Origin of the sequence: Staphylococcus sp. MI 10-1553 (genome assembly GCF_010365305.1) — a bacterium.
In the GTDB taxonomy this organism is placed as follows: Bacteria; Bacillota; Bacilli; order Staphylococcales; family Staphylococcaceae; genus Staphylococcus.
Map to the genome: position 1 here is coordinate 1,903,155 of NZ_CP048279.1, position 57,671 is coordinate 1,960,825.

The window sequence follows — 57,671 nt, forward strand, 5'->3', positions numbered from 1 at the left end:
ATCGTCGGCATAATTTGTTGCCATAAATGCGTTAAATAATGATGATCACACGCTAAAACCATTAACTCATGGAATTTTAAATCATTTTCCGCAAAACTCGCAGCATCTTTATACTGGATATTCACCTTCATCATCGCTAACGCTTGTTGCATTGATTGCACAATTTCCATCCAATCAGACCGTTGAATGACCTTCGTGAAAGCAAACGATTCAATCATCAGACGAATGTCAGTCAGTTCTTGCCGTTGCTTATCTGTAAAAGGAATAATTTCTGCGCCCATCCGTTCCAAACGAATTAAACGTTCTTGCGCTAAAATTTTAAACGCATCTCTCACAGGCGAACGACTCACTTGAAACTCATTTGCCACTTGATTTTCAGTCAGTAATTTATTAGTTGAACGCTCGCCATTGATAATACTTAAACGTATAGAAGCAGCAATTGCCTCCCCTTTCGATAAATAAGTCAGCCATTGTTTAGGAATTTCCATTTCATCACCTCTAACTTGTATACAAGTATTCTAATGTAAAAAATTACAAATGTAAACGCTTACGCAAGATTTTATATTTTCTTATTTTTACAAGCTTGGAAGAAATGGAATCACTTGGAAACAAAACGCAATAGATATTTAAATCCTAGAAATAAAAAAGACACAGCCTCAAAAATAAGGTATGCCAGTATACATAGCGCTCTATTTAAAAGCATCAAAAAAAATCACCCCACTTATTTTAAAGTAGAGTGAATTTTTTGATTGCAAACCGGGGAAAGAGACTCCTGAGGGAATGAGATATAGCCTAGAAAAAGTTTCTTTCCTTATTAAGTGTGGCTACTGTTTAACGCAGTAGCTGTCTGACTTCTCAATGCTTGTGCTTTTGAGAAGTCTAGTTAGCCTTGCAAGGGCAGTACCACGAAATCTTTGTTGCACATGAGATTTCTGTACTGCTCCCAAAATCCAATTCGGCATCCATCTCGTATACACTTCAATCAAGACAAATTTAGTTGAGGTGAGCGCCTAGGAACGTGAGTCCCTCGGTAGCAATCGTTAAGTTACTATATAAAAGTAAGCGTGATTTTTAAATATCTTTTTTCGCAATGAAACCTAAGTTCGCCAACCATAATACGACGATTGATCCCACATTAATGACCCACTGCCAGTTCGTAAACGTCACACCATTTCCTAAAGTCTTATCGCTTAAGTAACTAAACGGGATATACTTTAATGAATCTTGAATATTATCTCCAATTTCAGGAATAAGCGGAATAAACGGTTTCACTACTGGTAATAAAAGTAACAATAAAATACCGAGTGTATACACTAATGCTGGTTTTTGAACAATAAGGTTAATCAAAAACAATAAAAGTCCATACACAAAGAATAAAATTAAATAAAATACGAGTAATTTCCAAGACTGGTCATGATCTAAATCTGTACCATCCGTTGACCATTGAATTAAATAAGTCACTACTACGACAACAGCTGTTGTGAAAATGCTGATGAAAATAATAGATAATGTTTTCGCAATGAAATAACCAATACGGCTTTGCGTTTGATTTAAGAAAAGTTGAATCGTCCCTTGAGCGGTATCACGTGTAATGGTTTTGATAACGAACAACAGACCAATGAGTGAAAAGAACCATTTTCCTACACTAAACATCGTATTCGCATTCACCGGATTATCGTTCGTAACTAAAATAATGACTGTAATGATCAATGGCGCAATACCGAGAAGAATCGCTAAATAAGTAAGCGGACTTTTTAAAATACTCACGATGTCGAACTTGAACAATTGCAATATATTCATGATTGACCACCTCGTTGATTAATATTGAAATAAGTGTCTCGTAATGATACTTTACGTGTTTCAATATATTGTGGAAAAATGCCTTTTTGGGCTAATCCTTTAAGGAAATTGCGATAATCGCGTTGCCCATTTAAGATAATTTCTCCTGATTCTTTCTGTGATTGTAGGACTTTAAAATGATCAGTTAAGTAATATAATGCTTGTTCAAAGTCATCGGGATCCACTTGAATAATCGTTTGATTTGTGGACTGACCTTCAGCCATATTAACGTCTTGAACAAAATGACCGTCTCTTAAAAATACGGCACGGTCACAAATTAATTCAATATCTTCTAATTTATGACTCGAAATGAGAATTTTCATATTCAATTGTTGTACAAGCTGTTCTATTGTTTTTAAGACGTCGATTGAACCATCTGGATCCATTCCATTTGTTGGCTCATCTAAGATTAAAAATTTCGGTTTATTCATAAGAGAAACAGCTATAGCAAGTTTTTGTCTCATCCCCATTGAATATTTTTTTACTTTTTTCTTAATGTAGGATTCCATACCAAACGCTTTGATAATATGATTCGTATACGCTTCATCAAAACCTGTACCTAAAACTTGCGCAAAAAGTTTTAAATTGTATAGACCTGATTTGTTATCGTAAAGTTTCGGATGTTCAATTAAATAGCCGATTTTATCGTCATTTGCAACTTGAACGTCTCCTTGGTAATTAATAATATTGCCATTCATAATTTTCATTAATGTTGTTTTCCCAACACCATTTTTACCAATTAATCCAACAATTTTACTATCATTAAATGCAAAATCAACGTGATCAATGACAGTATTGTTGCCATATTGTTTGGTGATTTGTTTCAATTCCATCCACGAATCCTCCTGTTTATTGATTAGATGATACATTTGAAATGACTTTACTGATATGATTGCGATCACACGTCATAAAGTATGGCTCACTGAACCACGAGCAACTCACTATCGTCTTAATAGCGCATCCTGTTAAATAGTATCAGTCAGTCAAAACATGCGAGATATGTATATTTTCGACTGCGCTTTTTGTAAAACTACCCTTTTATCATTAAAAATGATTGAATTATTGTTTTAAATGACGACACGCCTACGTACTATGTGCGAATGCTTCTATTTTCATCACATATACATTTCTCCCAAAAGCATTCATTGTGTATAGAAAATGTTCAACACTCGTAAACATAACAAAATAATCCGATAGAAAACAACTATCAACTTGTTATATTTAAAATTTTAAACTTTTTTACATTACATTTCATCAAATTTAATGCATTTAAATGTTTAACGTTGCTTTTTTCTATCATTATGACGACTAATAAAGGCACAAATCATAAATAAAATGGTCGCGATAAACAGTTTAATGGCCGAAGTTTCTTCCCCTAAAAACTGTAAAACGATGCCAATGATAAAAATTAATAACGCAATGATGACAAAAATTTTCGTTAAATGTTTCATTGGATTCTCCTTTTTTATTAATTGTTGATTCAAACATTAGAAAAAGCTGCGCGATTTGTCAACAGCACTTCATGAACTTATAACCTTTAATTACTTCAGACGCATTCTATAGCTTCCAATCTACACATTACATATCTTTCGTAAATAAATCGTTTGCCTCCAAATTATGAAGGTGATAAAATAACAGTGTATCCACACATGATTAAATGACCCCAAACTTGTTGCCGCAAGTTTGGGGCTTTTGTTTTGTTGCATCATTTTTCATGAGTGTGTTGAATCGTCTTTTTGTTGTTTTTCTCGATCTCGCTTTTTCCACTTTGATTCGATCCAACATCTAAAAATAACTAAAATGCCACCATTAACTAATAACATCCAAAATTCTGTCCACGACATGATTAAACACCTCCTACTTTTAGAAACCGTTTTCTTAAAAAGCACCAAAAATGTAGGGAGTGGTGGCTACATTTATTTTAACACAAAACACCGAACATGTGTTCTTATTTTGCGTTTTTATCTTGAATTTTCTATCAGTCTATTCTTTAAATTTATTGCTTTTCACTGTATGATAGACTTATATGATGAAAAATTAGAAAGAGGTCGAATCCTATGAACCCTTTAGCGCTACAATTAAACGAACAGTTAAGTGAAGAAAACCCAGTCGTCCTAGATATGTTTTCCGACCTTGGTACAAATATGTATTATCCAAAAGGCATTTTGACACAATCTGCTGAAGCCAAAGCGACAAAATATAACGCTACAATCGGTATGGCTACAACTGCTGAAGGCAAAATGTACACTAAAACGTTATATGGCATGTTTGATCATTTAACGCCAGATGAAGTTTTTGCTTATGCCCCGCCACAAGGTTTGGCTGAATTACGTGAACTTTGGCAACAAAAAATGTTAAAAGAGAACCCTGATTTAACAAAAGAAGCGATGAGTTTACCTCTCGTGACGAATGCTTTAACGCACGGTTTGTCATTAATTGCTGATTTATTTGTGAATCCAGGTGATACCGTATTATTACCTCAACACAATTGGGGGAACTATAATCTTGTTTTCGGCGTTCGTCATCAAGCAACAATGCAAACTTACCCCATTTTTGATGAACAAGGTCATTTCACAACCGAACATCTCGTAAAAACGTTGGATGATATTGAAGAAGATAAAGTCATCATGTTATTAAACTATCCAAACAATCCAACTGGTTATACACCTACAACAGAAAAAGTTGAGACAATTGTGCAAGCGATTGATCGACTAGCAAAACGTGGTGTAAACGTCGTTGCAGTTGTCGACGATGCGTATTACGGATTATTTTACGAAGATGTATACACACAATCTATTTTCACTGCACTCACACAATTGAACAATGAACGTGTATTACCAATTCGTTTAGATGGTGCGACAAAAGAGTTTTTCGCTTGGGGGTTCCGCGTCGGTTTCTTAACTTTTGGAACTTCAAATAACACGACAAAAAATGTGTTAGAAGCTAAAATGAAAGGGCTCATTCGTAGTAATAACTCAAGTGGTGCCACACCTTCTCAAGCAGCAGTCCAACATGCGTTGAAACAAGGGGCATCTTTCAATGATGAAGTGCAACACAACATTCAAATTTTACAATCACGTTATGAAGTGACTAAAGCAATCGTTTATGATGAAGCATACCAATCATTATGGCAGCCGTATGACTTTAACTCTGGTTACTTCATGGCGTTGAAAGTGAAAGGTGTGAATGCTGAAGCGTTACGTGTCCACCTCATTGAAAAACATTCGATTGGTATCGTTGCGCTTAATGAGACTGACATTCGTATCGCCTTTAGTTGCATCGAAAAAGAAGATTTACCACACGTATTTAAATCCATTGCTACAGCGATTGAAACATTACAAGCATAAATCCAACACAGACAGGTCGTCGCAAGTCACCTGTCTGTCTTTATTTTAGGAGGATTTGATGGACATCCATACACGTCAACCACAACAATTTTTAACGAAAGCGAGTGGCTATTTAAAAAATTACACGCATACTTTAAATCCATACATGGGCTGTCAATTTGCATGCACATACTGTTACGTACGTCGCTCACCTATTTCGCTATTTTCTGGTAAAACTTGGGGCGATTGGGTCACTGCTAAAACAGATGAGCAGCTGAAATTTAGAAAAGAGCTCCAGAAAAATAAATCTAAAGGGCCATTCACAGTATTCATGTCTTCCTCTACCGATCCATATCAACAGCTTGAGAAAAAATATGAAACGACCCGCTATTTATTATCTGAAATGCATGAGTGTCCACCCGATTTTCTGTTCATTCAAACACGTAGCCCGCTCATACAACGAGACATCGACATCCTTCAATCTTATCCTGGAAATTTCATCGTAAGTATGACCGTAGAAACAGATCGTGAAGACATCATCCGCCATTTCACACCAAAAGCACCGAGTATTCAAGCAAGATTGAAAACCGTGGACAAACTTCGTGCTGCACATATTCCAACACAAATTGCCGTTGCACCTGTCCTGCCTTGTACTGATCAGTTTGCTCAACAATTAGCCGAACATATCGACCGTGTTACGATTGACGATTACTTTATGGGTGATGGGGCAAACGGTCGTCGCACACAATCGCTCGGCATTCAGTCTTTATATGAAAATCTCGATTTACAGGATTGGTATCATCCTGACGCCTATCTTCATGTGGTAAAATTAATGCAAGACGCTTTTCCACATGACAACATTGCGATCAGTAGTAATGGTTTCGTGCCATTTCAATAAAATTAAAGGAGGTCGAATCGGATGTCATTTTACTTTCAACATATTGATACGCCACTTGGGTTAATGACGGCAGTTGTGAATGATGACGCATTGTTAGGTTTATCATTTACGGATTCAAAAGATTATCCCACTGCGTTAAAACATTTTCAAAAACAGGCAACTCTCATTCAAATTTCATTTCATCCGATCGTGAACCAAATTGCTTTAGAGTTAGAAGCTTATTTTTATGGCCATTGTCACACATTTAAAACACCAGTCGCGCACGTCATTGGTACACCATTCCAACAACAAGTGTGGCAAGCATTACGACAACTTCCTTTTGGAGTCGTTGTGAATTATAGTGACATCGCGCAAATGATTGGACGTCCAAAAAGCGTACGTGCTGTGGCATCTGCTATCGGGCAAAATCCCCTATCCATTATCGTACCGTGTCATCGTGTATTACGAAAAGATGGACAGTTAGGTGGCTTTAATAGTGGCTTGCATCGTAAAAAACGCTTGTTGTCATTGGAAGGTGATAGTCATGGAACAACGACATTTTGAAATTCTTGAAACATTAATTACACATCCAACAGTGAGTCCTCCTGCCCGCAATACCATCACTTTACAACGACAAATTGCAACTTGGCTTGAAGACATGGGTTTTGAGGTCCAAACGATCCCTTTTTATGACAATGACTGTATCGTCGTTGGCACATTGAAAGGACAGAATCCATCAGCACCACGCCTTATTTTAAACGGTCATGTCGATGTCGCTGAAGTCGACGATGAACAGTTTTGGCGCTTCAATCCTTTTCAACTCACTGAAGAAGATGGTTTTCTTTTTGGTAGAGGCGTCGCTGATATGAAAGGTGGCATGTCCGCCCTCTTATATAATTTAGAACGTTTGTATCAAGAAGGCATACAACCTGAAGGCGACATTATCGTGCATTCTGTTGTCGGTGAGGAAGTCGGAGAAGCAGGTACAAAAGTCGCTTGTGAACATTCACCAAAAGCTGATTTAGCGCTTGTGTTAGATACGAGCGATAATATTGCGATGGGACAAGGTGGCGTCATTACCGGTTGGATTACGATTCAAAGTGATGAAACGATTCATGACGGTGCGCGCAGTCACATCATTCACGCAGGTGGTGGTCGTCATGGTGCCAGTGCCATTGAAAAAATGGTGAAAATCATTCAAGCCTTACAAGAACTTGAACGTCATTGGGCTGTCACAAAATTTTATCCCGGAATGCCACCCGGAGCAAATACGATTAATCCAGCCGTAATTGAAGGCGGTCGTCATCCTGCTTTTATCGCAGACCAATGCCGATTATGGATTACAGTGCATTATTTACCTGACGAAAAATACGACACCATTATTGAAGAAATTGAAACGTATTTAAACAAAGTCGCTGATAGTGATCTGTGGCTCAGTCAAAATCCACTTCAATTCGAATGGGGCGGCACTTCTATGATTGAGGATAAAGGTGAAATTTTCCCAAGCTTTACTTTACCGACATCTCATCCTGGATTTCATATGTTAGCCGAAGCACATGAACACGTACACCATACACCGCTTCAAACGACTATGAGCACAACAGTAACAGATGGGGGTTGGACCGCAGACTTTGGCATTCCAACCATTTTATACGGACCAGGCGAACTCAATGAAGCACATGGGACGAACGAAAGAATCAAAATTCAAGATTTGGATGATTTTACCGAAGTCTTGCATACATTTTTAAAATCGTGGTATGAGAAACCTGAGCGGTAATGGTACACATTTTCATCATGTATAAAAAAGACACTTTCCAAATGTTATGACAACATTTTGGAAAGTGCTTTTTAGTTTGATATGAAGTATGACGGTGTTACACCATACCTGACATGCCCTATACCTAACCATACTACAAAACGAACTGTAACAACTTTATTAAATCTAAAATTCATAAAAGTATCATTCAGTGTATTCCATTTTCAATTTTTCACTTTTATATATAGCCATACCTGTTTTCAACTTACTAAATCCTTGTTTACGATAAAAATCTAGTTTTCCCGAAGTTGATATTAAATGAATACAGGACACATCTCCAATTTGTTCTAATAAGTCTTTTACAATTCTACTACCTAATTTTAAATTTTGATATTCAGGATTAACAATCACATCATATATCGCCGCATTAAATATACCATCAGATAAAGATCTACCTAAACCAATAACTTCATTATTATAAATAGCTAATACAATATGCGTACTATTTTTTAGTATACTTCTAATATTGTCTTTGTTATGATTCCTCCAGTCTACAGATTGATAAGTTTTATAAATAGAATCTAAGTAGCTATCATCAAATGTATTAACAAGTTTTATATCCATATTAGAACCCCTTCTCTATTATATTCATTCAATGCCCTTCCTCAGAATACATCACGTTCTCTAAGTATAACTTCACGAGTATTTATCAATGTATTTGGTCTATGTAATTAAAGTGAAAATGATAAATATTTGCTGTCATTTCATGATATTCAACGGTCTTAATTTGGTTTGCAAGGTTTGATAAATAAAAAATTAGCCTTTCCTCAGAAATATCATTTGGGGTAAAATATGCCAAGACTTCATCTATTCTTTTATTTTGTAATTCAGTTATTAATAAATTTAATATCATATTAATGCGCTACATTTATCTCCCACATCCTTTTCGCTAATATAACTTCGATTAACCACCATTGAATCCATATCAAAATCTTATAAAAAAGAACGCTTCCCAAAAGTTGAATTATCTATTGGAAAGCGTCACAAAATATTTATTCAAATAATTATGTTCAATTAATCATTAAAGCACTGATATAAGGACGCTTTATAGTCCTATTACATCATACCTGGCATGCCGCCCATTTGTGGCATATCATTGCCTTTATCTTCTGGAATATTAGCAACTACCGCTTCAGTTGTCAGGAACATTGCCGCAACACTAGCTGCATGTTGTAAAGCAGAACGCGTCACTTTAGTTGGATCGACGATACCTGCTTCTAACATGTTCACCCATTCGTCTGTAGCTGCGTTGTAACCAATACCTGGTTCAGCATTTTTCATTCTTTCAACAATGACTGAACCTTCAAGACCTGCATTTTCAGCAATTTGACGCACGGGTGCTTGTAATGCTTTCAATACGATGTTCACACCTGTTGCTTCATCGCCTTCCGCTTCAATGGCTTGTACGTCTTTGAAAATGTTCATTAGTGCCGTACCCCCACCAGCAACAATACCTTCTTCAACTGCTGCACGTGTTGAGTTCAATGCATCTTCAATACGTAATTTGCGTTCTTTTAATTCAGTTTCAGAAGCTGCTCCGACTTTAATCACTGCAACACCGCCAGCTAATTTTGCTAAACGTTCTTGAAGTTTTTCACGGTCAAAGTCAGAATCTGTTTCTTCAATTTGTGCTTTCAATTGATTTACACGCGCATCGATGTTAGCTGGATCGCCGTCACCATCAACAACCGTTGTATTGTCTTTAGTCACTTCGACTTTGCTTGCAGTACCTAACATATCTAAAGTCGCTTCTTTTAATTCAAGACCTAAATCATCTGTAATCACTTGCGCACCTGTTAAAATCGCTAAGTCTTCTAACATCGCTTTACGACGATCACCGAAACCAGGTGCTTTAACTGCAACAGCTGTAAATGTGCCACGCATACGGTTTAAGACAAGATTTGTTAATGCGTCGCCTTCTACTTCGTCTGCTACTATTAAAATTGGACGATTTGATTGTACAATTTGTTCTAATAACGGCAAGATATCTTGGAATGAAGAGATTTTCTTGTCAGTAATTAAAATGTATGGTCTATCTAATTCTGCTGTCATTTTGTCAGAATCTGTCACCATATATGGCGATTGGTATCCACGATCGAATTGCATCCCTTCAACGACTTCTAATTCTGTGTTAAAACCGCTTGATTCTTCAATTGAGATAACGCCATCATTGCCGACTTTTTCCATCGCTTCAGAAATGTAACGGCCTACTTCTTCGTCAGCTGCAGAAATCGCGCCGACTTGTGCAATTTCTTCTTTATTTTCAACTTTTTGCGAAATATTGTGCAACGATTCAATAGCTACTGCCACAGCTTTATCGATACCTTGACGGATACCGACTGGGTTTGCACCACTTGTCACGTTTTTAAGTCCTTCTTGAATCATCGCTTGTGCAAGTACAGTCGCTGTTGTCGTACCGTCCCCTGCAATTTCATTTGTTTTATTCGCAACTTCTTGAACAAGTTTCGCTCCCATATTTTCATAAGGGTCTTCTAATTCGATTTCTTTTGCGATTGTCACACCGTCATTTGTAATGAGTGGCGCTGTAAACTCTTTATCAAGTACAACATTACGCCCTTTTGGACCAATTGTCACTTTAACAGCATTTGCTAATTTATCGACACCACGTAACATCGCTTGACGTGCATCTTCAGAAAATTTTAATTCCTTTGCCATTGTTATACCTCCGTTGTTTTATTCATTTTTTCTATATTCAATGTATGATTAGTCTTCAATTACAGCTAAAATTTCGTCTTCAGTTAAAACTAAGTATTCCGTATCGTTTCGTTTAACTTCAGTTCCTGCATATTGTTGAAACACAACACGATCGCCTACGTTTAATTCTGGTTTCAGACGTTCACCATTGTCTAAAATTCGTCCCGGACCTACCGTAACGATGACACCTTCATTTGATTTTTCCTTAGCTGAATCAGTTAAAACAATACCGCTTTTTGTTGTTTGTTCGTGTTCTTTCTTTTCGATGACTACACGGTTTCCTAATGGTCTAAGCATGTGTGAGTGCCTCCTTATGTTCTACATGAATTTAGCACTTTAATATCTCGAGTGCTAATTTAGTTCTATAATAATCAAAATTGGTCAAAATTTCAAGTATTTACCATTAAAGCCGTTGTCCACACCGTTATTTTCCGTTAAAATAAAAGTTATTGAACGGAGGCTAACTATGAAGAGATTTTGGGTTTCACTGCTCACTGTGCTTTTGTATATTTTGGCACAAGTATCACCTTATATTGCACGTGCTGCTGGTTGGATTCAAACTGAAAACCAAGCAGAATTGTTACGTCAAACAATGGCAGTGCAGTTTTCTGCTTTTATTATTGTAGCGATTTTAATTATCATGCTACAGTTTTTTGTAAAAAATAAACTAAACTTTGAACAAGGTCCAAAAGAGAAAAAGCGCTATGTGGTACCTTATATTTTAGTTGGTTTAGTCATTGTGTTCATCGCACAAATGATTGTTAACCTAATATCGGTATACCTTTTAGGTGCTCATCCAGCAAGTGAAAATACACTAAGAATCATGAAAATCGCACGTCAAATGCCATTATTCATTATTTTAATCGCTATCGTTGGACCATTATTAGAAGAGTTTGTCTTTAGAAAAGTATTGTTTGGCGAACTGTATCACGCGATTAAAGCGAGTAAATGGGTTAAATTCACAATTGCAACGACAATCAGTTCTGCAGTGTTTGCTGTTGTCCATATGGATTTCTCACATTTCTTAGCTTATTTTGTCATGGGTATCATCTTTTCAGCATTTTATATTTATACTAAACGTTTGAGTGTGTCAATCGGTATTCATATGGCACAAAATGGGTTAGTCGCACTCATCCAATTAATGATACCTGAAAAAATGATTGAAGAAGCTGTTAAGCAAACACAATTTATCCATTTATTGACAACGCATTGGATGTCATTTTTCCTTTCATAAACAATACACGGTTTGCTTCATAAAATTACTTTTAATCATTTCCGATTTATTTTTTACATGCACAAGGGGTTAAGACGACTTCATTTAAAGCGTCCTAACCCCTTTTCTGATTTATTTCCAAAAATGATGCAATTGTTTCCATAAAATCATACTGATCAGGCCGACAAAACCGACCATGATAATGCCAATATAAATCATCGGCTTGTAACTTAATGTTTTTTCTGTATCTTCTTTCGTCTCTTTCATGTGATGCGTATTAAAATTTTCTCCGTGTTGTTCAATTTTTTTCACTTTATCTTGCTGATGTTTGTTGACTAATGACTTATCTCCACTTTTCTTGAAATCTGGCATAGAACCAAATTCCCCTGTGACGAGTGCTAACACTTGTTTATCCAAACGGTGATAGTATTGTTCTGTTGAAAGCGGATTAAAATATTGATATCTAAAATAATCTGTACTTTGTTGTAAGTCATCTAAAAATGCATTTTGTGTAAATTGTTCTTTTCGACTCAGACTAGCAATATCATGCTGTCCTTGACTTCCAAATTGACTTAAACGCGCGACTTCTTCTTTAAACAATGGATTATATTTATAATTATTATTTAATAAACCTGCGTATTGATCATAAGCCGATGTACCATACTGATTCGAATGGTTTGTACTTGCAACTGAACTGTTTTGTTGGGTATCGCCTGCATTTCCATTTGACGGTGGCTCATTCGGTTGTGGACTTGCTTCACTGCCTCCTCCACCATTTGGACCAATTGTTGCACCGCCATTTCCGTTTCCACCGTTATCTGTTGCAGATGGTGGTGTATTGTTTGAAGAGTCATCCTTTTGATCCGGACGATTTGGCTCTTTAGACGGTGGTACTGGTTTGTCCCCTTTATCAGGTTTTGTATTTTGATCTTTTGAATGTTTGTCTTTGTTCGGTTGATTCGACTTCTTATGATTTTCTTTATTCGGTTTTTCTCCACTCTCTTCATCTTTCTTTGTTCCTGATTGATCAGGTTGAGACGGTTGGCCTTCTTGACTCGGGTCGTTGTTATGATGATTTTCTTCATGAGATGGAACTTCTTCAGTAACCGGTTCTTCTATAGATGCGTCTTCCTCTGTACTCGGTGTTGCCGATGTACTTTCATCAGTTGCCGGTGCATGATGGTTCGGTTTCACATTTTCCTTTGACAATGCATCCGTTTCATCAGTTGAAGGCGCCGTTGCTTCATTGAATGATGACGTTTCAGCAGAGTTCTCCTCTGAAGCAATGGCGCTTCGTAAACCATCCATGTGTGCTGTTTGATCATATGAAGATGTGGCCCTCAATGTATTCAAAGTCGTCGCACTGCTATTGATATCTGCTGCTTGAACGACTTCATGCGTCAATAAAAGAGGTGATACAACACATAAAATACTAGTTGAACCGATTCCTACTTTAAATAGTCGTTTTACTCTATGTTCTTTTTTATGTTCTACCATCAGATTCACCTCTGATTGCTTAAAGTTTTTTAACAAAGACAGTATAAACAAAAGTGCGTTCGATTACCACCCTCATGTAAATATTATTGTATTCAATTAAGATTTTTGTTAAACCGTTCATCATTTAGTACACTAAGATTAATTCAGAAATGAGGATGATGACGATGCAAATACAACTATTTCAATTTAATATCGCACTCGCTGATTCAAGTCAAAATGAACAGAAAATCGCTACTTTATTTGAGCAGCATTTAAATGATCAAACAGATGTCGTAGTTCTGCCTGAAATGTGGAATAACGGCTATGCATTACCTCAATTAGAAAAGTTAGCAGATGAAAACTTAGCTCAAAGTTATGCTTTTATACAAAAATTAGCACAAAATTATCAAGTGGACATTGTTGCGGGATCTGTTTCCAACCTTAAAGAAGGTGCCGTATACAATACAGCCTTTGCCGTGAATCGACGAGGAGAAAAAATTTATGAATACGATAAAATTCATCTCGTTCCGATGCTAGATGAACCAGACTTTTTAAGTGGTGGCGAGACTGTACCTTACCCTTATACGCTCTCTGACGGTATAAGTGTATCTCAAATCATTTGTTATGACTTACGCTTTCCAGAATTAAGCCGTTACCCTGCAGCACAAGGCGCAAAAGTGATGTTTTATGTCGCACAATGGCCCGAAGTCCGACTCTCACATTGGCGTCAGTTACTACAAGCACGTGCAATTGAAAACGATATGTATGTTGTCGCTGTCAATGGCAGTGGTCATGATGGTAAAACAACGTACGCAGGTCATTCAATGGTTGTAGATCCAAATGGGGAAATTATAGCTGAAGCGGATGAAAACGAAACAGTAATGACCGTCACATTAGATCTTCCAAAAGTAGACGCACAACGCCGTGCTATTCCAGTATTTGAAAATATGCGACCTTCTGTATACCGTTATGCACAAAAAGAAGTATAAAATATGAGGCGTTACCTCTCTCAGTTGGAGAACTAACGCCTTTTTATCATGATCATAAAATAAAAATGAACAGACGAGCTTGGGAGGGACTCGCCTGTTCTTCATATTAAGGGAATGTTTTATTTACAGTTATTCTATTTAATTGGGGATGTTATTAATTATGAAAAAATTTAGTGAATTTACCGATTATTAAATATTGCTACAATGGCTTCAATATCGAAACCTGATTTTACTTTAGTCTAAGTAAGGAAAAAGATTCTAACAAATACTTTTATCAAATCTTATTTTTTGATAAATTTTGCTACTGTTTCTGCGATAAGTTTAACAAATTCAACGATTGTGCTAATGATATCTGCTGCCATAGTGAGCACCTCCTTAAATTATAAATAAAACCAAAGACTCCAATAGATTGTTGCTCCCTTAGTCATGTAAGCTGAGCGAAGAATACAATGACTAAGAACATCTGACTTAACTTAATCAGTAAATTTGCTTAAGTGTACTCGAAAACACTTATTACAAAATCACTTCATCTCCATCACCAATGTGATGATGTCTATATTACAACATGTTTTGTCGGCTTTGTGTTAACGAGTGCGTAACTTGTTGATTTTTATGCTTAACTGTTTAAAAATTTATGGTAAAATATTTAAAAATAACCATTTACAACAGTTAGGAATGATAAATGAACAGTTAGGCAAAAAATAAAGCGTTTTAATAGTTGTGTATTATAATTTAGACAAGGAGGAGAGCCGTATGTTACTCATTGACAATGGAATTGAAAAAATGGCGCTGAAGCTCCAACAAAGACAGAATTTAAGTCATATTGAGTTTTTAAAAGTGCGTTTAGGCATGCAAGTTGTCGTTATAAACTCCTTTAAAGCTATTGTGACTTACGGACTTGCACTCCTATTGAACATTTTTTTATACACACTCATTGTTCACCTGACTTTTCTTGCCTTGAGGACTTATTCTCATGGCGCACACGCGAAGACTTCAATGCTTTGTCATGTACAAAACATTGCTTCATTCGTTGTTTTACCATGGTTAATAGTGCAATATGACATTTCGTTTCAATTTTTGTTAAGCTTGAGTATATTGGCAGCAATGATTGTGATCAAATATGCACCAGCTGCAACGAAAAAAAGACCAATAGCTCCCAAAAGAGTGAAAGGCCTTAAAATTAAATCAGTCATTGTATTTATTTTACTCATGGCTATTGCATTCGTCATACCAGCGTCTTATAATCGATTTGTCGTTTATGGAGTATTATTACAATCCATCACATTATTACCTATTTTTTCTACTAAGGAGGAAGTTTAACATGAGATTATTAGAAGTTTTATTCAACCTTATTACAAATTTATTCCAATCAATCGGTACTTTTGCTAGAATCCCAATTAGTACAGGTTTTTTTGATGAACCAGAAATCCCTGCCGAATTGTTAGAAGAGGACAAATAAAAAGTTAGAAAGTGTGTATAAAATTGGAAATACTTTTAGCTATATTTATAGTATTATTTCAATCCTTTATTTTCGCATCAGTAACAAGTATTATCCAAAAATATAAATATAGTCAAAGGGATTACATTATTCTCATCCTCGGGATAGTAATCCCTTCTATTATTTTATATTTAATTTTCGATAAAAATAGTTTGCTTTATTTAATTCTTAGCTTTTTCATCTTCTATTTTAGACGAGCAAAAATAATTGGAATTATTACTGTGTTACTCTCTATTCTTATTTTACTGATTAATGATTTCATCGCGACTTGGTTTTTCGCATATCTTAATACATATCACATCAATTTTTATGTGGCATCATTAATCTATATGATTGTTTTTGCGCTAGGTTGTTACCTTTTTTCTTTTATTATTATTACATTGTTTAACAAACTTAAAACATCTTGGTTATATATTAATAAATTCTATTTGATTGTTCTAAGTTTATTTTTAGCTTCAGGATTCCTTAGTTTTTTCTCGTTATTGAACAAAACTGTTGGTGACTTATATGAGTTTCGGAATTTTGGTATCATTTATTTTATTTCTTTTTCAGTTTTCGCTATATTAATTATAGCAACCACTTTAACGATTGAACGTGAAATCAATTATAAACGGAAAAAGCAAGAATTAGATGATTATTATAAATATACAGTACAAATTGAAAAAATTAACAACAAAATGCGTAAATTCCGACATGACTATACGAATATTCTATTAACGATGTCCGAATATTTACGTGAAGACGATTTAGAAGGTTTGAAGAAATATTATCATGAACATATTAGTCCTTTAAAAAGCGAATTTGAATCCAATACGATGCGACTGAATGGTATTGAGAATTTAAAAGTCCGTGAAATTAAAGGCTTAATTACAACTAAAATTTTACAAGCGCAGGAAAATAATATTGAAATCACTGTTGAGGTGGCGGATGAAATCACTCAAATTGATATGGATGTAATTCAACTCAGCCGTGTGTTAGGAATTATTATGGATAATGCGATAGAAGCTTCCAACACTATAGAGGATCCTATTATTCAAATCGCATTTATTAAGACGGATGAGTCCGTAATGATTATTATCATGAACAAAGCGTCAAAAGATATGCCTAAGTTACATACCTTGTTCCAAGATGGCTTTTCAACTAAAGGAAACAATCGAGGTATAGGATTAACGACATTAAAAGAGATTATTGATCAAACGGACAATGTATTCCTTGATACGACAATTGAAAACCATTATTTTATTCAGAAACTAGAGATTATGAACGATTACGAATAAGGATGTGTGTATCATGAAAATTTTAATTTGTGAGGATGATCCTAAACAACGTGAACGCATGGTGTCCATTATAGAAAATTATATTATGATTGAAGAGAAGCCGATGGAAATTGAGCTTGCTACAAATGATCCCTACGCTATTTTAGAAACTTCTAAAAACATGACTGATATTGGCTGCTACTTTTTAGATATTCAATTAGAGTCTGATATTAACGGGATTAAATTGGGGAGCGAAATTCGTAAACACGATCCTGTAGGGAATATTATTTTTGTGACGAGTCATAGTGAACTGACGTACTTGACGTTTGTCTATAAAGTGGCTGCCATGGATTTTATTTTTAAAGATGATCCTGAAGAATTAAGAACGCGCATTATCGATTGTTTAGAAACGGCGTTAAAACGGCTTGATTTATTAACAAAAGATCACACTGTTGAAACTTTGGAACTCAAACGTGGGACAAGTTCTGTTTATGTGAACTATGATGACGTGATGTTTTTCGAGTCCTCACCGAAGTCACATCGTTTAATCGCGCATTTAGACAATCGTCAAATCGAGTTTTACGGCAATTTGAAAGAATTAGCACAACTCGATGATCGGTTCTTCAGATGTCACAATAGTTATGTGCTGAATAGAAGGAATATTACGAGTGTCGATACGAAAGAGCGGATTGCTTATTTCAAAAATGAAGAATTTTGTTACGTCTCGGTACGTAATTTGAAGAAAATTTAATAGCTGTATATCGCACTAAAAAGCCAACCTCCCACCTATCCGGGAAATTGGCTTTTTAATTAAAGTTCTTCTAGTGTCGGTAAGCTTGAAATGGCGCCGTATTGCGACACGACCAGAAACTTGGTGTGCAAATTTCAAAATGTCACGCCCGTGTTGTCGTAGCGTATCGATAGGCTGTTGCTCGAATTGACATAATTTCGCATTGATAGCACCGATAAATGCATCTCCTGCTCCTGTTGTATCAACCACTTGCGCTGGCGGTGTTGGCACTTCAAATGTTGAGCCATCTTTGAAAATTAAAGATGCCCCATGATTGCCTTTAGTGTAAATGATTGCTTCAACGTTGCCGACAAACAATGATTTTAACGCTACTGCTTCATCGTCTTGTCGTGTTACAAACGACAGTTCCTCATCTGAAACTTTAACAACATGTGCACGTGGTAAAAATGTTTGTAATGTCTCGTAATAAAAATCATGGTCCTCCCATAAAGGTAAGCGCACATCTTGTAACGTCTCGATGATTTTGTCGCCAAATGCATCTTTACCCACCTGTGTAATCAAATGACTGTTGCCACCTAATTTTTGAACAGCTACAGCTACAGCCACGTTACAAGGCGCGCACCACCGACTTGCGGTTCAAACCCTGTCACATCTTTTAATGACGTCTCTCTTTGTGTAGGAATAAAGTCGATGAGTGCTTCACCTATTGCATAAAAACGTTTCATTCATTATTCTCCTTCCACAATATCGTATTTAGTCATTTTTAAATAAATTTGACCCGAATCCGTTACCACTTTAAATTTGTTTGATGTCGCTTTTGGGAATATCCGTGACGTTAACACACGTTCCCCTTCATTACAAAAGATTTCAATACTTGATGTATCCACGAAAATACGTAATTGCTTCAAATCTGTATGTAATTGTGTCACCCTCATCGTCCCTTCAACTGGGTACGGTAATGCCCCACTATCGAAGCGCTCCAGTGAAACCTGACGTGTAGTTGCATCATATCGAATCGTTGTGGATTCATTGCGTGATGCACGGAGTTGTAATTCAAATGCAGAGGCCTCATTTTCTAAAATATCAACGACAAGCTCATACTGCACCCCTTCATAAGGATGGAGTTGTTTAATAAATTTGTTCGCATAACCGAGCGCAACTTCTTCATTTTTACGTAACTTTCTTAAATTCATATGCGGTTTTTGTTTTAATTTACCGTCTTCAATCGTTAATGTTCTTGGCAACGTTAAACAATTTGCCCAGCCGTCATCATCTGTCGGATATTCAGTGTCAGGTAGTCCCATCCAACCGATTAACACGCGTCGCCCCGCTTCATCAGTCATCGTTTGAGGGGCATAAAAATCAAAGCCGTGGTCAAGTTCAATAAACGGCCCATGATCAAACGCTAACGTATCAAAATTTAACGTTCCCATAATATAACCGCTTTGATAAATATTTTGATACGCATCACCTTCAGATTCTATGCCTTGTGGACAGAATAGCAAAATATCTTTACCATGAATTTGAAAATAATCTGGACACTCCCACATATAACCAAAATCTTCTAATTGTGTTTGAATTTCACCTTTAAACTGCCACGGTCCTTCTGGGCGCTCAGCTTCGTATAATACAGCACAACCTGTTTCATTCTCACGTTGTGCTCCTAACAATGCATACAGTTTCCCATCTTTCTCAAACACTTTAGGATCACGAAAATGCTGTGTATACCCTTTAGGAGGTGCTGGAATTGCTGGAGGTAATAATTTACGAACCACCCCATCTGCTTGCACTTCCGCTACGATTTGACTACTATGACGGTTCCACTCGTTGTCACGATGATTGCCTGTGTACATATAATACAATGATTGATTAAACGAAAATGCACTCCCACTGTACACACCATGACTATCAAATGTTTGATCAGGACGTAATACGACACCACGATCTTCAAATTGTACGAGATTTTTGCTTGTGAGTAAACGCCAATATTTCAAGCCATGTACTGCACCTAAAGGAAACCATTGATGTGCGATATAATATTGACCATTAAAAAAGATGAGGCCGTTTGGATCATTTAATAATCCTGTTGGGGGTTGAATATGGTATGTTTGCCGAAATGTAGATTGGTTCACTTTGGCCATTAATAACTCCATTTCTTCATTTGTTGCTTCTTCATATTTACGATAACGCTTTTCTCTACTCCATTGTTCCATGATGTACCTCCTTTAACGAATTGGTAACGGTTCCATCTCTTTTAAGATAAATCCTCAAAATTTGGAATTCACGTCGAGTTGACGACTTTGAATAAAATCCGGCTGTTCCATTTGAAGCTGTAATTGTTCAAAAGCGATACGTCCTGCCGTTTCATATTGATAAGGTATTGTGAAAATCGTTGGATGAACAATTTGTGTCATAGGATCACCGCCAAAACCAGCAATCCACGGTGTTTCGGTTATATGGTCGTGCATCAATGCTTGATATAGCGCCATCGCAATCGTATCTGTCGCACCGACATACGCCACAGACGGCTGTTGGATGAGCTGACCTTTTATCGATTGCAGTGCGGTTTCATCTTCAAACGATGCCATCAAAGTCTCATAAGTGACCTGATGTGCGGTTAACACTTCGATTAAACCTCGAAAGCGTTGTTCACCGACCGCGACATCATCTTCTTGAATACTCACATAAATGACATGTTGCTTCCCTTGCGCTACAATTTCTTGTCCCATTAATTGACCAGCTTGATAATCATTGTGGTAAACCGAACTTAACGACGCATGCGCTTGACCAATGATGATGACTGGCTTATCTATCTCTTGAATGACAGCCATATGTACATCTGTCACTGCAGTCGCCATAAATAAAATGCCGTCTACTTTACTTCTTTTAAATGATTTCAGCGCATCAAGTTCCTGTTCCACATGACGCTCAGTCAAATTCAATAACATTTGATAGCCAAATTCGTCACATTTCGCTTTAATCCCTTTAACAGTTTGGGCCACGGCATGAGAATACATTCGTGGGAAAATAATGCCAATCATCATACTTTTTTGTGCTCTTAAACTTTGAGCAAACTGATTCGGTTCATAACCGTATGTATCAATGACGTGTTGAATTTTTCGCTTTGTCTTTAAACTAATCGACCCTTGATTCAAATACCTTGAAACTGTACTTTTAGAAACGCCTGCTAGATTGGCGATATCCTGTATATTCAATTGTTCATCACCTCACAGTCTCAATAGCTATTTTATCATAAAACCTCTCGCTATTTCTGTATAAAATACGATGCAGTGTAAAAATAAAATGTAACATTCAAGTCTTAGCGAACAATTTCAACATGTGATGACTAATAGGTATTTTTAAAATTATTCTATGGATTTTATTGCATTCATTTTGTATATCCCGTATAATACCTATTTAAATAATCGGATATGGAAAGGGGTTATTCTTATGTGGACAATGATCAGTGGTTTAACTGTTGGGGTTTTACTCGGTTTCGTTATGCAACGTACACGATTTTGCCTAACAGGAGGCTTTAGAGATATGTATGTGCAAAAAAACAATAAAATGTTCTATGCCTTACTAGTTGCTATTTCAATTCAAGCGGTCGGGTTATTTGTTTTTACGTCCATAGGTGTTTTGACTATACATAATGGTACCTTCCCTATTGTCGGCACCATCATTGGATCATTTATTTTTGGTGTAGGTATTGTATTGGCTGGTGGATGTGCAACAGGAACGTGGTATCGTGCTGGTGAAGGTCTTATAGGAAGTTGGATCGCGTTGGTTATGTATGGATTGTTTGCTGCGATTTCAAAATTTGGCATTTTATTACCATTGAAAAATGTCATTAACAGCCAAACCGTCGCTAATGCAGATATTTCTACTTCAACTGGTATACCGAGTTGGTTGTGGATTACCGCATTAGTGAGTATAACAGTATTTTTAGTCATCAAAACTTTACGTAAGCCAAAACCTAAAGTGACGATTCCGAAATTAAAATCACGTTATACAGGTGTACGTTACTTTTTATTTGAAAAACGATTCCATCCATTTGTTGCAGCGATTGCAATAGGACTGATTGCGTTAATCGCTTGGCCGATGAGTTATTCAACTGGGCGTGAAGGGGGTTTAGGTATTACGACACCTTCTGCACATATCATTCAATTTTTAACTACAGGCGATTTATCTCTAATTGATTGGGGCGTCTTCCTTGTATTGGGTATTTTCTTAGGTTCTTATATTGCTGCGCGTGGTGCAAAAGAGTTTAAATGGCGTTTACCAGATATTAAAACCATTCGTAACAGTGCCATTGGTGGCGCTTTTATGGGTTTTGGTGCAGCAGTCGCTGGAGGTTGCTCTATCGGTAATGGTTTAGTTGCTACAGCAGCGCTTTCATGGCAAGGATGGTTAGGTTTAGCTTCAATGATACTAGGGACATGGTTTATCAGTTATTTCTTATTTGTAAAACCACTAAATGCCGCACGACGTCAAACGCATATTGCTAGTACTTCAGCAAATGCATCTCATTAAATCATTAAAGAAAGGTGATAAATGATGAAACACGAATTAGGCACTATCGGAATGGTATGCCCTTTCCCATTAATAGAAGCACAAAAGAAAATGGAAGGTTTAAATATTGGGGATGAATTGAAAATTGATTTCGATTGCACACAAGCTACAGAAGCTATACCTCAATGGGCAGCAGAGCAGAATTATCCGATTACTGAATTTGAGCAATTAGGTGATGCTTCTTGGACCATTACCGTTCAAAAAGCTTAATGATTAACGTACAAAAAAGCAACGCCCACCTAATCACAAGGACGTTGCTTTTTTGTTATCTAGTCATATTTAGCGCACTCTAAAATGAGCTATTTATTATGAGCACAGTTCATCAACATTTACCCTTCTGTCGTACCATAATTTTTCATAAAGAAGAGTAGCGATTGGAGTTCAATCCCTAAGTCAATTTGATGCACTTGTACTGATTGTGGCGCGTGAACACGTTTTGGTGTAAAGTTCAAGATACCTTTGATGCCTGCTTCTACTAACTGATCTGTCACTGCTTGTGCTGCTGATTCAGGTGTCGCAATAATGACAACTTCTAATTCGCCTGAAGCAATGGTTTCTTTAATGTCATCCATCGACTTAATCGTAATATCCCCTACTGTTGTACCGATAATGTCTTCTCTAATGTCAAAAGCTTCTGTAATGGTCATATCATCATGGATTGAAAAGTTATAAGAAATTAAAGCCGTACCTAAGTGACCGACACCGACAATACCAATTTTGATAATATCTGAATCACTCAATTCTGACTTAAAAAATTCTAATAAACTATCAATATTATAACCGTAACCTTTTTTACCTAATTCACCAAAATAAGAAAAATCTCGACGTATTGTGGCTGAATCTATATTTAAGCCTTCGCTAATGGCTTTCGAATTAACACGATCTTCGCCTTTCGCTTTTAAAGTATTCACAAATCTATAATACAAAGGGAGACGTTTTAAAGTCGCTCTAGGAATTTTGTTCATTGATTTTCCCATTTTGAAGTCCTCCGATATGATTTCTAATGTATGTGATAGCTTTCACAGTGTGTGTGTTTTATTATAACTTAATTTATATGATAAGGAAACATTTAGTATTTGATACATATAGGATTTGATGTACAATAAATAAGAATGAAAGGAGTATGCCCTATGATTTTAATGCAGTTAAGTCAGATTACGAAATCGTTTGATGGCGAAGAAATTTTTGAAGGCGTTAATTTTGAAGTGAAAACGGGTGAGCGCATTGGTATCGTAGGTCGAAACGGTGCGGGGAAATCCACATTGATGAAAATTATCGCAGGTGTGGAATCATATGACTCAGGCCATATCTCAAAAATCAAAGGTCTTAAACTCGGCTATTTGACACAACAAATGACTTTAAATGCTGAAAATACTGTTTTTGAAGAAATGGCAAAACCTTTTGAAAAAGTTAAAGCGATTGGCAAGCGCATGCAAGAAGAAACAGACTGGCTTGCTGCACATGCCGAAGCTTATGAAACAACAGAATATCAAACACATATCGCAAAATATGAACAATTATCCAATGAATTTGAACAACTCGGTGGCTATCATTATGACAGTAAAATTAAAACTGTGTTGAATGGCCTTGATTTTAGTGAAGCCGATTACGACCGTCCAATTAACGATTTTAGTGGTGGTCAAAAAACGCGTCTCTCTCTCGCACAAATGTTATTGAGTGAACCTGACTTGCTTTTACTCGATGAACCGACAAACCATTTAGACATGGCGACAACAGAATGGTTAGAAGATTATTTGAAATATTTTAAAGGCGCTATCGTCATTATTTCACATGACCGCTTCTTCCTCGATAAAATTGTGACGCAAATCTATGACGTCTCTCTTGGCGAAGTGAAACATTATGTCGGAAATTATACAAAGTTTATCCAGTTACGTGATCAATACTTTCAAAAGCGACTCGCGGAATATGAACGCCAACAAAGCGAAATCAAACGGCTAGAAACGTTTGTCGAGAAAAATATTACCCGTGCATCTACAAGCGGCATGGCAAAAAGTCGTCGTAAAATGTTAGAAAAAATGGCACGTATTGAAAAGCCAATGCTCGATGCGAGAAGTGCGAACATTCAATTCGATTTCGATCGCAATACGGGCAATGACGTCATGCATATACAAGACTTAGAGATTGGTTACAGCGCACCAATTACAGTACCGATTCATTTTGAAATTAATAAAGGCGACCACATTGGGATTATCGGTCCGAATGGTATTGGGAAATCGACATTAATTAAAACTTTAGCAAAACGAGTTCCCCCTCTCTCAGGTCAAATCATTGAAGGGGCTAACTTGAAAATTGGCTATTATGACCAGAAACAAGCAGAGTTCCGTTCTAATAAAACCATTTTAGATTTCGTCTGGGATCAATACCGTCATATGCTGGAAAAAGATGTGCGCGCGGTATTAGGCCGCTTTTTATTCACACAAGATGAAGTGCTAAAAGTGATTAACGACCTTTCTGGTGGCGAAAAAGCGAGACTCCAACTGGCATTATTAATGTTAGAACGCAATAATGTACTCATTTTGGACGAACCAACAAACCATCTCGACATCGATTCAAAGGAAATGTTAGAACAAGCGTTAAAAAACTTTGAAGGCACTTTAATTTTCGTATCACACGATCGTTATTTTATTAATGAACTTGCCAATCGTATTTTTGATTTAAATAAAACAGGCGGTCATCTGTATTTAGGTGACTACCAATATTACTTAGAAAAGTTAGAGCAGCAAAACGCACTTGCTGCATACGAAGAACAACGTGAAGACAATAATGCCAATGATGAATCGGCTAGTTCACAAAATACGTATCAAGACCAAAAAGCGTTGCGTCGTGAAAAACGTAAAATCGAGCGCCAAATCGAAGCGGAAGAGCAAAAAATTATGGAATTAGAAGCACGTATCGAAGAAATTGATGTCGCAATGACAGATGACGCAACGATGAATGATTATGAAAAAACACAAGCTTTAGCTGACGAACGAACAAGTATCGAACAATCTTTAGAACAAGTCATGACAAATTGGGAAGAATTACAACTAGCATTAAGTGAATTTAAAGATGAGATGAATTGAGTGTGGTAGAATTTTCTACTCCGCTCATTTTTTTATGCTCGAAATACAGACAATTCATCCACATTAAGAAACTGATAATACCAACTATCCACAAAGTTATTCGAGTTATCCACACGTTTGAGTAGTGCTTTTTCTTACTTTACGCACACTTATACTCAGTTTATCCACAAAAATCTATCTTACTTACACACAGGTTGTTCACAAATTGTGTATAAGTACGCACGTTCCCTCTTGACAGACTTCATGCTTCGTGAATTTGAAATGATGTCCCGATGGTTCAAACGCTTTCACAATACATTGATTGCCTTATCGTATTGTGTAAAAATGTATATGACCTTTAAAATATCGAAAGGATTTATATATATGACTTCGAATACTTTTTTCATTTTACTTCTAGTTGTGGCACTCGTTGGTATGACACTCATTACGGAAACTGTTCGTCGTATCCGCCACCGACGTATGTTGACACACCACTTAGAACATTTCACACGGTTTGATACAACTGAAAATCCTCATGCTGTTTATGATGCGTATTTCAAATCTCAACATACCACTAAAAATACGATGATCGACGACAAAACATGGTCAGATTTATCGATAGATCTCGTGTTTAACCGAATCAATGCGACATACACATCAATGGGTGAAAATCATTTATATAGTGCGTTACGTTTACAATCGCCACTCGTTCATTATGAATTTTTAGAGCAGCTTGCTACACACCCAAATCAGCATCGAGAAATCGTGAAAAGACTCGTTGACATCGGAAAGTCGATTTATCCCAATTATGATAAAGACGTATTTGAACTACAGTATCAGTGGCATTACACCCTATTGTTTGTATTGCCGTTCATCGGTATCATTGTCAGTTTCTTCAATTTAAGCGTCGGTCTATTATGGATTTGTTTTTCTTTTCTAATCAATATTATTGTCAGTTTTTGATTCAACTACTACGTGGAGAAAAATTTAAAACAACTTTTCATCATGGGACGGGTCGTTCGAGAAACTGAAAAACTCTCAAAAATGTCTATTACGCCTGAGTTCAACCATTCATTAAAACCGTTAAGCTTTATTTCACGGTTACGCTTTTTATTGATCAACGTTGAAACGATTCCAGGATATTTTGTGATGGTTTTTAAATATATGTTTTTAATTGATATTCATTTATACGCGACACTCGTGCGTCGTTTTATCAACCATTATGATACGGTTATAGAATGTTACCGCTATATCGGAGAATTGGATAGTTTATTAGCAGTGTATCAATATCGCTATCATCACGATACAACTGAGCCTGTTGAAGCGGATCATGTCTCATTCGAAGGTTTGACCCATCCACTTATTGATGAAGCAGTACCGAATGACTTCGATTTCAATCAAAATGTTTTGTTAACAGGATCCAACGCTTCTGGTAAGTCTACATTTATGAAAGCCGTCGCATTGAATATCATCATGGCTCAAGCAATACGTACTGTGACCGCTGACAAGTTTCAATACGTCCCTGGCATGGTGAAGACGACTATGGCAAATGCCGATGATGTAACGAGTGGCGACAGTTACTTTATGGCAGAATTGAAATCGCTCAAACGTTTGTTCCATCAAGATGCAGCAGTTCAACACTATTATTTTATTGATGAAATTTTCAAAGGAACTAATACTACTGAACGTGTCGCTGCTTCACACGCCGTACTCGATTATTTAAACCAAATGTCACATTTAAAGAATATCGCAGCGACACATGATATTGAATTAACAGAAGTCTTAGCAAATCAATATGCCAATTATCATTTTAACGAGCACGTGACCGATGGGGAAATTGTGTTTGATTATCGAATTAAAGAAGGGCCGGCAAATACGAGAAATGCGTTGGAGTTAATTCGAATCATGCAGTTTCCAACTCGTATTTATACGGATGCTCAAGCATATGTGAAGCAACTTGAAACTTAAATGTATGACTTATAATATCAATGCAACGCAAAAATAGGACTGAGAAAACATCTACCTCTCAGTCCTGTTTTTATTATATTTTGTTAGAAAGTGCAGTATGGTTCAGCAATCTCCAAGGGTCGAAAACATAATTGTAATTGAAATGTTGAAAAACCTAAAAAAGTGTTTAAAACCTACCAAACAACTTAATCTCGGTACATCTCGATGTCCATACTACTTTGTCCGTTCAATGCCATATCTCCGCGAATCCCTTTTAAATAAATTTCATGGGCTGCTGCACCAATCATCGCTGCATTATCGGTACATAACTGTGGCTCTGGAATCGCAAGCTCTATCCCTTTCTCAGCAGTTGAGACTTCTAACGCTTGACGTAAACCTCGATTACTCGCAACACCGCCAGCAACGATGAGTTGTTTCACACCATACGCTTCACATGCACGCATTGCTTTTCCTACGAGCACTTCAACAACACTGTTTTGGAAGCTTGTCGCGACATTTTCTGGAATAATCGGTTCGCCTTTTTGTTCTAATTGATGCAATTTATTAATCACTGCACTCTTTAAACCGCTAAAACTAAAGTCATAGCTATCGGGTTCTAACCACACACGCGGAAAGTCGTACGTGTCTTCTCCTTGAGCGGCAAGTCGATCAATAGCAGGGCCACCTGGATACGGTAAGCCGATTTTACGTGCGACTTTATCATACGCTTCACCGACTGCATCATCACGTGTCTCCCCTATCACTTCAAACTGTAAATGGTTTTCCATATAGACAAGCTCTGTATGACCACCTGAAACAATTAAGGCAATCAATGGAAATTTCAAGCCATTTTGAAGTTGATTGGCATAAACATGACCTGCAATATGATGCACTGGGATGAGTGGTTTATCATTCGCAAAAGCCAGTGCCTTCGCAGCATTCACACCAACAAGTAACGCACCAATCAGTCCTGGTCCTTGGGTAACCGCGACAGCATCCACATCTTCAATTGACGTATGGGCCTGTTGTAACGCTTCTTCAATCATGACCGTAATATTATCAACGTGATGACGACTCGCCACTTCTGGAACGACACCCCCAAACCGTTGATGACTTTCAATTTGGCTTAATACGCTATTACTTAAAATTGTTTGACCATTTTCAATGACACTGACACTTGTTTCGTCACAGCTTGTTTCAAGTGCAAGAATTTTTGTTAGTTCATTCATATAAATTCACCCACATGACTAATGCATCCTCTCCATCACCATAATAATTTTTTCGTTTGCCTCCAAATTGGAAACCGAGCTTTTGATATACATGTTGTGCAATGACATTATCGACACGTACTTCTAAACTCATCACTGTCGCTATTGAACCGGCAAAGTTCATCCCATATTTTAATAACATTTGCCCTAATCCATGACCTTGATAGGCTGCATCTATCGCAATGGTTGTCACTTGTGCTTGATCGACAACGACCCATAAACCTAAATAACCGATAATACGTTGGTCATATTCGAGCACGAAATAATGTGCAAAATTATTTTGTTCGAGTTCATAATAAAAGGCATCAATCGTCCATGAACTATGTTGAAAACTCGCCTGTTCTAGATCAAACACTTCAGGCACATCTTCATGCGACATACGTCTAATTTGAAGCTGATCTTTTATTTTTGTTGATTCAGCCAATTTTGCTCCGCCTCCGATAGTTTTAAATATTGCGGTGTAAAGGTATGAATATCGCGTGGTTCTCCTTTATGTGGGTACATTTGATCCGCTCGAGGGGGCGCGCTCAAACGTTTAAAAGATGCTAATTCCGTTTCAAATTGTTCCACATCTTCTCCTACAAAGATGACATTGTCGTGCGATGCCCATTGTTCAATTAACCTGTCGAGTGGCATATATCGATCTGCCATCACATTGACGAGTTCACCTTGTTGCCATTGGTAGACACCCGCATAAACATGTTGTCGTCTCGCATTAATGATTGGAATAATATACGCATCAGAATATTGAATTTGTGCCGCAATCGCTTTTAATGATGACACGCCATACAATCGAATATTCAAAGTGTAAGCTAGTGTTTTAGCTGTCGTGACTCCGATACGTAATCCTGTATATGAACCTGGCCCTTCTGCGACAATAATTTCATCTAAATCTTTCGGCTTCAATTGTGCTTGTTGTAATAACAATTCAATGAGTGGCATTAACTGAACCGAATGATTGCGTTTTATCGTTGTCGTATGCGTCATCAATACGTGACCCTCTTGCATAATCGCTACTGATAATGGCTGATTGGCACTATCAATCAGTAAACTGTACATGTTCGATGGCCTCCTTTATCTCTTCAAAATGTGAGCCACGTGCTTCAAAAGTAAGCTCTCGTTCTGTTTCATTAATCGTTTGAATGCTGATTTTTAAATAATGTGGTGGTAAATAGTCTTGGATAAATTGACTCCATTCCACAACGGTCACCGCTTCGTCCTCAAAAAACTCATCAAATCCTAAGTCTTCATCATCTTCTTCTAATCGATAACAATCCATGTGATGAAATTTCAAATAGGTGCCTCGATAAGATTTGATAATATTAAAAGTCGGTGAACTGATATGACGTTTAACACCCAACGCCTGTCCGACAAACTGACTTAAAGTTGTTTTTCCAGCACCTAGGTCTCCGTCTAATAACAATACATCTTGTGCTTTGAGATAAGTTACAAGTTGATTTGCAAATGCTTGCATCGCTGTTTTATTTTTAATTCTCATTTCGTTCGCACTCCTGACTCGATTTTCTAACCTATTGTAACAAATTTTTATCATTTTGACCTTATCAACTTACTGTAACGTTTAAAGCTCATCGCTGTTAGAAGATTCAGCTTCATAGCGCTCCTAAAATATTTTCAGAATTTTTTTGATTTACTGTTGACTTCTTTTCTAATATAAGGTAAATTAATAACATCTAATTTTTAGACAATTCTTTCTATTCGAAACATTAATGTGTGTTTTATTTTAAGTCACACATCTAATCGTCTACATTGTATACGATATGAACAGTTAACGATGTAGCAAGATTGACCCATTCACGACGGAAAAGGAGCGTATGTACAATGGAAAGACATGCAATGATGACCCATACCGTACAAAATCATAATATTGTCATTTTATTATTACGCTCAGGACTGGAGCTTTAGTAGCAATATTACTAAACGCTTAAGTCCTATTTCTAGTTGAATGGGACTTACAAGGTACGTCCCAGATTCAATTTTGGGGCGTACCTTTTTTATTTGAAAAACCGAGGAGGCATTTGAGATGAGAAGTGACATGATTAAAAAAGGAGATCACCAAGCACCGGCGAGGAGTTTGTTACATGCAACGGGTCAAATAAAATCCCCTACTGACATGGACAAACCTTTTATCGCAATTTGTAATTCTTATATTGATATCGTTCCGGGACACGTGCATTTACGCGAACTTGGCGATATCGCTAAAGAGGCCATTCGTGAAGCAGGCGGTGTGCCATTTGAATTTAATACGATTGGCGTGGATGACGGTATTGCGATGGGCCATATCGGTATGCGTTACTCATTACCGAGTCGTGAAATTATTGCAGATGCGGCTGAAACAGTCATTAACGCACACTGGTTTGATGGGGTCTTTTACATTCCGAACTGTGACAAAATTACACCGGGTATGTTGATGGCTGCAATGAGAACGAACGTCCCTGCAATATTCTGTTCTGGTGGTCCAATGAAAGCCGGTCTGTCAGCTCAAGGGAAAGCGCTCACTCTCTCATCTATGTTTGAAGCGGTTGGTGCATTTAAAGAAGGCGCGATGACTAAAGAGGAATTTTTAGATATGGAACAAAATGCATGTCCGACTTGCGGTTCTTGTTCAGGGATGTTCACAGCGAACTCGATGAACTGCTTAATGGAGGTATTAGGATTAGCCCTGCCATACAACGGGACAGCATTAGCGGTCAGTGACCAACGTCGTGAAATGATTCGTGCCGCTGCGAAACAACTCGTTGAAAATGTTAAAAACGACTTAAAACCGCGTGATATCGTAACGAAAGAAGCGATTGATGATGCATTTGCATTAGATATGGCGATGGGTGGTTCTACAAATACTGTACTTCACACGCTTGCCATCGCTAAAGAAGCAGGTATTGATTATGATTTAACGCGCATTAACGAAATTGCGAAAAAGACACCTTATTTATCTAAAATTGCGCCAAGTTCATCGTATTCTATGGATGATGTCCATCAAGCGGGCGGTGTCCCTGCCATCATTAATGAATTGATGAAAAAAGAAGGTGTATTACATCCAGATCGTATAACTGTTACTGGTAAAACTTTAAGAGAAAACAACCAAGATAAAGAAATTACGAATGATGTTGTGATTCGCCGTTTAGACAATCCATACGATCAGCAAGGAGGTCTTTCAATCCTTTACGGTAACATTGCTCCAGATGGTGCGGTGATTAAAGTCGGTGGTGTTGACCCTACGATTAAAACATTTAAAGGAAAAGCGATTTGTTTTGACAGTCATGATGAAGCGGTTGAAGCTATCGATAATCATACGGTACGTGCTGGACATGTCGTTGTCATTCGCTATGAAGGACCTAAAGGTGGACCAGGCATGCCAGAAATGTTAGCCCCTACTTCATCTATCGTCGGACGAGGTCTCGGTAAAGACGTCGCATTGATTACAGATGGTCGATTTTCAGGTGCAACAAGAGGTATTGCAGTCGGTCACATTTCACCAGAAGCCGCTGCAGGAGGTCCAATCGGCTTAATTAAAGATGGTGATGGCATTACAATTGATCTCGTGAATCGCGACCTCACTTTACATGTAGACGAGGCGGTACTCGCAGAACGTCAAGCACATCGTCAACCATTCAAAGCGAAAGTGAAAACGGGTTATCTGGCACGTTATACAGCATTAGTGACTAGCGCCAATACAGGTGGCGTAATGCAAGTTCCTGAAGACTTACTTTAATAAAAATGGAGGGGTTCCAAATGACGCAAACTCATCATACTGTGCCACAAGATCACAATGAGTCACAAGAAGCAACACTTCAACCTGATATGAACGCTTTAAAGTCTGGTGCACAATTGTTAGTCGATGCATTTTTAGAAGAAGGCGTTGAGTACATATTCGGTTATCCTGGAGGGGCAGTGCTCCCCCTTTACGACACATTTTACAACGAACAGATTAAGCATATTCTCTACCGTCACGAACAAGGTGCAACCCATGCGGCAGAAGGCTATGCTCGCGTAAGTGGTAAACCGGGTGTCGTTGTCGTAACGAGTGGTCCTGGTGCCACGAATGCGATTACAGGTATTGCAGATGCATACAGTGATTCGCTTCCACTCATCGTCATTACTGGCCAAGTTGCGACACCGGGTATTGGTAAAGATGCTTTCCAAGAAGCGGATATTTTATCAATGACGACACCGATTACGAAACATAATTATCAAGTAAACGACGTGAAAGAAATTCCACGCATTATTAAAGAAGCGTTTCATGTCGCAAACTCTGGTCGTAAAGGTCCGGTAGTTATCGATTTTCCGAAAGATATGGGGATTTTATCAACTGATTCACCCGTCGAGAGTACTGTCAATACACCTGGCTATTACGTCAATACAAAGCCTGACATTGATGAAATTCAAAAACTGAATGATTATTTAAAAACGTCAGAGCGCCCTGTCATTTTAGCTGGTGCAGGTATTCATTTTTCTAAATCAAATGCGTTATTACAGCAATTAGTCGAAAAATATCAAATTCCTGTCGTGACGACGCTTCACGGTTTAGGTGCGATTCCTTATGATGACCCCCACTTCTTAGGTATGGGCGGCATGCACGGTTCATACGCAAGTAATATGGCATTAACGGAATGTGACTTACTCATTAACTTTGGATCGCGATTTGATGACCGTTTAGCAAGTAATCCAGATGAATTTGCGCCAAATGCAACCATCGTACATGTCGATATTGATCCATCTGAAATCGACAAAATTATTAAAACTGACCTCGGTATTGTAGCAGATGTTAAAAACGTGATCGAAGCATTATTAAAATATGATACAGAAAAAATCAATCACGACGCATGGTTGACAACGGTTAAAGGCTATCAAGATGAACATCCTTTCAAATATGTCGATGATCCGCTTGAAAAGTTTTGTAAACCACAACGTGCGATTGAATACATCGGTGAAATTACACAAGGTAAAGCTTATGTGGCAACAGATGTCGGCCAACACCAAATGTGGGTAGCTCAGTTCTACCCTTTCCAAACTTATGGTCAGCTGATTACAAGTGGTGGACTCGGTACGATGGGCTTTGGTATCCCAGCGGCTATTGGTGCAAAATTTGCGAAACCAAATGAAACTGTCGTAGCATTCGTCGGTGATGGCGGTTTTCAAATGACGAACCAAGAAATGGCATTGCTGAACGAATTTAACTTGAATATTAAAATCGTGTTGATTAACAACGGTACGCTCGGAATGGTGAAGCAATGGCAAGACAAATTCTTTAACCAACGTTTTTCACATTCAGTATTTAACGAACAACCTGATTTCATAAAAATGAGTGAAGCATATGGTGTTAAAGGCTTTTTAATCGACGACCCGAAATGTTTAGAAGCGCAAATCGATGCGGCATTTTTACACAATGGTCCTGTATTAATTGAAATTCGAATTTCACCTGTAGAACCAGTATTGCCTATGGTACCAAGTGGCAAAGCAAACCATGAGATGGAGGGACTATTATGAGACGAACATTCAAATTGCGTGTTTTCGATAAAGCCGGCACACTCAACCGATTAACAAGTTTATTCGTAAGACGCCAGATCAACATTGTGAGTATTACTGCCACACCGACGTTAGATGAAGGGATTTCAGAAATTACATTTATCGCTGAAGTACCTGATGACGAAAAACAACGTACCATTATTCAACAGTTAATTAAGCAAGTCAATACGTTGACAGTAGAAGATATTACGAACATTAATACGTTTAATCGTGAATTACTACTCATTAAACTGAAAAAGCCGATACCACAACAGCAATTTGAAAAAGTACTACAACCGTATGATGCGCTAGTCTCTATTTTGAAGGAAAACGGTCAATACTTGTATTTACAAGCTACTGGCCCTCAATACACATTGAATCACCTTTTAGACGATCTATCATCATTTCATATTGATCAAGTTGCACGTACTGGTACAGCTGGCATTATTTGAAAAATCAAAAAATTATTATTTGGAGGCATTTTAATATGACAAAAGTTTATTATGATTCATCAGTAGAGAAAGATGTATTACAAGGTAAAAAAATTGCGGTCATCGGTTATGGTTCACAGGGTCATGCCCACGCACAAAACTTAAAAGACAATGGCTATGATGTTGTTATCGGTATTCGCCCAGGACGTTCATTCGACCAAGCGCAAGAAGATGGCTTTAATGTTTACACAGTGGCAGAAGCTGTGAAACAAGCAGATGTCGTGATGGTGTTACTTCCTGATGAAATTCAAGGTGACGTGTACAAAAATGAAATCGAGCCTAACTTAGAAGCAGGTAACGCATTAGCATTTGCGCACGGCTTTAATATTCAATTTGACGTCATTCAACCACCAAGTGATGTCGATGTTTTCCTCGTTGCGCCAAAAGGTCCGGGTCATTTAGTAAGACGTACATTTGTTGAAGGTTCAGCCGTTCCAGCATTATTCGCTGTTCAACAAGACGCATCAGGCGAAGCACGTGATTTGGCATTAAGTTACGCCAAAGGTATCGGTTCAACACGTGCAGGCGTATTAGAAACATCATTTAAAGAAGAAACGGAAACGGACTTATTCGGTGAGCAAGCTGTCCTTTGTGGTGGTGTGACACGTCTTATCCAAAGCGGTTTTGAAGTGTTAGTTGAAGCAGGTTACCAACCAGAAATCGCCTACTTTGAAGTGTTACATGAAATGAAATTGATTGTTGACTTAATGTATGAAGGCGGTCTTGAAAACATGCGTTATTCTATTTCAAACACTGCAGAATTTGGTGACTACGTATCAGGTCCACGTGTCATTACCGAAGAAACGAAAGAAAATATGAAAGCTGTATTAAAAGATATTCAAGACGGTACATTTAGCGATCGTTTCATTAAAGATAATCAAGATGGCTTTAAAACATTTAAACAAATGCGTGAAGCACAACAAGGACATCAAATTACAGCAGTGGGGCAATCTTTACGTGAAATGATGCCATTTATTAAATCGAAAAGCATTCAAAAATAATTTTTTAAGGAGTGAATAAAAATGTCTAGTCATATTCAGATTTTTGATACTACACTACGCGATGGAGAACAAACACCAGGGGTCAGCTTTTCCTTTGAAGAACGATTGAAACTTGCCGAACAACTTGAAAAATGGGGGGTCGATGTCATCGAGGCAGGCTTTCCCGCTTCAAGTCAAGGCAGCTTCAAATCTGTACAAGCGATTGCTCGAACTTTAAAACATACGACTGTCACAGGTTTAGCACGTTGTTTAAAGTCTGATATCGATGCAGTATACGAAGCGACAAAGGATGCCGTTTCCCCTTCTATACATGTCTTTATTGCGACGAGCCCTATTCACTTAGAGTCAAAGCTTCATATGACGGAAGCTGAAGTTCTCGAAGCAATTACAACACATGTAAGTTATGCAAAAGAACGCTTTGATATCGTTCAATTTTCACCAGAGGATGCAACACGGACACCTCTCCCATTCCTCATCCAAAGTGTACAAACAGCTGTGGATGCGGGGGCAACTGTTATCAATATTCCTGATACAGTCGGCTATACGTATCCAACTGAATATGGCAACATTTTCAAAGCACTCACAGAACAAATCAAGTCGGAAGTCCCAATTACGTATAGTGCCCATTGTCATGATGACCTCGGCTTAGCTGTGGCAAATAGTATGGCTGCCATCGAAAATGGAGCGACACGCATTGAAGGAACAGTCAATGGGATTGGTGAACGTGCCGGAAATACTGCACTTGAAGAAGTCGCATTAGGTTTATACGTCCGCCAAGATCATTATCAAATTCAAACGCAAATTCAATTCGAATTGACTAAACAAACATCTGATATGGTCGCACGCTATGCTGGTTTGAGAGTACCACGTAATAAAGCGATTGTCGGAAAAAATGCGTTTAGTCATGAGTCAGGCATTCATCAAGATGGTTTCTTAAAAAACCCGGAAACGTACGAAATTATGACGCCACAACTCGTCGGTGTGAAAAAGACGGAACTGCCACTTGGAAAACTGTCAGGTAAACATGCGTTCCAAGATAAATTGAAACAACTCGGCTATGACATTGATGTAGAAGAACAAAAAGTGTTGTTTAAAGCGTTTAAATCTATTGCTGACAAGAAGAAGCATGTCACTGATCAAGATATTCATGCATTGATTCAAGATAGTGAGCACGATAAACATGTCGCTTATCACCTTGAAACGTTACAACTTCAATTTGTCTCGAACGGCCTTCAAAGTGCTGTCGTCGTCGTTCGAGATAATGACGGTCAACATTATCAAGATTCAAGTATAGGCACCGGCTCGATTGTTGCGATTTATAATGCAGTCGATCGTATTTTTAATGTAGAATCTGTACTGTTAGATTATCGTATTGATGCCGTGTCTGAAGGCCGAGATGCACAAGCTGAAGTACATGTACAAGTTGAAGTAGATGGCATCGAATATACAGGCGTCGGTTTCGACCACGATGTTTTATACGCGTCGTGTAAAGCCTATGTTGAAGCGGTGAGTAAATCAGTGCAGTCCATACAAAAAGAAGGTGTCGCACAATGACTTTTAAAATTGTAGCTTTACCTGGTGATGGCATCGGACCAGAAATCATGTCAGGTACATTGGATTGTTTGGACGAACTTGCAGCTCAATTTGACTTTGATTATACCGTGGACAGTTATGCGATGGGAGGTTGTGCCATTAATCAATATGGCACGCCCCTACCTGACGCAACATTAGATGCCTGTCAACGTGCAAATGCCATTTTACTCGGTGCGATTGGTGGCCCGCAATGGACGAATCCAGAATGTCGTCCTGAACAAGGTTTACTGAAATTGCGAAAAGCATTGAATTTATATGCCAATATTCGACCAACACGTGTGACCTCTGACATGGCACATTTATCACCGTTGAAACAAAACATTGTAGAACATACGGATTTCGTTATCGTTAGAGAGTTAACGAGTGGAATCTACTTTGGTGAACCACGCTATCTTAAAGACGAAGAGGCACGTGATTCATTGACTTATACGAAAGATGAAATTGCTCGAATTGCGCATGTCGGTTTTCAATTGGCTCAATCACGTCGTCATAAGCTCACGTCTGTCGATAAAGAAAATGTACTCGCAAGTAGTCAATTGTGGCGTCGTACGGTCAATGAAGTCGCTGAACAATATCCTGACGTTACAGTCGAACATTTACTTGTCGATGCATGTAGTATGCATTTAATCAAACAACCTGCTGATTTTGATGTTATTATCACTGAAAATTTATTCGGCGACATTTTAAGTGATGAAGCGTCGATGCTACCAGGTTCGTTAGGACTTTCCCCTTCCGCAAGTTTTAGTGAAGGTGGACCGAAACTATACGAACCGATTCATGGCTCAGCGCCAGATATCGCCGGTCAAAATAAAGCGAATCCGTTTGCCATGCTATTGTCACTTGCCATGTGTTTACGAGAATCGGCCGAACGTGATGATATGGCAACAATTATTGAAACAACGGTCGATACATTAATTTCTAAAGGAATTACAACAGCCGATCTTGGGGGGCATTACGGCACTACGGACATTTTCAATCATTTTAAAGCTTTAATTAAGGGGGCATAACGAATGGGGCGTACACTTTTCGATAAAATTTGGGATCAACATACCATTACCGGGCAACAAGGTGAACCACAATTATTATACATTGATTTGCATTTGATACATGAGGTGACGTCACCCCAAGCATTTGAAGGTCTAAGAATGCAAAAACGTTCTTTAAGAAGACCTGATTTAACGTTTGGCACATTAGATCACAACGTACCAACGATTGACATTTTCAACATTAAAGATGATATCGCAAACAAGCAAATACAAGCGTTACAACAAAACTGTAAAGACTTTAACGTCACATTGTTTGATATGGGCTCCGATGAACAAGGTATCGTGCATATGGTCGGACCAGAAATGGGGTTAACGCAACCTGGTAAAACCATTGTTTGTGGTGACTCCCATACTGCGACACATGGAGCATTTGGTGCGATTGCGTTCGGTATCGGTACGAGTGAAGTCGAGCATGTATTTGCAACTCAAACGCTGTGGCAAACGAAACCGAAAAATTTAAAAATTAACGTAACAGGTCAACTCCCTAAAGGCGTTTATGCGAAAGACATTATTTTACATTTAATCAACCAACACGGCGTTGACTTTGGCACAGGTTATGCACTGGAATTTGCCGGAGAAACGATTCGTAAATTGTCAATGGAAGGTCGCATGACAATTTGTAACATGGCGATTGAAGCAGGTGCAAAATACGGACTTATTCAACCGGATGACACGACTTTTGCATACCTTGAAGGACGTCGTTACGCACAAAATATTGAGGACAAACTTGATGATTGGCGCGAGCTGTATAGTGATGATGATGCGCAATTCGATAAAATCATTGAATTAGATGTGACAGCTTTAGAACCACAAGTCACTTGGGGCACGAGTCCTGAAATGGGTGTGAGCTTTAGTACACCATTCCCAGAGATTCAAAATGTCAATGACGAACGTGCGTATCAATATATGGGCTTAAAACCAGGTCAACTTGCGACTGATATTCCATTAGGCTATGTGTTTCTCGGTTCATGTACAAATGCACGTATTTCCGATTTAGTTGAAGCGAGTCACATCGTCAAAGGCAATCAAGTACACGAAAACATTACCGCCATTGTCGTACCAGGCTCACGTCAAGTGAAGAAAGAGGCAGAAGCATTAGGACTTGATACGATTTTTAAAGATGCTGGCTTTGAATGGAGAGAACCCGGATGCAGTATGTGTCTCGGTATGAACCCTGACCAAGTGCCAGCTGGTGTGCACTGTGCGTCAACGAGTAACCGTAACTTTGAAGGCCGTCAAGGTAAAGGCGCAAGAACGCATCTTGTATCCCCTGCTATGGCTGCAGCTGCGGCAATTCATGGGCGCTTTGTCGATGTGAGAAAGGTGGTCGAAGCGTAATGGAAATCAAACCAATTACACAATATACGGGCAAAACGGTCCCATTATTTCATGACAATATTGATACCGATCAAATCATTCCGAAAGTCCATTTAAAACGGATATCTAAAACAGGTTATGGCCCTTTTCTCTTTGATGAATGGCGTTATTTAGAAGATGGTTCCAACAATCCTGATTTCGTTTTAAACCAACCCGAATATGAAGGGGCATCCATTTTAATCACCGGAGATAATTTCGGTTGTGGCTCGAGTCGTGAACATGCCGCATGGGCGTTAAAAGATTTCGGTTTCCAAGTGATCATAGCGGAAAGTTTCAGTGACATTTTTTATATGAACTGTACGAAAAATGCACTCTTACCTATTCGACTTGACCGTGCATCAAGAGAAGCGATTGCACGCTACCCTGAAATCACGATTGACTTGCCACAACAAATCATTCAAACACCCGAGCAAAACTACCACTTTGACATTGATGAAACGTGGAAAGAAAAGCTCGTGAATGGCTTAGATGATATTGCTATTACATTAAAATATGAAGCATTAATCAAAGACTATGAACTAAAACATACTTAAGGAGTTGGAACAATGTCTGTAAAAACTACACCTGTTCAAGCACAAGATGTTGAAGATGCATTTTTACGTCTCAACACAATTGTAAAAGAAACACCATTGGAAAAGGATCATTATTTATCGCTTAAATATGATTGTAATGTATATTTAAAACGCGAAGACCTTCAATGGGTGCGTTCATTTAAATTACGTGGCGCTTACAATGCCATTGCTGTATTACCAGAAGAAAAGAGAAACCAAGGTATCACATGTGCAAGTGCCGGAAACCATGCGCAAGGTGTGGCGTTTACAGCCAAATACCTCAAATTACATGCGGTTATCTTCATGCCTGTGACGACACCAAAACAAAAAGTCAATCAAGTTCAATTTTTCGGTGGTGACAACGTTGAAATTAAACTAGAGGGCGACACGTTTGATGACTGTTTAAAATCGGCGCTCAGTTATACCGAACAACATGAGATGACCTTTATCGATCCGTTTAATAATGTGCACACGATTGCTGGTCAAGGGACATTAGCGAAAGAAATTATCGAAACGGCGAAAGCGGACAATATCACAATTGATTACGTTTTCGGAGCTATTGGTGGCGGGGGGCTCATGTCCGGTGTAGCGACTTATTTTACAGCGCATTCCCCTTCTACCAAATTGATTGGTGTAGAACCTCTAGGCGCGAGCAGTATGTATCAATCAGTTCAAGCAGGCGAAGTGGTGACATTGGACAATATCGATAAATTTGTCGATGGTGCTTCAGTGGCACGTGTCGGTGAGATTACATTTGATATTTGTCGTCAAACATTGGATGATTATCTTCAAATTGATGAAGGTGCTGTATGTTCGACCATTTTAGATATGTACTCAAAACAAGCCATCGTCGCAGAACCTGCCGGCGCATTAAGTGTCAGTGCTTTGGATCAGTATCAAGCGCATATTAAGGGGAAAAATGTCGTCTGTATCGTTTCTGGAGGGAATAATGATATTAACCGAATGAAAGAAATTGAAGAGCGTTCATTATTATACGAAGAAATGAAGCATTACTTTATTTTGAACTTCCCACAACGTCCAGGGGCACTCAGACAATTTGTGAATGATGTGCTCGGACCACACGATGACATTACAAAATTCGAATATTTGAAGAAGTCTTCTCAAAATACCGGAACTGTCATTATCGGCATCCAACTTCAAAATAGAGCAGATTTAGACACGCTCATTCGTAACGTCAATCAATTTGATCCTAAAAACATTTATATTAATGAAAACAAAATGCTATATTCGTTATTAATTTAATATGATCTAAAAGGAGCAAACTTGGGATAACCCCCTTTCAGATTTGCTCCTTTTTTTAAGTTTTGATATATTAGTCAAATTGATATTTTCTCATGGCAATACTAAATCCAGTTAATACAACGAGCATCAATATCGCATCAATCATGAAAACTTGTGCTGCATTTTCATTAAGAATAAAGCCAAAAAAGCTCAGTGAAACCGGTATAATCGCTTGTGCAATAGATGAATTCAGCGAAAACACACGCCCTTTATATTCATCCTCTACTGCCTTCTGTAAATAGATGCCATAAGGTGTGTTAATGATAGGCAAACTTATACCAATCAGCATATATATCGCGATGAGAAAAATAAACGACGTCATATTTTGATGTGGGAACAATAAAAAGACACCAAGTGAAAACAAAGTGACAATTTCAATAAGGATTCCAATCTTATAATATAAGGTGACTCCCCTTTTCACAGGATAAATCGACATCACAAATGACACTAAAAATAACGCAATCGTATAACCAGATTCAATCATCCCAAACTGTGTGGGTTTAAGATGTAGCTGTTGTATCGCAATAATGGGCACCCCTACCACTATGACATTGATTAGAAAGTTATTTAACATGGCAGCAACGAGAAAAGTCATAATTTCTTTTTTCTTCACTAAGTATTGCACACCCTCTTTAAAAGAATGTACTAATTGACTTTTCATTTGTTGATGATTAATAATCGGTAATGATTGTATGAGGAAAATCGAAATCGCTTCAGTTACCATATTAATCATCCCAATGACTTGTAACGGTATAAACGCAATCACAATGCCCCCAATGATAGGAGAAACAAAACTTGTCAATGTCGACACCGTTTGTCTAATCGAAATCACACGCTCCAAATTGTCTGTCACGATACGTTGTAAGTTTTTCTGGATAATGACAGAGTTAATCCCATCAGGAATCGTTAATAGAATCCCCAAACAGATGATCATATATACATTGTCATCATATAACAAAGAAAAAATGATCAGTGCAGCCACACTTGATAATTGAGAATACAGAATTAACCGTTTATTATTTACCGAATCTATAAACACACCACTGATTGGCGTAGAAAGAATCGTTGTGATAACAATCAATGTTAAATAAATACTGTACAAATAACTGTTTTCTGTGTTTTTCAAAATATGGAAGGCGCAAGCAAAGCTAAATACACTTGAACCAATGGTAGAAATAAAACCAAAGATGATTAATTTATAAGCATTACGTGTCAAAGTACGGTACCTCCATAAATACTTACCTTAATAATTCAAGAACAGACTGGAGTACTAACAAAATACCATAATCTCCATCTCTAAAACTCGAATTTGCTTTCTCAAAATGTTGATTAGAAAAAAATATTTCTCCATCTTCTACAATGCAAAAAGAAAAAAGTTGCTCTGTTAACCCTTTTAATATATCTAAATATTCTGATTTTTTATTGTATTTATATTCATTTATAAAAATAAATATAGTACCCGATAATCCCTCAGCTATGGAGGTTTTATAAATAATAAGTTTTGATAATTCTTGAAGTGCTTTATAATAGAAATGTTCGTATCTAGAGAAAACATTTTTATATTTATTATGTTTTCTCATGATTTGCAATAGAAAAAGAAAACCACAAGTACCATTATACAAATACGGACTGTATCCATTCGTTTTTTGTATCTGAAATCCGTTAATTAAATTGTTTTTATATTTTATTTTCTCAAAAAGCATTTCAGTGTATTTTTCTATTTTTACAAAATTTTCATTCTTTAAAATTGAGTCATATAGTATGGCCATTGCTCCATCTATTAGCGAAAAATTGTTTTCTGACAAAACTTTTTTAAAATCAGTTGATATATCAACATCTAATTCTAAAATTATTTCGTTTATAATATCGTTATCTCTATTAATATTACACATTTTTTTCTTTAACTTATTTATGATACTATATAACTTAACTTCAAAGATATCCTCAGCATTCAAACATTTTTTTATTTCTTTTATGGACAATTCATAATCAGGACTTGTACATAATTCAATCAACTCATAAAGATATTCAGGAATCTTTAAGTATTTTTTAACTAACTTGAAATTCTTCAAGCATAAACTATAACTTATATTTATCAAAAAATTAGAATTAGAAAAAAGCTTCATCGCTAAAAACCCAAAGCCAACTATATCTTTTTGTTTACCTGTCACCCTATGTTTGTCTTCAGGATGAAAGAAGCCTTTTGTACCAATGTAATTGTTTTCTGTATTATAAATTTTATAGCAAGATTCAAAATCTATAATATAAACTTTATTATTTTTATCAATTAAAAAATTTTCAGATGATATGTCTCCGAAAACATAATCCATATCATGCAAAACTTCAATAATACTTGCTATTTGCAATAAAATATCTTTCACAAGTTTAATATAATTTTTTCTAGAATCTTCATAGTGATAGATTTTCATGTTCTGTGCTAAATAGTTAGTCAGTGTTTCACCATTTACTTTTTCTAAAACTATGTAAAAATGTTCCCATTCTTTAAAAAAATCATATAATTTAGGTATGAAATTGTATTCAGTTAATCTTTCATATATACTTTTTTCGTTATTGTATGTGTATTCCCCTGTGAAATTATTAATAACATATACATTTGGTCTATATTCTTTAATAATAAATTCTTTGTTTTTATGTTTAGCTAAATAAATCCCTCCTTTTGAAGATAGAGAAATTGCTTTAATTATTTCATATTTTTCATGTAGCAATAGTTTATCATCATCATTATCGTCTTCTATTTTAAATTTAAATGGCCACTCTATTTCTTCTGGTAGATAGAAATAAGGAAGTCTAGGATCAGCTATTATTTTCCCATTTTTCAATCTAATTTGCTTTTTTTCTTCTTCTGTTTCTCCATATATAAATCTCATGCGACCATATCTAAAGTATAGTGATTTACAGTTTTTATACCTTAAATCATTAAGAATATATGGAGAATCAAATTTTTCTAATGATTTACTCAATATTTCTAATATTTCTTCAGCTTGCTTTGAATCTATAGGATAAACAGTAATGAATTTTCCAAAATTAAATCTAGAACAGTTTTTATCATTAATTTCCTTTAAAAGGTTACTATTTTTTAAACATTTAAAATTGATGTTATTATTAATCAGATATTTGGCACATATATAAAATATCTCTAATGAGTTTTCAACAGTTGATGATATATGAATTTTCCATCCATGTAGTGGCACATTTTGGTATTCTTCATTTATAAACATAACAAATTTCTCTTCAAAAATAGGAGTGTAAGCGTTTTCGTGTTTTATATCCTTAAAAATTTCATAGTATTGTATTAAATCTGCCAATTTTCATCACTCCTATGTAGGATAATACTATAAAATGCGTGTATAACAATTAATTAATTTAAGGTAAGCAATTCGATAATCACTTATTCCTATTCACTAGCAACTATCTGTATGTGACAACCAGCAGTAAAAATAACCTTAGCATTTCTAGTTTCAAATTCTGCATTTAGTTTTTGTAATTTTAAAACTCTATTCATTTTAAGTTCCCCTTTGATAACATTAAAATTCCATATCATATAGTAAAAAAATTAATTAATACTATCGAATATACTTACCCTATAGTTATAATAGCTAACTATTTCCGCTTTTTCAATATTTATTGTTATTTTTCCCTTTTATACATAATTAATGACATAAGAATAGAATAAAAATATATATTTCATTGCATAAGGATCATCCAAGAAAAAAGTTGTCAAAAAATAAACATATATTAGTGAAAACTTGTAAACATGCAAAAAGCTTCGAAACAATGATGATTGCTTCGAAGCTTTCGAAATAACCTGGCGCCGTCCTACTCTCGCGGAACGTAAGTCCGACTACCATCGGCGCTAAAGAGCTTAACTTCTGTGTTCGGCATGGGAACAGGTGTGACCTCTTTGCCATTGGCACCAGATTAAGTTGTAGAATGTTATACATTCAAAACTAGATAGTAAGTATATTTATCACAAGCATTACCTTATGAACCATTATTTTGATTAAGTCTTCGATCGATTAGTATTCGTCAGCTCCACGTATCGCTACGCTTCCACCTCGAACCTATTAACCTCATCATCTTTGAGGGATCTTATAACCGAAGTTGGGAAATCTCATCTCGAGGGGGGCTTCATGCTTAGATGCTTTCAGCACTTATCCCGTCCATACATAGCTACCCAGCTATGCCGTTGGCACGACAACTGGTACACCAGAGGTATGTCCATCCCGGTCCTCTCGTACTAAGGACAGCTCCTCTCAAATTTCCTACGCCCACGACGGATAGGGACCGAACTGTCTCACGACGTTCTGAACCCAGCTCGCGTACCGCTTTAATGGGCGAACAGCCCAACCCTTGGGACCGACTACAGCCCCAGGATGCGATGAGCCGACATCGAGGTGCCAAACCTCCCCGTCGATGTGAACTCTTGGGGGAGATAAGCCTGTTATCCCCGGGGTAGCTTTTATCCGTTGAGCGATGGCCCTTCCATGCGGAACCACCGGATCACTAAGTCCGTCTTTCGACCCTGCTCGACTTGTAGGTCTCGCAGTCAAGCTCCCTTATGCCTTTACACTCTATGAATGATTTCCAACCATTCTGAGGGAACCTTTGAGCGCCTCCGTTACTCTTTAGGAGGCGACCGCCCCAGTCAAACTGCCCGCCTGACACTGTCTCCCAGCACGATAAGTGCTGCGGGTTAGAAATCCAATACAATTAGGGTAGTATCCCACCAATGCCTCCACGTAAGCTAGCGCTCACGCTTCTAAGGCTCCTACCTATCCTGTACAAACTGTACCGAATTTCAATATCAGGCTACAGTAAAGCTCCACGGGGTCTTTCCGTCCTGTCGCGGGTAACCGGCATCTTCACCGGTACTATGATTTCACCGAGTCTCTCGTTGAGACAGTGCCCAAATCGTTACGCCTTTCGTGCGGGTCGGAACTTACCCGACAAGGAATTTCGCTACCTTAGGACCGTTATAGTTACGGCCGCCGTTTACTGGGGCTTCGATTCGTAGCTTCGCTTGCGCTAACCACTCCTCTTAACCTTCCAGCACCGGGCAGGCGTCAGCCCCTATACGTCACCTTACGGTTTAGCAGAGACCTGTGTTTTTGATAAACAGTCGCTTGGGCCTATTCACTGCGGCTCTTCGAAGCGTGAACCTCAAAGAGCACCCCTTCTCCCGAAGTTACGGGGTCATTTTGCCGAGTTCCTTAACGAGAGTTCGCTCGCTCACCTTAGAATTCTCATCTTGACTACCTGTGTCGGTTTGCGGTACGGGCACCATTATTCTAGCTAGAGGCTTTTCTCGGCAGTGTGAAATCAACGACTCGAGGAACAAGTTCCTCTCCCCATCACAGCTCAATCTTAAGAGTGCCGGATTTGCCTAACACTCAATCTCACTGCTTGGACGTGCACTCCAACAGCACGCTTCGCCTATCCTACTGCGTCCCCCCATCGCTTAAAACGAATCATGGTGGTACAGGAATATCAACCTGTTATCCATCGCCTACGCCTGTCGGCCTCAGCTTAGGACCCGACTAACCCAGAGCGGACGAGCCTTCCTCTGGAAACCTTAGTCAATCGGTGGACGGGATTCTCACCCGTCTTTCGCTACTCACACCGGCATTCTCACTTCTAAGCGCTCCACATGTCCTTGCGATCATGCTTCAACGCCCTTAGAACGCTCTCCTACCATTGTCCAAAGGACAATCCACAGCTTCGGTAATATGTTTAGCCCCGGTACATTTTCGGCGCAGTGTCACTCGACTAGTGAGCTATTACGCACTCTTTAAATGATGGCTGCTTCTAAGCCAACATCCTAGTTGTCTGGGCAACGCCACATCCTTTTCCACTTAACATATATTTTGGGACCTTAGCTGGTGGTCTGGGCTGTTTCCCTTTCGAATATGGACCTTATCACCCACATTCTGACTCCCAAGTTAAATTATTTGGCATTCGGAGTTTGTCTGAATTCGGTAACCCGAGAGGGGCCCCTCGTCCAAACAGTGCTCTACCTCCAATAATCATCACTTGAGGCTAGCCCTAAAGCTATTTCGGAGAGAACCAGCTATCTCCAAGTTCGATTGGAATTTCTCCGCTACCCTCAGTTCATCCGCTCACTTTTCAACGTAAGTCGGTTCGGTCCTCCATTCAGTGTTACCTGAACTTCAACCTGACCAAGGGTAGATCACCTGGTTTCGGGTCTACGACCAAATACTCATTCGCCCTATTCAGACTCGCTTTCGCTACGGCTCCACATTTTCTGCTTAACCTTGCATCAGATCGTAACTCGCCGGTTCATTCTACAAAAGGCACGCCATCACCCATTAACGGGCTCTGACTACTTGTAAGCACACGGTTTCAAGTTCTCTTTCACTCCCCTTCCGGGGTACTTTTCACCTTTCCCTCACGGTACTGGTTCACTATCGGTCACTAGAGAGTATTTAGCCTTAGGAGATGGTCCTCCCAGATTCCGACGGAATTTCACGTGCTCCGTCGTACTCAGGATCCACTCAAGAGAGAATTCATTTTCGACTACAGGATTATTACCTTCTATGATTAACCTTTCCAGGTTATTCGTCTAACAAATTCTTTTGTAACTCCGTACAGAGTGTCCTACAACCCCAATAAGCAAGCTTATTGGTTTGGGCTCTTCCCGTTTCGCTCGCCGCTACTCAGGGAATCGATTTTTCTTTCTCTTCCTCCGGGTACTAAGATGTTTCAGTTCTCCGGGTCTGCCTTCTTGCATGCTATGTATTCACATGCAGATAACACGACATAACTCGTGCTGGGTTTCCCCATTCGGAAATCTCTGGATCAAAGCTTACTTACAGCTCCCCAAAGCATATCGTCGTTAGTAACGTCCTTCATCGGCTTCTAGTGCCAAGGCATCCACCGTGCGCCCTTAATAACTTAATCTAAACGTTATGATAAACGCTCGCATTCTTCCTTATTTCTTTCTTTGCTTGTTCATTTACGAAAAGTAAACTTCACTGCGCTCATCAAGAAATGCGTTGACTGACAAGCGTTTTCATCAACGTTTGTGCAATCAAAATACGATGCTTACCATCACCAGTTATTAATTATGTGAGTCGTCAAATGACGACTAGCGATAATTTTTGTTTCAAGCTTTTAAACGCTTGTCACTCGGTTTTGCTTGGTAAAATCTATACTTACTTATCTAGTTTTCAATGTACAAATCATTCTGAATCCTCAAATAAATGAGCATTCAAAACTGAATACAATATGTCACGTTAATCCGCTTATCACCTAATGGTGATATTCCGTATATTATCCTTAGAAAGGAGGTGATCCAGCCGCACCTTCCGATACGGCTACCTTGTTACGACTTCACCCCAATCATTTGTCCCACCTTCGACGGCTAGCTCCAAATGGTTACTCCACCGGCTTCGGGTGTTACAAACTCTCGTGGTGTGACGGGCGGTGTGTACAAGACCCGGGAACGTATTCACCGTAGCATGCTGATCTACGATTACTAGCGATTCCAGCTTCATGTAGTCGAGTTGCAGACTACAATCCGAACTGAGAACAACTTTATGGGATTTGCTTGACCTCGCGGTTTTGCTGCCCTTTGTATTGTCCATTGTAGCACGTGTGTAGCCCAAATCATAAGGGGCATGATGATTTGACGTCATCCCCACCTTCCTCCGGTTTGTCACCGGCAGTCAACTTAGAGTGCCCAACTGAATGATGGCAACTAAGCTCAAGGGTTGCGCTCGTTGCGGGACTTAACCCAACATCTCACGACACGAGCTGACGACAACCATGCACCACCTGTCACTTTGTCCTCCGAAGAGGAAAACTCTATCTCTAGAGCGGTCAAAGGATGTCAAGATTTGGTAAGGTTCTTCGCGTTGCTTCGAATTAAACCACATGCTCCACCGCTTGTGCGGGTCCCCGTCAATTCCTTTGAGTTTCAGTCTTGCGACCGTACTCCCCAGGCGGAGTGCTTAATGCGTTAGCTGCAGCACTAAGGGGCGGAAACCCCCTAACACTTAGCACTCATCGTTTACGGCGTGGACTACCAGGGTATCTAATCCTGTTTGATCCCCACGCTTTCGCACATCAGCGTCAGTTACAGACCAGAAAGCCGCCTTCGCCACTGGTGTTCCTCCATATCTCTGCGCATTTCACCGCTACACATGGAATTCCACTTTCCTCTTCTGCACTCAAGTTTTCCAGTTTCCAATGACCCTCCACGGTTGAGCCGTGGGCTTTCACATCAGACTTAAAAAACCGCCTACGCGCGCTTTACGCCCAATAATTCCGGATAACGCTTGCCACCTACGTATTACCGCGGCTGCTGGCACGTAGTTAGCCGTGGCTTTCTGGTTAGGTACCGTCAAGATGTGCACAGTTACTTACACATTTGTTCTTCCCTAACAACAGAGCTTTACGATCCGAAGACCTTCATCACTCACGCGGCGTTGCTCCGTCAGGCTTTCGCCCATTGCGGAAGATTCCCTACTGCTGCCTCCCGTAGGAGTCTGGACCGTGTCTCAGTTCCAGTGTGGCCGATCACCCTCTCAGGTCGGCTACGTATCGTCGCCTTGGTAAGCCGTTACCCCACCAACTAGCTAATACGGCGCGGGTCCATCTATAAGTGACAGCAAAACCGTCTTTCACTGTAGAACCATGCGGTTCAACATGTTATCCGGCATTAGCCCCGGTTTCCCGGAGTTATTCCAGTCTTATAGGTAGGTTACCCACGTGTTACTCACCCGTCCGCCGCTAACGTCAAAGGAGCAAGCTCCTCATCTGTTCGCTCGACTTGCATGTATTAGGCACGCCGCCAGCGTTCATCCTGAGCCAGGATCAAACTCTCCATAAAAGAAGTAAGCTTGATATAGCTCGTTGATTGTTTAAGTCAATCACTCTTGAAAGTACTTTTGAAGTACTCAAATTATCGGAATTAACGTTGACATATTGTCATTCAGTTTTCAATGTTCATTTTAATTTAATTCATGGAGCGGGTGATGAGAATCGAACTCACAACATCAGCTTGGAAGGCTGAGGTTTTGCCATTAAACTACACCCGCTTATTTAATTTAAGTGATGGTTGATGCGGCCGAGAGGACTTGAACCTCCACGGGATTTCTCCCACTAGGCCCTCAACCTAGCGCGTCTGCCATTCCGCCACGACCGCTTGGAAAGACGTTTTCGTTTTTTAGAACGATATTTATTATATTATATAGTGTTAGTAATGTCAACACTTTTTTAATATTTTTTTAATGTTTGTAATCTGTCTTTAACAATCACTTTTTGCGACGTATTTTAGAATACAATATTTTGTCATCAATGTCAAACATCATTTCGAACTGTCTACAACTTTTTTGGCGACTCTGTTATTATAATCATTCACACAAATAATGTCAACACAAACCGCATTATTTTTAAACTTTTTACTTTTCCTATAGTACATATTACATAAATAAACTCAATCATTCAAAAAAGGCACTATCGCTCACCTTCTCCATTTAGCGTATAGTGCCTAAACAACTTATAAGTACCTTTTCAACTTTAAACGTCCACCACATCGACCACACCGCATCTTAACTACATTTACTTTTCTAATTCGAACATAACTACTTTGACACGATTGGCATTCATATTCATAGTTCGCTCTTGATGCATAACTTTCGGTCGGTTGACAAAATCTCGGTGCCCCCACTTTTTCAGCTAACACTTTAAAATCTCTATCTTTATGCTGGTGCCCTCTACCACTCAAATGCAAAAAGTAATGACACAATTCATGTTTAATAATATCTACAAGTGCTTGCTCACCAAAATGTTCGTATTGCTTAGGATTAATTTCAATATCATGTGAAGTTAACATATAACGTCCACCCGTTGTACGTAGACGTCGATTAAAGTAAATACGATGTTTAAAAGGGATACCAAAATGCTCAAATGCAATTTGTTCAGTGAGTTGTTGCAAAGTTTCATTATTCATTTGGATCAATCATTGTCAGTGCTACTTTCCCTTTATTTTCATCAATATTTTCAATCCAAACTTCTACAATGTCTCCAACACTTACAATGTCCATCGGGTGCTTGACAAACTTTTTAGCGAGTTTTGAAATGTGTACCAAACCGTCTTGCTTAATGCCGATATCGACAAAGGCACCGAAATCGACGACATTACGCACTGTTCCATTCAATTTAATACCTTTTGATAAATCCTCTATCGACAATACATCTGATTTTAATTCAGGTGTTTCATAATTATCTCGAGGATCACGGTTCGGTGCAATTAATGACTTCACGATATCTTCTAACGTAGGTACACCGATGTTTAACTTAGTCGCATAACTTTCTATATCCAATGTTGATAACGCTTTTGCTAAAATTGGTGTGCCAATATCTGTAATTTTGAGCTCTAAACTTTCTAATAATTGATAAGTCGCATCATAACTTTCTGGATGAATCGCTGTATTGTCTAACGGTTCTTTACCATTCACAATACGTAAAAAACCGATACTTTGTTCAAACGTTTTTGCACCTAATCGTTTAACTTTATTCAGTTGGCGATGATGGGTAATGGCACCATTTTCTTCACGATACAACACAATGTTATCAGCAATTTGTCGTGATAATCCTGACACGTACTGAAGTAATGTACTTGATGCCGTATTGACATCAACACCGACTTGGTTAACAGCAGTTTCAACTACAAAGTCAAGTGCAGCATCTAACGCCTTTTGGTTCACGTCGTGTTGATATTGTCCGACTCCTATCGACTTAGGATCAATTTTAACGAGTTCACTTAAAGGATCTTGTACACGTCTTCCAATCGATACGGCACTACGCTCTTCCACTTGAAAATCAGGAAATTCGGCACGCGCAATCTCAGATGCCGAATACACGGAAGCCCCTGCCTCGTTCACAATAATGTACTGAACATCAAGTTGGTGTTCCTGAATCATTCGTGCTACAAATTGTTCCGTTTCGCGACTCGCTGTTCCATTTCCTATCGCAATTAAATTAATGTCGAAGTCTTTCACGATTTTTAAGAAGATTTTTTCAGCTTCATCCACTTTAGATACAGGTGGATGTGGATACATCACTGATTTTTCTATAAATGTTCCATACGGATTAATAACAGCCAATTTACAACCAGTTCGAAACGCGGGATCTACACCTAAAATTTGCTTTCCTTTTAATGGCGGTTGTAATAACAGATTTTTCAAGTTTTCACTAAACAAAGTCATCGCTTGTGCTTCTGCGCGCTCAGTTAAATCTGTTCTTATTTCACGTTCAATGGAAGGAAAAATTAAACGTTTCATCGCGTCGTCAATCGCTTCTCCCACAATTGTCGATAATTCGTTAAGGCCTTTGACTTCTCGCTTTTTAATATTTTGTGTCAAAGTCGCTTTGTCCATTTCAATTTTGACTTGCAATATTTTTTCATTTTCACCACGATTCATCGCTAAAATACGATGATTCGCAACTTGACGGATGGGTTCTTGATAATCATAATACATTTCAAAAACGCCTTTTTCATCCTCAGCGTTTTTCTTTTTCTGTACTGTAATCAACCCTTCTTTTTGCGTCAATTTCAAAATTTGTTTGCGATATTGTGGATGATCTGCAATTCTTTCAGCAATAATATCCTGTGCACCTTGAATCACATCTTCCACTGTTGTTACTTCATCAGTTAAAAACGCGTGTGCTTTATTCTCAATATCAGCGTCTAACTGTTGACGATAAATCCATTCTGCTAAAGGTTCGAGGCCTTTACGTTTCGCCTCTGTTGCACGCGTCTTTTTCTTTTGTTTATATGGACGATACAAATCTTCAACACGTTGTAATTTCGTTTGCTGTTGAATGGCTTGTCGAAGTTCATCCGTTAATAAGCCCTGTTGCTCAATGCTATGTATCACTTCATCTTTTCGCTTTTGCAGCTGTTCCATATAGTGATATTCATCGGCAATTTGTTTGATTTCGACTTCATCTAAACCGCCCGTCACTTCTTTACGGTAACGTGCAATAAAAGGCACAGTATTTTTTTCTTCTAATAATTTCAGTACCGCTTCAATATGTTGAATGGGAAACTGATGTTGTTTATGTATTGCTTGTACAAAATGATTTGCCAAAAATAATCACCGCTTTCTCAATCTTTTCTCCTACATTTTAACATGTATCGCATAAAGTATGTCAGTCAGAACGTAAAAAACATGAGCGCAATAGACCGCTCAAAACAAGCTAATGTGACGTTTGGCAACCCCCGGAAAACGACGGTTGTGTCTCTACCTCCCCCAAAAAGATAAAAGGATTGATATGTTCACCATCTCTTTTGAAAAGTTCGTCCAGATTGCAAAAACCAACCGCGACTCCTGGGATCAATTGCGAATCAATATGATAAACCTTCAACTTTGAGAGTGGATCCTGTTTAACGCAGTAGCTGTCTGACTTCTCAATGCTTCCGCTATTGAGAAGCCTAGTCAGCCTTACGGGAGCAGTACGACAAAACCTTTGTTACACATGAGATTTCTGTACTGCTACCGAAAATCCAATTCGGCTTCCATCTGATGTTCACTTCAATCAAGCCGAATTGAGTTGAGGCAAGACCCCTGGGAAAGCGCAAAATGGCCTAGAAACCTACTTTAAAAACAAAAAAGGACTGGAACCCAACATCCCAATCCTTTTATCACACCACTATTTTCTCGCAGCCTCCTGCAATTTCTTAATGGCTGTTCTTTGTAACCGTGAGACATGCATCTGACTTAATCCGATACGTTCTCCCGTTTCTTTTTGACTCAATCCATCAATAAATGTACATTGAATAATTTCTCTTTCACGATCTGTTAAAATAGGAAGTATACGTTCTAATATCATCCGCTTCTCAGTCAACTCATAATTGTCGTCTTGTTGACCCATAATATCCAACAATGTCACTGTAGAGCCATCTTTATCTGCTTCAATGGAATGGTCGACGCTTAAAGCGTTATAACTTTGTCCCATTTCCATTGCTTCTAACACATCTTCATCCGAAACTTCAAGACGTTCTGCAATTTCACTAATTGACGGTGAACGTCCTAATTCATTTGTTAGCTCATCGCTCACTTTTTTGATTCTCGGCCCTATTTCTTTAATTCTACGTGGGACGTGGACGCTCCATGTTTTATCCCTTAAGTAGCGCTTAATTTCACCTATGACAGTGGGGACTAAAAAAGCTTCGAATTTTCTATCAAATGATAAATCAAATCGATTTATCGCACCAATCAGTCCTACCATACCAACCTGTACTAAATCTTCGTGATGTGATTGACCTTTTGAGTATTTATAAGCTAAGGATTCAATCAGTTTTTCATAATGTTTAACAAGTTTTTCTTGTGCTTCATTATCCTCATTGTTCTGATACGCTTGAATCCATTGGTTGATTTGTTCAGGTGAAACACCATTAGCTGATTTCGACTCTTTCGTCATTATTTCGCACCTGCTCTTTTCTAATATACTTAATCATACTAATCGTAACGCCAGTTTCTTTATCAACTGTGACCTCATCCATCAACGATTCGATTAAGAATAAACCTAACCCACCTTCTCTTAAAAAGTCAATATTTTCATTTTCTTCGTAAGGGCCTAGATTTTGTTTTGTCTCTTGATAATTAAAACTATCACCTTGGTCAGAAACAATGATTTTAATGCGATCTGTTTCAAGTTCAAAACACACATGAATGTAGCCTTGTTCTTCTTTATCTTTATAAGCATGTTTAACAGCATTCGTCACTGCTTCACTCACAGCAATTTTAGCGTCTTCAATGTCATCATAATGCGCACCAGCACGTGTAAACACACCCGATAGTGTCAAACGAATTAAACTGACATACTCAGCAGAAGCAGGAAGTCGCATTTCAATGATATCATTGGATTGCATCATCATTCGACCTCCGTTCCTTCGTTGACATGCATCAAATCATTCAGACCTGTAATTTCAAACAAGCGTTTAATGCGATCATTCACACCTAAAATGTATAATTGTTTCTCGTGTTGATTTAATGCTTTTAAAGTTCCTACAAATAATCCTAAACCTGTTGAATCCATATAGTTTAACTTTTCTAAATTAACATAAATATCGTGTGTACCTGCTTGGCGTATAGGGACGAGCACTTTTTCAAGTTCCGGAACTGTGGCAACGTCAAGTTCACCGGTTACTGCGACATCATAATGTGTTTCATGCTTTTCGGTTTCTATATTAAGGTTCATTATTGATTACACTCCTACTTTATTCTCTACTTGTTCAGTTTACCCATTTCAATACATCAATAATCTCATTTTTTAAACTTTAGTGCACGCGCTTAATAATTAAAATGGTTAAATCATCTCGTTTGCCTGTTTTTTGCAATCTCAGTAATTCTTCATACAAGAGTTGGACGATATCTTGTGGATGTAATTGTTTGTATGCAAGTATAAAATCAAGTAAATAACAAGTATCAATAAACTCGCCGTCTTCTTTTCGAATTTCGGTCACACCATCTGTAAAAACGATAATCATATCATCAATGTTAATGGCTATTTCTTGTTGTTGATATCTTACATGTGGGCTTACACCTAATACACGACCTCGAACTGTAATTTCTTCAAATGTGTCAGATTCCGCTCTGAAAATATAACCCGGTTCATGCCCTGCCGAACTACAGTAAAGGACATGATTAATCTCTTCATAAAGTCCATAAAACATAGTCACGAACATGTTTTGATTGATGTTTTTTTCTACGACTCGATTTAAACGTTTCAAACCATCGTTAGGGAGTTGAGAATGGCCGTACGAATCCATGCCAAACTTAATCATACTCATGGCTAATGCAGCTGGAATCCCTTTACCAATGACATCCGCGACCGCAAAACTCATCGTGCCATCTTTATGATCAATTAAGTTAAAATAATCACCACTCACATGTTGAGCCGCAACAGAAATCACTCCGATTTGAATGCTATCGAATTGTGGAATGTTTGTTTTAAGCATCGTTTGTTGTAAACGTGAAGCGACATCCAATTCTTTATCATGGACTTCAACACGGTCAACCAATGCTTTATAATCTTCATAATCATAACCAAAGCTACCAATGACCGCTCTTAGAACATCTAAAATAGCTATCATATCTTCACTTGACAATTCGTGAATCTGGACATATTTTTTATGTATATCTACAAATTCTTCTGGTAATAAAGCATCATCAGATAAATTTTCAGAAAAAGAATGCGCTTGATTTAGAACATTTGATTTACTTTCACTTTGCAAAAATTGATCAACAAGTTGAAAGTATCGCGATTCATTCTGATTTGTCATTAAACGTTCTCCTTCCACTAAAAACTGTAAAAGGCTTTAGGAGCATTATCCTAAAGCCTATTTATGATGATTTATGTGCAGTCCTAAACTAATACCAATCGCATTGTTAACCTCTTTCATCTTCTTATCAGACAAAAACGTTAACTTTTCTTTCAATCTTTTCTTATCGACTGTCCGAATTTGTTCTAGTAAAATAACAGAATCTTTATCGAGCTTATATTTATTTTTTTCGATTTCGACATGCGTTGGTATCTTTGCCTTATTAATCCGACCGGTAATTGCGGCTACAATCACAGTGGGACTATACTTATTTCCAGTGTCATTTTGAATAATGACAACGGGCCTTACTCCCCCCTGTTCAGAACCCTGTACTGGTGATAAATCTGCTAAATAAACATCTCCGCGCTTCATTTAGTCTTCCTTATAATCAGATGTCAAGTGTGATTCATTACAATCGCAAGCTTCACATTCAACTGAGTACGCTTCAGTCGCTAGGGAGAGATTCAAATCTGCCATCTGTACATAACCTTCTTTTAATGACTGTTCTAAATTTTTAAATCTTGTTTGATTGAATGCTGACATAAATAGGACCTCCATATCAATACAACACATTAAAAAATTCTTTTATTATGTTCATCATAACAAAAATATGGAGGAATAACCATACTATTTTAACAATTCGTTGGATATTTCGACCATTTCTTCTACATGATATAAGCGAGGCACTCTTCTTCCTATATTGCATAATACTTCATAATTAATGGTTTGTTGTTGGGCTGCAAGACTTTCGACAGATTGTGACGTGTGCGCTTGATCATCAATTAAAATCACTTGATCACCCGGTCGAA

The 57,671-nt window shown here is 38.1% G+C and carries 53 protein-coding genes, 2 tRNA genes, 3 rRNA genes and 1 pseudogene (2 of these 59 cut by a window edge); 24 read left to right on the forward strand and 35 right to left on the reverse strand.

What is annotated here, in order from left to right:
• The 5 genes from GZH82_RS08840 to GZH82_RS14310 form a co-directional block, all read right to left on the reverse strand.
• Positions 1 to 488, reverse strand: partial view of a GntR family transcriptional regulator gene (locus tag GZH82_RS08840; RefSeq protein WP_162682187.1) — the 5' portion only. It extends 190 nt beyond the left edge of the window; the window shows 488 of its 678 coding nt (coding positions 1-488); the start codon lies at positions 486 to 488; the stop codon falls past the left edge of the window.
• Between the two features lie 583 nt (positions 489 to 1,071).
• On the reverse strand, positions 1,072 to 1,800 hold the full coding sequence (gene pmtD, locus GZH82_RS08845) for a phenol-soluble modulin export ABC transporter permease subunit PmtD (protein ID WP_162682188.1): 729 nt from the start codon (positions 1,798 to 1,800) through the stop codon (positions 1,072 to 1,074).
• Positions 1,797 to 2,672, reverse strand: a complete 876-nt coding sequence (pmtC, locus tag GZH82_RS08850; RefSeq protein ID WP_162682189.1) for a phenol-soluble modulin export ABC transporter ATP-binding protein PmtC — start codon at positions 2,670 to 2,672, stop codon at positions 1,797 to 1,799. Before pmtC ends, pmtD begins: the two co-directional genes overlap by 4 nt.
• A 444-nt stretch (positions 2,673 to 3,116) precedes the next feature.
• Positions 3,117 to 3,290 carry an SE1626 family protein gene (locus GZH82_RS13945; protein ID WP_203232798.1) on the reverse strand — a complete coding sequence of 58 codons (174 nt, stop codon included), beginning with the start codon at positions 3,288 to 3,290 and terminating at the stop codon, positions 3,117 to 3,119.
• 261 nt (positions 3,291 to 3,551) lie between these two features.
• On the reverse strand, positions 3,552 to 3,683 hold the full coding sequence (locus GZH82_RS14310; protein WP_343236258.1) for a Trp-rich small protein: 132 nt from the start codon (positions 3,681 to 3,683) through the stop codon (positions 3,552 to 3,554).
• Positions 3,684 to 3,896: 213 nt separating this feature from the next.
• Between GZH82_RS14310 and GZH82_RS08855 the strand changes: the two genes are divergently transcribed.
• The 4 genes from GZH82_RS08855 to GZH82_RS08870 are packed head-to-tail and all read left to right on the forward strand — an operon-like array spanning position 3,897 to position 7,819.
• A complete protein-coding gene (locus tag GZH82_RS08855) occupies positions 3,897 to 5,186 on the forward strand; it encodes an aminotransferase class I/II-fold pyridoxal phosphate-dependent enzyme (protein ID WP_162682190.1) in 1,290 nt (429 codons plus the stop codon).
• A gap of 58 nt (positions 5,187 to 5,244) precedes the next feature.
• Entirely contained in the window at positions 5,245 to 6,063 is an 819-nt protein-coding gene (locus tag GZH82_RS08860; protein ID WP_162682191.1) for an SPL family radical SAM protein, read from the forward strand.
• A 21-nt stretch (positions 6,064 to 6,084) separates the two neighbouring features.
• The gene (locus GZH82_RS08865) at positions 6,085 to 6,606 is read left to right on the forward strand and encodes a methylated-DNA--[protein]-cysteine S-methyltransferase (protein ID WP_162682192.1); all 522 of its coding nucleotides are present in this window, start codon (positions 6,085 to 6,087) and stop codon (positions 6,604 to 6,606) included.
• On the forward strand, positions 6,587 to 7,819 hold the full coding sequence (locus GZH82_RS08870) for an acetylornithine deacetylase (protein ID WP_162682193.1): 1,233 nt from the start codon (positions 6,587 to 6,589) through the stop codon (positions 7,817 to 7,819). Before GZH82_RS08865 ends, GZH82_RS08870 begins: the two co-directional genes overlap by 20 nt.
• A 183-nt stretch (positions 7,820 to 8,002) precedes the next feature.
• On the opposite strand, the gene GZH82_RS08875 is transcribed toward GZH82_RS08870, so the two are convergent.
• The 3 genes from GZH82_RS08875 to groES form a co-directional block, all read right to left on the reverse strand.
• Positions 8,003 to 8,422, reverse strand: coding sequence for a GNAT family N-acetyltransferase (locus tag GZH82_RS08875; protein WP_162682194.1), 420 nt, complete (start codon positions 8,420 to 8,422; stop codon positions 8,003 to 8,005).
• Between the two features lie 492 nt (positions 8,423 to 8,914).
• Positions 8,915 to 10,534: a chaperonin GroEL gene (gene groL / locus GZH82_RS08880; RefSeq protein ID WP_162682195.1), complete on the reverse strand. Its 1,620-nt coding sequence runs from the start codon at positions 10,532 to 10,534 to the stop codon at positions 8,915 to 8,917.
• Between the two features lie 48 nt (positions 10,535 to 10,582).
• Complete coding sequence (groES, locus tag GZH82_RS08885) at positions 10,583 to 10,870, reverse strand: co-chaperone GroES (RefSeq protein ID WP_162682196.1); 288 nt, start codon at positions 10,868 to 10,870, stop codon at positions 10,583 to 10,585.
• A 169-nt stretch (positions 10,871 to 11,039) separates the two neighbouring features.
• Here groES and mroQ point away from each other — a divergent pair, with 169 nt between their 5' ends.
• On the forward strand, positions 11,040 to 11,807 hold the full coding sequence (mroQ, locus tag GZH82_RS08890) for an intramembrane glutamic endopeptidase MroQ (protein ID WP_162682197.1): 768 nt from the start codon (positions 11,040 to 11,042) through the stop codon (positions 11,805 to 11,807).
• A 111-nt stretch (positions 11,808 to 11,918) separates the two neighbouring features.
• Here mroQ and GZH82_RS08895 read toward each other — a convergent pair whose 3' ends face one another.
• Positions 11,919 to 13,283 carry an SdrH family protein gene (locus GZH82_RS08895; protein ID WP_162682198.1) on the reverse strand — a complete coding sequence of 455 codons (1,365 nt, stop codon included), beginning with the start codon at positions 13,281 to 13,283 and terminating at the stop codon, positions 11,919 to 11,921.
• Between the two features lie 164 nt (positions 13,284 to 13,447).
• Here GZH82_RS08895 and GZH82_RS08900 point away from each other — a divergent pair, with 164 nt between their 5' ends.
• Positions 13,448 to 14,251, forward strand: coding sequence for a carbon-nitrogen family hydrolase (locus GZH82_RS08900; RefSeq protein WP_162682199.1), 804 nt, complete (start codon positions 13,448 to 13,450; stop codon positions 14,249 to 14,251).
• A gap of 281 nt (positions 14,252 to 14,532) precedes the next feature.
• Here GZH82_RS08900 and GZH82_RS14615 read toward each other — a convergent pair whose 3' ends face one another.
• A complete protein-coding gene (locus GZH82_RS14615; protein ID WP_110161296.1) occupies positions 14,533 to 14,613 on the reverse strand; it encodes a delta-lysin family phenol-soluble modulin in 81 nt (26 codons plus the stop codon).
• A gap of 391 nt (positions 14,614 to 15,004) precedes the next feature.
• Here GZH82_RS14615 and GZH82_RS08910 point away from each other — a divergent pair, with 391 nt between their 5' ends.
• From GZH82_RS08910 to agrA, 4 genes are read left to right on the forward strand one after another with little or no spacing between them, the layout of a single operon-like run.
• Entirely contained in the window at positions 15,005 to 15,571 is a 567-nt protein-coding gene (locus GZH82_RS08910) for an accessory gene regulator AgrB (protein ID WP_162682200.1), read from the forward strand.
• 1 nt (position 15,572) lies between these two features.
• Positions 15,573 to 15,710, forward strand: coding sequence for a cyclic lactone autoinducer peptide AgrD (agrD, locus tag GZH82_RS08915; RefSeq protein ID WP_162682201.1), 138 nt, complete (start codon positions 15,573 to 15,575; stop codon positions 15,708 to 15,710).
• Between the two features lie 23 nt (positions 15,711 to 15,733).
• Positions 15,734 to 17,026: a quorum-sensing sensor histidine kinase AgrC gene (gene agrC, locus GZH82_RS14620; protein ID WP_162682202.1), complete on the forward strand. Its 1,293-nt coding sequence runs from the start codon at positions 15,734 to 15,736 to the stop codon at positions 17,024 to 17,026.
• 13 nt (positions 17,027 to 17,039) lie between these two features.
• A complete protein-coding gene (gene agrA, locus GZH82_RS08925; RefSeq protein WP_037542586.1) occupies positions 17,040 to 17,756 on the forward strand; it encodes a quorum-sensing response regulator AgrA in 717 nt (238 codons plus the stop codon).
• A gap of 59 nt (positions 17,757 to 17,815) precedes the next feature.
• On the opposite strand, the pseudogene GZH82_RS08930 reads toward agrA, so the two are convergent.
• From GZH82_RS08930 to GZH82_RS08940, 3 genes and pseudogenes are all read right to left on the reverse strand, one after another.
• Positions 17,816 to 18,481, reverse strand: a pseudogene (locus tag GZH82_RS08930) (PfkB family carbohydrate kinase).
• 3 nt (positions 18,482 to 18,484) lie between these two features.
• The gene (locus GZH82_RS08935; RefSeq protein ID WP_162682203.1) at positions 18,485 to 19,969 is read right to left on the reverse strand and encodes a sucrose-6-phosphate hydrolase; all 1,485 of its coding nucleotides are present in this window, start codon (positions 19,967 to 19,969) and stop codon (positions 18,485 to 18,487) included.
• A 54-nt stretch (positions 19,970 to 20,023) separates the two neighbouring features.
• On the reverse strand, positions 20,024 to 20,971 hold the full coding sequence (locus GZH82_RS08940) for a LacI family DNA-binding transcriptional regulator (RefSeq protein WP_162682204.1): 948 nt from the start codon (positions 20,969 to 20,971) through the stop codon (positions 20,024 to 20,026).
• A gap of 235 nt (positions 20,972 to 21,206) precedes the next feature.
• Between GZH82_RS08940 and GZH82_RS08945 the strand changes: the two genes are divergently transcribed.
• The gene (locus GZH82_RS08945; RefSeq protein WP_162682205.1) at positions 21,207 to 22,289 is read left to right on the forward strand and encodes a YeeE/YedE family protein; all 1,083 of its coding nucleotides are present in this window, start codon (positions 21,207 to 21,209) and stop codon (positions 22,287 to 22,289) included.
• Between the two features lie 24 nt (positions 22,290 to 22,313).
• Positions 22,314 to 22,538 carry a sulfurtransferase TusA family protein gene (locus GZH82_RS08950; protein ID WP_162682206.1) on the forward strand — a complete coding sequence of 75 codons (225 nt, stop codon included), beginning with the start codon at positions 22,314 to 22,316 and terminating at the stop codon, positions 22,536 to 22,538.
• A 119-nt stretch (positions 22,539 to 22,657) separates the two neighbouring features.
• Here the strand turns inward: GZH82_RS08950 and GZH82_RS08955 are convergent, their stop codons facing one another.
• Positions 22,658 to 23,305 carry a redox-sensing transcriptional repressor Rex gene (locus GZH82_RS08955; protein ID WP_162682207.1) on the reverse strand — a complete coding sequence of 216 codons (648 nt, stop codon included), beginning with the start codon at positions 23,303 to 23,305 and terminating at the stop codon, positions 22,658 to 22,660.
• 153 nt (positions 23,306 to 23,458) lie between these two features.
• Between GZH82_RS08955 and GZH82_RS08960 the strand changes: the two genes are divergently transcribed.
• The 3 genes from GZH82_RS08960 to GZH82_RS14325 all read left to right on the forward strand — a co-directional run bounded on the left by GZH82_RS08960 (position 23,459) and on the right by GZH82_RS14325 (position 27,358).
• A complete protein-coding gene (locus GZH82_RS08960) occupies positions 23,459 to 25,411 on the forward strand; it encodes an ABC-F family ATP-binding cassette domain-containing protein (protein WP_162682208.1) in 1,953 nt (650 codons plus the stop codon).
• Between the two features lie 363 nt (positions 25,412 to 25,774).
• Positions 25,775 to 26,353, forward strand: a complete 579-nt coding sequence (locus GZH82_RS14320; RefSeq protein ID WP_238989549.1) for a hypothetical protein — start codon at positions 25,775 to 25,777, stop codon at positions 26,351 to 26,353.
• A 12-nt stretch (positions 26,354 to 26,365) separates the two neighbouring features.
• Positions 26,366 to 27,358: a MutS-related protein gene (locus tag GZH82_RS14325; RefSeq protein ID WP_238989550.1), complete on the forward strand. Its 993-nt coding sequence runs from the start codon at positions 26,366 to 26,368 to the stop codon at positions 27,356 to 27,358.
• 185 nt (positions 27,359 to 27,543) lie between these two features.
• Here GZH82_RS14325 and tsaD read toward each other — a convergent pair whose 3' ends face one another.
• Genes tsaD through tsaE form a run of 4 tightly spaced genes read right to left on the reverse strand, consistent with a single transcriptional unit; the run spans position 27,544 to position 30,103 of the window.
• Positions 27,544 to 28,566 carry a tRNA (adenosine(37)-N6)-threonylcarbamoyltransferase complex transferase subunit TsaD gene (tsaD, locus tag GZH82_RS08970; protein WP_162682209.1) on the reverse strand — a complete coding sequence of 341 codons (1,023 nt, stop codon included), beginning with the start codon at positions 28,564 to 28,566 and terminating at the stop codon, positions 27,544 to 27,546.
• Positions 28,559 to 28,984: a ribosomal protein S18-alanine N-acetyltransferase gene (rimI, locus tag GZH82_RS08975; protein WP_238989696.1), complete on the reverse strand. Its 426-nt coding sequence runs from the start codon at positions 28,982 to 28,984 to the stop codon at positions 28,559 to 28,561. Before rimI ends, tsaD begins: the two co-directional genes overlap by 8 nt.
• Positions 28,985 to 29,007: 23 nt before the next feature.
• The gene (tsaB, locus tag GZH82_RS08980; RefSeq protein ID WP_162682211.1) at positions 29,008 to 29,664 is read right to left on the reverse strand and encodes a tRNA (adenosine(37)-N6)-threonylcarbamoyltransferase complex dimerization subunit type 1 TsaB; all 657 of its coding nucleotides are present in this window, start codon (positions 29,662 to 29,664) and stop codon (positions 29,008 to 29,010) included.
• Positions 29,645 to 30,103, reverse strand: coding sequence for a tRNA (adenosine(37)-N6)-threonylcarbamoyltransferase complex ATPase subunit type 1 TsaE (tsaE, locus tag GZH82_RS08985; RefSeq protein WP_162682212.1), 459 nt, complete (start codon positions 30,101 to 30,103; stop codon positions 29,645 to 29,647). The genes tsaB and tsaE overlap by 20 nt, the downstream gene beginning before the upstream one ends.
• A gap of 543 nt (positions 30,104 to 30,646) precedes the next feature.
• Between tsaE and ilvD the strand changes: the two genes are divergently transcribed.
• The 9 genes from ilvD to ilvA are packed head-to-tail and all read left to right on the forward strand — an operon-like array spanning position 30,647 to position 41,450.
• Positions 30,647 to 32,335, forward strand: coding sequence for a dihydroxy-acid dehydratase (ilvD, locus tag GZH82_RS08990; protein ID WP_162682213.1), 1,689 nt, complete (start codon positions 30,647 to 30,649; stop codon positions 32,333 to 32,335).
• Between the two features lie 20 nt (positions 32,336 to 32,355).
• Complete coding sequence (gene ilvB / locus GZH82_RS08995) at positions 32,356 to 34,110, forward strand: biosynthetic-type acetolactate synthase large subunit (RefSeq protein ID WP_162682214.1); 1,755 nt, start codon at positions 32,356 to 32,358, stop codon at positions 34,108 to 34,110.
• The gene (ilvN, locus tag GZH82_RS09000; RefSeq protein WP_019166388.1) at positions 34,107 to 34,580 is read left to right on the forward strand and encodes an acetolactate synthase small subunit; all 474 of its coding nucleotides are present in this window, start codon (positions 34,107 to 34,109) and stop codon (positions 34,578 to 34,580) included. The genes ilvB and ilvN overlap by 4 nt, the downstream gene beginning before the upstream one ends.
• 35 nt (positions 34,581 to 34,615) lie before the next feature.
• Positions 34,616 to 35,620 carry a ketol-acid reductoisomerase gene (ilvC, locus tag GZH82_RS09005; protein WP_162682215.1) on the forward strand — a complete coding sequence of 335 codons (1,005 nt, stop codon included), beginning with the start codon at positions 34,616 to 34,618 and terminating at the stop codon, positions 35,618 to 35,620.
• Between the two features lie 21 nt (positions 35,621 to 35,641).
• Entirely contained in the window at positions 35,642 to 37,174 is a 1,533-nt protein-coding gene (locus tag GZH82_RS09010; protein ID WP_162682216.1) for a 2-isopropylmalate synthase, read from the forward strand.
• Positions 37,171 to 38,220, forward strand: a complete 1,050-nt coding sequence (leuB, locus tag GZH82_RS09015) for a 3-isopropylmalate dehydrogenase (RefSeq protein WP_162682217.1) — start codon at positions 37,171 to 37,173, stop codon at positions 38,218 to 38,220. Before GZH82_RS09010 ends, leuB begins: the two co-directional genes overlap by 4 nt.
• A 3-nt stretch (positions 38,221 to 38,223) precedes the next feature.
• Positions 38,224 to 39,597 (forward strand): 3-isopropylmalate dehydratase large subunit, encoded by a 1,374-nt coding sequence (gene leuC, locus GZH82_RS09020; protein ID WP_162682218.1) that lies wholly within the window; start codon positions 38,224 to 38,226, stop codon positions 39,595 to 39,597.
• Positions 39,597 to 40,169 carry a 3-isopropylmalate dehydratase small subunit gene (gene leuD / locus GZH82_RS09025; RefSeq protein WP_162682219.1) on the forward strand — a complete coding sequence of 191 codons (573 nt, stop codon included), beginning with the start codon at positions 39,597 to 39,599 and terminating at the stop codon, positions 40,167 to 40,169. The genes leuC and leuD overlap by 1 nt, the downstream gene beginning before the upstream one ends.
• A 12-nt stretch (positions 40,170 to 40,181) precedes the next feature.
• Positions 40,182 to 41,450: a threonine ammonia-lyase IlvA gene (ilvA, locus tag GZH82_RS09030; protein WP_162682220.1), complete on the forward strand. Its 1,269-nt coding sequence runs from the start codon at positions 40,182 to 40,184 to the stop codon at positions 41,448 to 41,450.
• A gap of 70 nt (positions 41,451 to 41,520) precedes the next feature.
• Here the strand turns inward: ilvA and GZH82_RS09035 are convergent, their stop codons facing one another.
• The 17 genes from GZH82_RS09035 to alr all read right to left on the reverse strand — a co-directional run.
• Positions 41,521 to 42,705 carry an MFS transporter gene (locus GZH82_RS09035; RefSeq protein WP_162682221.1) on the reverse strand — a complete coding sequence of 395 codons (1,185 nt, stop codon included), beginning with the start codon at positions 42,703 to 42,705 and terminating at the stop codon, positions 41,521 to 41,523.
• A gap of 22 nt (positions 42,706 to 42,727) precedes the next feature.
• Positions 42,728 to 44,815, reverse strand: a complete 2,088-nt coding sequence (locus tag GZH82_RS09040; RefSeq protein WP_162682222.1) for a class III lanthionine synthetase LanKC N-terminal domain-containing protein — start codon at positions 44,813 to 44,815, stop codon at positions 42,728 to 42,730.
• A gap of 89 nt (positions 44,816 to 44,904) precedes the next feature.
• The gene (locus GZH82_RS13950; RefSeq protein WP_203232799.1) at positions 44,905 to 45,012 is read right to left on the reverse strand and encodes a class III lanthipeptide; all 108 of its coding nucleotides are present in this window, start codon (positions 45,010 to 45,012) and stop codon (positions 44,905 to 44,907) included.
• A gap of 301 nt (positions 45,013 to 45,313) precedes the next feature.
• Positions 45,314 to 45,428: ribosomal RNA gene (gene rrf / locus GZH82_RS09045) — 5S ribosomal RNA — on the reverse strand.
• Between the two features lie 78 nt (positions 45,429 to 45,506).
• Positions 45,507 to 48,428: ribosomal RNA gene (locus GZH82_RS09050) — 23S ribosomal RNA — on the reverse strand.
• A 382-nt stretch (positions 48,429 to 48,810) separates the two neighbouring features.
• Positions 48,811 to 50,361, reverse strand: a 16S ribosomal RNA gene (locus tag GZH82_RS09055).
• Together the 16S, 23S and 5S rRNA genes with 2 tRNA genes alongside form the textbook arrangement of a ribosomal RNA operon.
• Positions 50,362 to 50,495: 134 nt before the next feature.
• Positions 50,496 to 50,569: transfer RNA gene (locus GZH82_RS09060), tRNA-Gly, on the reverse strand.
• Positions 50,570 to 50,593: 24 nt separating this feature from the next.
• Positions 50,594 to 50,676, reverse strand: a tRNA-Leu gene (locus GZH82_RS09065).
• Between the two features lie 354 nt (positions 50,677 to 51,030).
• A complete protein-coding gene (locus GZH82_RS09070) occupies positions 51,031 to 51,483 on the reverse strand; it encodes a SprT family protein (protein WP_162682223.1) in 453 nt (150 codons plus the stop codon).
• On the reverse strand, positions 51,476 to 53,626 hold the full coding sequence (locus GZH82_RS09075; RefSeq protein ID WP_162682224.1) for a Tex family protein: 2,151 nt from the start codon (positions 53,624 to 53,626) through the stop codon (positions 51,476 to 51,478). Before GZH82_RS09075 ends, GZH82_RS09070 begins: the two co-directional genes overlap by 8 nt.
• 562 nt (positions 53,627 to 54,188) lie before the next feature.
• A complete protein-coding gene (sigB, locus tag GZH82_RS09080) occupies positions 54,189 to 54,959 on the reverse strand; it encodes an RNA polymerase sigma factor SigB (protein WP_162682225.1) in 771 nt (256 codons plus the stop codon).
• Positions 54,934 to 55,413, reverse strand: coding sequence for an anti-sigma B factor RsbW (gene rsbW, locus GZH82_RS09085; RefSeq protein ID WP_203232800.1), 480 nt, complete (start codon positions 55,411 to 55,413; stop codon positions 54,934 to 54,936). The genes sigB and rsbW overlap by 26 nt, the downstream gene beginning before the upstream one ends.
• Entirely contained in the window at positions 55,413 to 55,739 is a 327-nt protein-coding gene (locus tag GZH82_RS09090; RefSeq protein WP_162682227.1) for an anti-sigma factor antagonist, read from the reverse strand. The genes rsbW and GZH82_RS09090 overlap by 1 nt, the downstream gene beginning before the upstream one ends.
• Positions 55,740 to 55,818: 79 nt before the next feature.
• Positions 55,819 to 56,823, reverse strand: coding sequence for a SpoIIE family protein phosphatase (locus tag GZH82_RS09095; RefSeq protein WP_162682228.1), 1,005 nt, complete (start codon positions 56,821 to 56,823; stop codon positions 55,819 to 55,821).
• Positions 56,824 to 56,880: 57 nt separating this feature from the next.
• On the reverse strand, positions 56,881 to 57,234 hold the full coding sequence (locus GZH82_RS09100; protein ID WP_162682229.1) for a type II toxin-antitoxin system PemK/MazF family toxin: 354 nt from the start codon (positions 57,232 to 57,234) through the stop codon (positions 56,881 to 56,883).
• A complete protein-coding gene (gene mazE / locus GZH82_RS09105) occupies positions 57,235 to 57,405 on the reverse strand; it encodes a type II toxin-antitoxin system antitoxin MazE (protein ID WP_019169265.1) in 171 nt (56 codons plus the stop codon).
• A gap of 84 nt (positions 57,406 to 57,489) precedes the next feature.
• On the reverse strand, positions 57,490 to 57,671 hold the 3' portion of the coding sequence (alr, locus tag GZH82_RS09110; protein ID WP_162682230.1) for an alanine racemase. 967 nt of this gene lie beyond the right edge of the window; the window shows 182 of its 1,149 coding nt (coding positions 968-1,149); its start codon lies beyond the right edge, outside the window; it ends in the stop codon at positions 57,490 to 57,492.

Excerpts from the sequence above, each read along its gene's own strand:
- pmtD (WP_162682188.1), bottom strand. The coding sequence starts at position 1,800 with ATGAATATATTGCAATTGTTCAAGTTCGACATCGTGAGTATTTTAAAA.
- pmtC (WP_162682189.1), bottom strand. The coding sequence starts at position 2,672 with ATGGAATTGAAACAAATCACCAAACAATATGGCAACAATACTGTCATT.
- GZH82_RS13945 (WP_203232798.1), bottom strand. The coding sequence starts at position 3,290 with ATGAAACATTTAACGAAAATTTTTGTCATCATTGCGTTATTAATTTTT.
- GZH82_RS14310 (WP_343236258.1), bottom strand. The coding sequence starts at position 3,683 with ATGTCGTGGACAGAATTTTGGATGTTATTAGTTAATGGTGGCATTTTA.
- GZH82_RS08855 (WP_162682190.1), top strand. The coding sequence starts at position 3,897 with ATGAACCCTTTAGCGCTACAATTAAACGAACAGTTAAGTGAAGAAAAC.
- GZH82_RS08860 (WP_162682191.1), top strand. The coding sequence starts at position 5,245 with ATGGACATCCATACACGTCAACCACAACAATTTTTAACGAAAGCGAGT.
- GZH82_RS08865 (WP_162682192.1), top strand. The coding sequence starts at position 6,085 with ATGTCATTTTACTTTCAACATATTGATACGCCACTTGGGTTAATGACG.
- GZH82_RS08870 (WP_162682193.1), top strand. The coding sequence starts at position 6,587 with ATGGAACAACGACATTTTGAAATTCTTGAAACATTAATTACACATCCA.
- GZH82_RS08875 (WP_162682194.1), bottom strand. The coding sequence starts at position 8,422 with ATGGATATAAAACTTGTTAATACATTTGATGATAGCTACTTAGATTCT.
- groL (WP_162682195.1), bottom strand. The coding sequence starts at position 10,534 with ATGGCAAAGGAATTAAAATTTTCTGAAGATGCACGTCAAGCGATGTTA.
- groES (WP_162682196.1), bottom strand. The coding sequence starts at position 10,870 with ATGCTTAGACCATTAGGAAACCGTGTAGTCATCGAAAAGAAAGAACAC.
- mroQ (WP_162682197.1), top strand. The coding sequence starts at position 11,040 with ATGAAGAGATTTTGGGTTTCACTGCTCACTGTGCTTTTGTATATTTTG.
- GZH82_RS08895 (WP_162682198.1), bottom strand. The coding sequence starts at position 13,283 with ATGGTAGAACATAAAAAAGAACATAGAGTAAAACGACTATTTAAAGTA.
- GZH82_RS08900 (WP_162682199.1), top strand. The coding sequence starts at position 13,448 with ATGCAAATACAACTATTTCAATTTAATATCGCACTCGCTGATTCAAGT.
- GZH82_RS14615 (WP_110161296.1), bottom strand. The coding sequence starts at position 14,613 with ATGGCAGCAGATATCATTAGCACAATCGTTGAATTTGTTAAACTTATC.
- GZH82_RS08910 (WP_162682200.1), top strand. The coding sequence starts at position 15,005 with ATGTTACTCATTGACAATGGAATTGAAAAAATGGCGCTGAAGCTCCAA.
- agrD (WP_162682201.1), top strand. The coding sequence starts at position 15,573 with ATGAGATTATTAGAAGTTTTATTCAACCTTATTACAAATTTATTCCAA.
- agrA (WP_037542586.1), top strand. The coding sequence starts at position 17,040 with ATGAAAATTTTAATTTGTGAGGATGATCCTAAACAACGTGAACGCATG.
- GZH82_RS08935 (WP_162682203.1), bottom strand. The coding sequence starts at position 19,969 with ATGGAACAATGGAGTAGAGAAAAGCGTTATCGTAAATATGAAGAAGCA.
- GZH82_RS08945 (WP_162682205.1), top strand. The coding sequence starts at position 21,207 with ATGTGGACAATGATCAGTGGTTTAACTGTTGGGGTTTTACTCGGTTTC.
- GZH82_RS08950 (WP_162682206.1), top strand. The coding sequence starts at position 22,314 with ATGAAACACGAATTAGGCACTATCGGAATGGTATGCCCTTTCCCATTA.
- GZH82_RS08955 (WP_162682207.1), bottom strand. The coding sequence starts at position 23,305 with ATGGGAAAATCAATGAACAAAATTCCTAGAGCGACTTTAAAACGTCTC.
- GZH82_RS08960 (WP_162682208.1), top strand. The coding sequence starts at position 23,459 with ATGATTTTAATGCAGTTAAGTCAGATTACGAAATCGTTTGATGGCGAA.
- GZH82_RS14320 (WP_238989549.1), top strand. The coding sequence starts at position 25,775 with ATGACTTCGAATACTTTTTTCATTTTACTTCTAGTTGTGGCACTCGTT.
- tsaD (WP_162682209.1), bottom strand. The coding sequence starts at position 28,566 with ATGAATGAACTAACAAAAATTCTTGCACTTGAAACAAGCTGTGACGAA.
- rimI (WP_238989696.1), bottom strand. The coding sequence starts at position 28,984 with ATGTCGCATGAAGATGTGCCTGAAGTGTTTGATCTAGAACAGGCGAGT.
- tsaB (WP_162682211.1), bottom strand. The coding sequence starts at position 29,664 with ATGTACAGTTTACTGATTGATAGTGCCAATCAGCCATTATCAGTAGCG.
- tsaE (WP_162682212.1), bottom strand. The coding sequence starts at position 30,103 with ATGAGAATTAAAAATAAAACAGCGATGCAAGCATTTGCAAATCAACTT.
- ilvD (WP_162682213.1), top strand. The coding sequence starts at position 30,647 with ATGAGAAGTGACATGATTAAAAAAGGAGATCACCAAGCACCGGCGAGG.
- ilvB (WP_162682214.1), top strand. The coding sequence starts at position 32,356 with ATGACGCAAACTCATCATACTGTGCCACAAGATCACAATGAGTCACAA.
- ilvN (WP_019166388.1), top strand. The coding sequence starts at position 34,107 with ATGAGACGAACATTCAAATTGCGTGTTTTCGATAAAGCCGGCACACTC.
- ilvC (WP_162682215.1), top strand. The coding sequence starts at position 34,616 with ATGACAAAAGTTTATTATGATTCATCAGTAGAGAAAGATGTATTACAA.
- GZH82_RS09010 (WP_162682216.1), top strand. The coding sequence starts at position 35,642 with ATGTCTAGTCATATTCAGATTTTTGATACTACACTACGCGATGGAGAA.
- leuB (WP_162682217.1), top strand. The coding sequence starts at position 37,171 with ATGACTTTTAAAATTGTAGCTTTACCTGGTGATGGCATCGGACCAGAA.
- leuC (WP_162682218.1), top strand. The coding sequence starts at position 38,224 with ATGGGGCGTACACTTTTCGATAAAATTTGGGATCAACATACCATTACC.
- leuD (WP_162682219.1), top strand. The coding sequence starts at position 39,597 with ATGGAAATCAAACCAATTACACAATATACGGGCAAAACGGTCCCATTA.
- ilvA (WP_162682220.1), top strand. The coding sequence starts at position 40,182 with ATGTCTGTAAAAACTACACCTGTTCAAGCACAAGATGTTGAAGATGCA.
- GZH82_RS13950 (WP_203232799.1), bottom strand. The coding sequence starts at position 45,012 with ATGAATAGAGTTTTAAAATTACAAAAACTAAATGCAGAATTTGAAACT.
- GZH82_RS09070 (WP_162682223.1), bottom strand. The coding sequence starts at position 51,483 with ATGAATAATGAAACTTTGCAACAACTCACTGAACAAATTGCATTTGAG.
- sigB (WP_162682225.1), bottom strand. The coding sequence starts at position 54,959 with ATGACGAAAGAGTCGAAATCAGCTAATGGTGTTTCACCTGAACAAATC.
- rsbW (WP_203232800.1), bottom strand. The coding sequence starts at position 55,413 with ATGATGCAATCCAATGATATCATTGAAATGCGACTTCCTGCTTCTGCT.
- GZH82_RS09090 (WP_162682227.1), bottom strand. The coding sequence starts at position 55,739 with ATGAACCTTAATATAGAAACCGAAAAGCATGAAACACATTATGATGTC.
- GZH82_RS09095 (WP_162682228.1), bottom strand. The coding sequence starts at position 56,823 with ATGACAAATCAGAATGAATCGCGATACTTTCAACTTGTTGATCAATTT.
- GZH82_RS09100 (WP_162682229.1), bottom strand. The coding sequence starts at position 57,234 with ATGAAGCGCGGAGATGTTTATTTAGCAGATTTATCACCAGTACAGGGT.
- mazE (WP_019169265.1), bottom strand. The coding sequence starts at position 57,405 with ATGTCAGCATTCAATCAAACAAGATTTAAAAATTTAGAACAGTCATTA.